Origin of the sequence: Streptomyces sp. NPDC056231, from assembly GCF_048270745.1 — a bacterium.
Lineage (GTDB): Bacteria > Actinomycetota > Actinomycetes > Streptomycetales > Streptomycetaceae > Streptomyces.
In genome coordinates this window covers 113,521-170,272 of record NZ_JBLVKW010000001.1, presented here as the reverse complement: position 1 = coordinate 170,272, position 56,752 = coordinate 113,521, and the positions used below count along the sequence as shown (strand labels likewise).

Here is a 56,752-nt window from a genome sequence, read left to right as displayed (position 1 = left end):
GTCACCGAGCACCTGGACCGCCAACGGGATACCCAGATTGGCGGAGTTGACGTAGCCGGACGCCATGCTGCTGATCGCCTGGTCGGCCGTCTTGCGGCCGAAGAAGCGCCGGGCGAGCACGAAGCCGAGGGCGGACACGAGCGCCGTGCCCGTCCCGAACGCCACCATCGAGGAGTTGGCGAAGGCGTCCAGCCGCGCACCGGAGACCATCGTGAACAGCGCCGCGGGCATGGCCACATGGAAGACGAACCGGCCGAGTACGGCTTCCGCCTGCTCGCCGAGCAGGCCACTGCGGCCGACCGCGTAGCCGGTCGCGGTGAGTATCCAGATCGGAGTGAAGGCGGAGAGCAGGGCATGCATGGACGCCATGATCCTCGGACCGTTGTGCACTGCCTGTACCGGGGCGCGGCGGGCGGAAGGGGACAGGGCGCGGACGGGCGGCAGGGGCCGGGGCGTGGAAGGGCCGGCCCCCGCCGTCCGGGAATCTGCGAGCCGGTCAGCCGGCGGCGGTACTGACCTGGAGCTGCTTGATTCCGTTCAGCCAGGCGGAGCGCAGCCGCCGCGGGTCCTCGACCAGCCGCAGATCGGGCAGTACGTCCGCGATCGCGTTGAAGATCAGGTCGATCTCCATGACGGCGAGGGACTTGCCGAGACAGAAGTGCGGTCCGCCGCCACCGAATCCGAGATGGGGGTTGGGGTCCCGGGAGATGTCGAAGAGTTCCGGGCTCTCGAAGACCTCGGGGTCGTTGTTGGCGGAGGAGTAGAACAGCCCGACCCGTTCGCCCTTCTTGATCTGCTGCCCGCCCAGTTCGAGGTCCTGGGTGGCGGTCCGCTGGAAGGAGACCACGGGGGTGGCCCAGCGCACGATCTCCTCGGCGGCGGTCTCCGGGCGCTCGCGCTTGTAGCGCTCCCACTCCTCGGGGTGGGTGAGGAAGGCGTGCATGCCGTGGCTGATGGCGTTCCGGGTGGTCTCGTTGCCGGCGACGGCGAGGAGGATCACGAAGAAACCGAACTCGTCCGAGGAGAGGTTGCCTTCGCCCTCCGCGGCGACCAGCTGGGAGACGATGTCCTTGGCGGGGCACTCCTTGCGTGCCGCTGCCAGGTTCATCGCGTACGAGACGATCTCCATGGCCGCCTCGGCGCCGACCTCTTCGGTGATCGCGTACTCGGGATCGTCGTACGCCGCCATCTTGTTGGACCAGTCGAAGATCTTCGACCGGTCCTCCTGCGGTACGCCGATGAGCTCGGCGATGGCTTGGAGCGGCAGTTCGACGGCGATATGGGTGACGAAGTCGAACGAACCGTCGTCGTCGGCGGAGGCGAGGGCCGTCTCGACGATCGACCGGGCGCGGCTGCGCAGCGCCTGTTCCAGGGAACGGATGGCGCGGGGGGTGAAGCCGCGCTGGACGATCTGCCGGACGCGGGTGTGCTCGGGCGGGTCCATGTTCAGCATGATCAGCTTCTGGACGTCGATCTGATCGCGGCTGATCGTCTCGTTGAAGCGGATGACCGCGGTGTTGGTGTGGGAAGAGAACAGTTCAGGGTGTGTGGAGACGTACTTGACGTCCGCGTGCCGGGTAACCACCCAGTAGCCCTCGTCGTCGAAACCGGAGACACCGGCCGGCTGGGTGCACCACCAGACCGGGGCGGTCTCTCTCATCCGGGCGAACTCCGGGTGTGGGATGCGGGCTTGGAGCAGGTCGGGATCGGTGAAGTCGAACCCTTCGGGCAGATGGGGGCAGGGCATCGGCAACTCCAGGTCGGTCCGAGGGGCGCCCGAAGATTGCCTGACGACCCATCAGATATTGCCCGCAACGTAGTAACGAGTTCTACAACTCGCAAGAGCTGTGGCTCGATCTGTTGCGCGGGGGGGTGCGTGCGGGGGTGTGTGCGAGCTTCGAAATGCGCCCATTGTGTGTGCACGGCTCTTGCGTACCGGGGGTAAGCCTCATAAGACTGCTTGCAGAACTAGAACGCGTACTAGTTCCTTCCGTGGGCGCCGGGACGCCCCCTGCGGAAGCGCGAGGAGAGGACGAGCTCATGGCCGCGGAACCCGTCATCGTCGAAGCCGTACGCACCCCCATCGGCAAGCGCGGAGGCGCGCTCGCCAATCTGCATCCCGCCTATCTGCTGGGCGAGACCTACCGTGAACTTCTCGGACGCACCGGCATCCCTGCGGACTGCGTGGAACAGATCGTCGGCGGTACGGTCACCCACGCCGGCGAACAGTCCATGAACCCGGCGCGCAACGCCTGGCTCACCGTGGGCCTTCCGTACGAGACCGCCGCCACCACCGTGGACTGCCAGTGCGGTTCCTCGCAGCAGGCCTCCCACATGGTCGCCAACATGGTCGCGGCCGGGGTCATCGACATCGGCATCAGCTGCGGTGTCGAGGCGATGTCGCGCGTGCCGCTGGGCAGCGGATCCAAGCACGGCCCGGGGAAGCCCTGGCCGGACGAGTGGAACGTCGACCTGCCCAACCAGTTCGAGGCTGCCGAGCGCATCGCCCGCAAGCGGGGCCTCACGCGGGAGAACGTCGACTCGCTCGGGCTGATCTCCCAGGAACGGGCGGCCGTGGCCTGGGCCGAGGAGCGGTTCAAACGGGAGACGTACGCGGTCCAGGTGCCGACCACCGAGGAGGAGCAGGCAGCCGGTCAGGGCATGTGGCGTCTCGTCGACCGGGACGAGGGGCTGCGGGACACCACGATGGAGGGGCTCGCCCGGCTCAAGCCGGTCATGCCCACAGCAATCCACACCGCCGGCAACGCCTCGCAGATATCCGACGGCGCCTGCGCGATCATGTGGGCGTCCAAGCGGATGGCGCGGGCCCTCAAGCTCAAGCCGCGCGCCCGGATCGTCGCCCAGGCGCTCGTCGGTTCCGACCCGCACTTCCACCTCGACGGGCCGATCGACGCGACCCGCGCGGTGCTGGGCAAGGCCGGGATGTCGCTCAAGGACATCGACCTCGTCGAGATCAACGAGGCGTTCGCGTCGGTGGTGCTGAGCTGGGCCCAGGTCTTCGAGCGGGACCTCGACGGGCTCGCGAAGGTCAACGTCAACGGCGGCGCCATCGCGCTCGGCCACCCGGTGGGCGCCACCGGGGCCCGGCTCATCACCACGGCACTGCATGAACTGGAGCGCCGCGACAAGGAGTTCGCGCTCATCACCATGTGTGCGGGCGGGGCACTGGCCACCGGCACGATCATTCAGCGGCTGTGAGGATTCCCCCCGGCCAGGGTGGTGGTGTTAGGTGCACCCCGGTCGGGGGGCCATGCCGCTGTCGGAGCCGCTCGCGGTTGCATAGCGTCACGGCCATGGAAAACAAGAACGGCAAGACGTGCAGCAACACCCCTTCTCTCAGGAAGGGTTGGACCGGTGCCCGGCGGGGACTGGCGGTCGCCACGGTCATGGCCCTCGCCGCCCTCGGTGCCGCGCCCGCCGTGGCCCAGCAGGCCGGACCGGCGGACGGGGGCTCCCACATCACCCGCGCCACCGGACGGGGAGCGCTCCTCGCCGTCACGCCCGTCGCCGCTCTCGGCCGCACCGACGTCAGCGCCTTCCTCGCCTCGGGAGGCATCGACACGGGCACCGTCCGCTACGGCGTACGCGCCTACCGCCTCACGTACCGCACCCTCACCCCGCAGGGCGAACCCACCACCGCCACCGGCCTGTTCGTCCTCCCCGGCGGGGGCGCCGACCGCCTCGATCTGGTCTCCGACACCCACGGCACGATGGTCCACCGCGACTACGCGCCCTCCGTCGGCGAGGACTTCGGCCGGTTCGCCCCGTACCTGCACGCCTCGGCCGGCCGCGCCGTCGCCGCGCCCGACTATCTCGGCCTCGGCAAGGGGCCGGGCCCGCACCCGTACATGGACACCGCGTCCTCCGTCACCGCCTCCCTCGACATGCTGCGTGCCTCCCGCACCGCGGCGCGGGAATTGGGACGCCCCCTCACGGGCGAGGTGTACGCCAGCGGCTTCTCCCAGGGCGGCCAGGTCGCGGTGGCTCTGGCCAAGGCCCTCGCCGACGGCGCGGACCGGCACTTCAGGCTGCGGGCGCTGGCGCCGGTCTCGGGGCCGTACGACCTCCAGGGCGCGGAGACGCCCGCCATGTTCGACGGCCGGATCAACGACATCAGCGCGGTTTTCTACATGTCGTACTTCCTCACCGCGCAGAACCGGCTGCACCCGCTCTACAAGGACCCGTCGGAGCTCTTCCGTGAGCCGTACGCGGACGTCGTCGAGAACCTCTTCGACACCCACCACTTCGAGGAGGACATCATCCCGGCGCTGCCCGGCACGCTGAAGGAACTCCTCACCGACAAGGCCTATCAGGACCTGCAGCATCCGACGGGAGCGCTGCGCGACGTGCTGAAGGCCCAGGACGGTCAGTGCGACTGGAAGCCCGACGTGCCCGTGCGGCTCTACTCGTCAGCCGCGGACCGGGACGTGGCCATCGCCAACTCCCATAACTGTGCCGCCGGCTTCGCTGCGCACGGTGCGCGGGTGCCGGTGATCGACCAGGGGTCGACCGATCACAATGGGACGTTCATGAAGTCCGGCCCGCAGATCGTCCGCTGGTTCGACACGATCGGGGCAGCGGGACCGCGTCACCGCTGATCGGGCCGGGCCGGACCTGGAGCCGACGGAGGGCCGACGGCGGCCGGCCACCGCGAACCGAGACCTCGTACCGGCCCCGGGCACGGGAAGACCCCGACCGGGTTTCCGGTCGGGGTCTTCCCGCGCTGCGGCCGGTGGACAGCCCTCAGGGGACCTCGAAGGTGGCCTGGGCCTCGAAGGCCGCGCGCCGCGTGGCCCGGCGCAGTGCCTTCAGTAACGTCCCGCCGACGACGAGGGTCAGCGCCATGGTCAGCACGGCCCGTCCCAGGTCCCAGCCCAGCGAAGTGGCCAGGCAGTACGCGAGGAAGCGGACCAGGTTCTCGGTCAGCGGGTCACCGGGATGGAAGGAGATGCCCGAGCCGAGGCCCGGCACGATCGTCCAGCCGTACAGGTTCATCACCGTGCCGTACGCGAACGCCGCCACACCTCCGTAGGCCGCGAGCATCAGCAGCTCGGCCCGCCCGCGTAGCCGGTCCTGGCCCGGCAGCAGCCCGGCGCCCATGGTGAACCAGCCCATCGACAGCATCTGGAACGGCAGCCACGGGCCCACCCCGCCGGTGAGCAGCGCGGACGCGAACATCGTCACCGAGCCGAGCACGAACCCGAAGCCCGGGCCGAGCACCCGGCCGCTCAGCACCATCAGGAAGAACATCGGCTCCAGGCCCGCCGTCCCCGCGCCGAGCGGGCGCAGCGCGGCGCCGACCGCGGCGAGCACACCCAGCATCGCCACCGCCTTCGCGTCCAGGCCGGAGTCCGCGATCGTCGCGACGACCACCCCGACCAGCAGCGGAAGCAGTGCGGCGAACAGCCAAGGCGCGTCCTGGGAGTGCGCGAGGCCCGAGTCCGCGCCGGCCAGCAGCGGCCAGCCGATGGCGACGACACCGATCGCGCTGATCAGGAGGAGCGCGGCGATCGCACGCGGCCCGAGCCGCACCGCCCGCGCCTGCCGGTCGACCGTGCGCCGGGCCCCCGGTGTTTCGGCCGCTCGTACGGTCCGTTCCCGGTGCTTCATGCCTCCGCCCCCAGTGCCGCGCGCACCTGCGGCACGGTCAGCCACTCCTGCGGGGCGAGAATCTTCGCGGTCTGCGGTGCGAACGCCGGGGACGAGACCACGACCTGCCGGGTCGGCCCGTCAGCGACGATCTCCCCGTCGGCGAGGATCACCACCCGGTGGGCCAGCTCGGCGGCGAGCTCCACATCGTGGGTCGCCAGGACGATCGCATGGCCCTCGGCGGCCAGACCGCGCAGCACGCGTATCAGGCGGGCCTTCGCCGCGTAGTCCAGACCACGCGTCGGCTCGTCGAGCAGCAGCAGCGGGGGGCGCGCGGTCAGCACGATCGCCAGAGCCAGGGCGAGGCGCTGCCCCTCGGAGAGGTCGCGCGGGTGGGTGTCGTCCGGCACGTCCGGCAGCAGCTCGGAGACCAGGGCCCGGCAGCTGCCCGCCGCGGCGCCCGCGTCCGTGTCAGCCGTCGCGCACTCGGCGGCGACCGTGTCCGCGTAGAGCAGATCGCGCGGTTCCTGCGGTACGAGTCCGACCCGGCGCACCATGTCGCGCGGCGGCGTACGGTGCGGAGCCAGGCCGCCCACGTGAACGGTGCCGGCCGTGGGCTCGACCGTGCCGACGAGGGTGGCGAGCAGTGTGGACTTGCCCGCGCCGTTGCGGCCCATCAGGGCGACGGTCTCGCCGGGCGTGACGGAGAACGTCACCCGGCGCAGCGCCTCGACGCGACCGCGCCGCACCCCCAGACCCTCGGCCCGGACGGCTGCTTCCCCCGCGGGACCCGGAGCGGGCTCTGCACCGGGTGCGCGACGGCGTCCGAACAGCCCACGCCGTACCGGGGCGTCGGGCAGCGGTGCCGGGGCGGCGGGCGCCGCCGACGGGACGGCCGACGGCGGCTCTGCCGACGCCAGCCGTTCCCGCAGCCCGGTCGCCCGGCGTCGCGCATCACGCACGGAGAGCGGCAGCGGTTCCCAGTCCGCCAGCCGTCCCAGCGCGACCACCGGCGGGTGGACCGGCGACACGGCCATGACGTCGGCGGGCGCACCCGTCACGGGTGCGGCGCCCGGCGACGGCAGGAGGACGACCTGGTCCGCGTACTGGACGACGCGTTCCAGCCGGTGCTCCGCCATCAGGACCGTCGTGCCCAGGTCGTGCACCAGCCGCTGGAGCACCGCGAGGACCTCCTCGGCCGCCGCCGGGTCCAGAGCGGACGTCGGTTCGTCCAGGACCAGCACCTTGGGGTGCGGGGTCAGCACCGAGCCGATCGCGACCCGCTGCTGCTGGCCGCCGGAGAGCGTGGCGATCGGCCGGTCGCGCAGTCCCGCGAGGCCCAGCAGGTCGAGGGTCTCCTCGACCCGCCGCCGCATGACGTCAGGGGCGAGCCCCAGCGACTCCATGCCGTACGCCAGCTCGTCCTCGACGGTGTCGGTGACGAAATGGGAGAGCGGGTCCTGGCCCACCGTGCCGACCAGATCGGCGAGTTCGCGTGGTTTGTGAGTACGGGTGTCGCGGCCGTCGACCGTGACCCGGCCGCGCAGCGTGCCGCCCGTGAAGTGCGGCACGAGACCGGAGACGGCCCCCAGCAGCGTCGACTTGCCGACCCCCGACGGACCGACGAGCAGCACCAACTCACCCTCCGGGACCGTCAGATCGACGCCGGACAGGGTGGGGTGCGCCATGCCCTCGAACTGCACCGAGACCTGCTCGAACCGGATCATCACTGTCCCTTCTCGGAGTGCGCGACGGGAGCGTCGGCCGGACCACCCGCCGGTGGTGGCGCGGGCGCCACCACCGCGGGCAGCAACCCGATCAGCACCGCCGCAGCGGGCCACAGCGGGAACACCGGCGCGACCAGGGGGACGACCCCGGGGTGCAGCGCCTCCGGGTCGACGCTGCCCGCCAGGATCATCGCCGCCGCGACCACCGCACCCGACCCCGCCACCAGCCAGGCCCGCACACCCCACCGGTCGGGCCGGTAGCGGGTACGGACCGAGCGGGCGCCGCCGAGCCGCAGCCCGGCCGCAGCGGCGACGAGCCCGGCGAGCAGCAGCGGCAGCCCGTAGACCGCACCCTGCGAGGCCAGCAGGCCGTAGGTACCGGCGCAGACCCCCAGCAGACCGCCGAGGGTGAGGACGTTCGTGGTGTGCCGGACGGCGGGCGGGACCTGCGCCGTACGCCCGTACCCGCGCGCGTCCATCGACGCCGCCACCGCCACCGACCGCTCCAGCGCACCCTCCAGCACCGGCAGTCCGATCTGCAGAACGGCCCGGATGCCCCCGGTCGGGCGGCCCCGCAGCCGACGTGCGGTGCGCAGGCGCGCCACATCGGCGACCATGTTCGGCGCGAACGTCATCGCGACGACGACGGCGACTCCCGCCTCGTACAGCGCACCCGGCAGCGACTTCAGCAGCCGGGCCGGGTTGGCGAGCGAGTTCGCCGCGCCGACGCAGATCAGCAACGTGGCCAGCTTCGCCCCGTCGTACAGCGCGAAGAGCAGCTGCTCGGCGGTGACCCGGCCGCCGATCCTGACGCCCTGCGCCCAGTCCGGCAGCGGGACTTCAGGGAGAGTGAACACCAGGTGCGTACCGGGGATCGGCGAGCCGAGGAAGACGGAGAACAGCAGCCGAACGGCGACGACGAACAGCCCGATCTTGATGAACGCCCCGTACGAACGCGCCCACGGCGCGTCCGTACGGCGCGCCGCCACGACATACCCGGCCACGCCCACCAGCAGTCCGAGCAGCAGCGGATTGCTGGTCCGGGACGCGGCGGTGGCCAGCCCGAGCGCCCACAGCCACCAGGCCCCGGCGGGCAGGGCATTGCTGCGGGTCGCCGCGGGCGCCCGCAGCGCATGGCTGAGCCGGGCCGCGCCGGGGGAGGCGGTCATCCGCGTCGGCGGCGGGCCTGCAGGACGGCGGCGATGCCGAGCAGCAGGACGGCACCGAGCCCGACGAGCACCCCGGTGGACGGACCGCTGCGCCCGTTCCCGGGGTGGGTGGACGAGGGAGAGGCGGACGCCGTGTGCCCGCCGCCGGAGACCTGCTCGCCGCAGCCCGAGGCGGGGTAGCCGGAGATCGCGCAGAGCAGGGCATCGCTGTTGTAGCGCAGCGGCTTGGCCACCGAGGCGAGCGCCTCGGCGGTGCTCGCCCCGGGGGCCACCTGCGCGCAGGCGGTGCGCAGCGCGGGCGGTGTCTCCCCGGCCGGGGCGTCCGCCGGCGCGCCGGGGTCGATGACGAGCGCGACGCGCTTGGTGCCGCCCTTGGCGGGGGTGTCCGCGCAGACCGTCGCGAAGTCGGGGGCGCGGCGCGGCTTCGCCGAGTCCTGGGAGTCCTCGCTCACGGAGAACCGGAAGCCCTGCACCGACCCGTCGGCGGGCCGGACGAGCGAGGGGCCCTGGGTGGCATAGGCCCAGCCGGACCCCTTGCCCTCCCAGAACGACCAGTAGCGGTAGCCGGCCGCATGGGCGGTGCCCGCGCCGAGCACGGTCAGAGCGGCGCCGAGCACCAGCAGCAGCGCGACGGCCACCCGTCCGCCGAACGCATTCCCCGCACGATTTCCCGCTCGGTTCACGGCTGCTGGGGCTTCCGGCGGCTGCTGATCAGGAAGCCGATACCCGCACCGGCGGCGAGGCCGATACCGACCAGCCACCACACTCCGAGACCGGCGTCGTCGCTGGTGCCGGCCTCGGCCGAGAAGTCGTCCGGGGTCTCACTGGGCGTGATGACGGCGGCGGGCGCGGGTCCGCTCGCGTTCAGTTCCCGGATCAGGTCGACGCCGCCGAAGTCGTGGGCGTCGGCGCCGGTCGCGTGCGCGGCCAGGACCAGCTGGGCGTAGGCGGCGGGGCCGCCCTCCTCGGCCCAGCTCCTGGAGTTCTTCTGCAGCCAGCCGACCGCGCCGGCCGCCTTGTTCTTGTGGCCGGCCGAGGCCAGGGCGACGACCGCGTCCGCGGTGTTGCCGACGTCGGGCTGCGGGGTGGTGTCGTCGGCGCCCGGCATCGGCGGCAGGTTCAGGTGGTTGCCGTTCTTCGCGAGGGCGTCCGCGAGGTAGAAGGCGCCGTTCCGGGCGGCCTGCTCCGGCTTGACGACGTCGCCCTTCCGGCAGGCCGGCGGCTTGCCTGCGACCGCGGCGTTGTCTCCGGCGGCCATCCCCTTGCCCATCGAGCCGAGCACGGCGGCCGCGGTGGCGTCCGCGTTCGCGGCGAGCTTCCCGCCCTTGTCGGGCTGGTAGGCGAACGCGCCGCCGTCCGGGCCGCCGCACGGGATCGCGAGAGCGAGCAGCGCGTCGTACGGGGTTTTGCCGCCAGGATTCGTCATGTCGCCGATCCGCTGGCCCTGCCGGGCCAGCGCGCCGATCACGATCGAGGTGGAGTTGGCGTCGCTGGGGGAGCCCGGGTTGTAGCCCCAGCCGCCGTCCTCGTTCTGGATGGACTTCAGCCAGCGGACGCCGTTGTTGACGATGTCGCCGTGCCCGCCGACCTCCGCCAGCGCCTGCACCGCGGCGGCGGTCGCATTGGTGTCCAGCGTGGTCTTGGCGTCGCACGCCTTGGAGACATCGGCGCGGTACGAGGCGTAGGCGCCGTTCGCGCACTGCTGGGCGATCAGCCAGTCCACCGACTTCGTCGCGGGCACGACCCCCTCGACGCGCTGGGCGAGGAACGCCAGCGACTGCCGCCAGACCCCGTCGTACGTCGGGTCCTTGGTGCCGTACAGCCCGGAGGGCAGCGCGACGGACGGGGTGGGGGAGGGAGACGGCGCCGCGACCGCGGCCGGGGCAGCGGCCGCACAGAGCACGGTGGCGATGGCGGCGAGCGCTGCTGCGCTGCGGCGTACGGTCATGGCGGGCTGGGCCTCTCCTGTGGGGAACCGGGCACAGGCACACACAGGCACCAGGCTCCGGCCCCGTATTCCTCGACGGTGCCGGTCACCGGGGTTCCGGTGACGCGAGCCGGTCACGACCGCGGACAGGGCAGCCCGACTCACCGCTGTGTCGGCGGCTCACGGTTGCGTGGTCAGTGCCGGATTTGCACCGGCTTCCCCCTGAACGGGCATGATGACGACTCGCACACTCTACCGGGACGTAGCACGCTCACCTCGGGCGGAGGGCTGCCTCACACCGCGACGTACGTCACCGGCCCGCTGCCGGGCACCGCCTCCGCGCGCCCCAGCTTCACCAGCCGGCGCACATGGGCCTCCGCCTCGGAGACGGCGATGTTCCGCGAGCCGTACGGGATCTGTTCCCAGGGCCGGTTCCACTCCATCCGCTCGGCCAGTTGCCACGGCGTCAACGGGGTGGCGAGCAGAGCGAGCAGTCCGGTCAGCCGCTCCTCGTGATGGTCGAGGAGTTCCCGTACGCGTCCCGCCGCGTCCGTGAACGCGTGCTGGTGGGCGGGCAGCACCTCGGCGACCCCGAGCCGGCCGATGCGCTCCAGTGAGTCCAGGTAGTCGCCCAGGGGGTCGGTGACCGCCGCGTCGTCCGGGTCCTCGTACAGCCCGATGTGGGGGCTGATCCCGGGCAGCAGATGGTCGCCGGAGAAGAGGCGGCCGCGGCCGGGCAGATCGGCCGGATGGTCCTCCTCCAGGTGCAGGCAGACATGGCCGGGGGTGTGGCCCGGCGTCCAGATCGCCCGGAGCCGCCGGCCCGCGAGGTCGAGCAGCTCGCCGGGGACGATCTCCCGGTCCGGAAGGGCGGCGCGCAGTCCGGGTAGCGTGCGCATCCGGCCGCCGCCCGTGCGGGCGGCGCGCAGCGGGGCGAGGTGCTCCTCGGGTGCGCCGGCCGCGGCGAGCTTCGCCGCCAGGTAGGTCAGCCAGGTGCCCGGTTCGGACTCACGGGTACGGCGCACGATCGCCGTGTCCGCGGCATGCATCGCGATCCACGCCCCCGACGCCTCGCGGACCTGTCCGGAGAGTCCGTGGTGGTCGGGATGGTGGTGGGTGATGACCACGCCGTGGATGCCGGCGATGTCCACACCCGCGGCGGCGACTCCGGCGACCAGGGTGTCCCAGGCGTCGGGGTCGTCCCAGCCGGTGTCGACGAGGACCGGCCCGCGATCGGTGTCGAGGACGTGCACCAGGGTGTGGCCGAGCGGGTTGTCCGGGATCGGGACCTTGATGGACCACACGCCGCCACCGTGCTCGGTCACCTGTGTCATGGGGCTTCCCCTCTCCCGTCCCCGCCCGCGGCTGTGTTGCGCCACGCCCACTGTAACGAGAACTCGTTCCATTAGTAGCCCAGGACGGCTATCGGTTTCGGGTCAACGGGTCAGCGAGGGAACGTAGTTCCCCCGGTCACCGCGGATCGAAGGGGAAGATGTGGTGGATGTCCGATGCGTGGACTCCTGGAACTGGAACTGATATCAGTTCTGACACGGAGTCAGGTGTGAAGTCAGGTGCGGAGTCGGTACGTGCCGGGTCGCGGGAGGCAGCAGCCATGACCGAGCTTGTGGAACACGGAAAACTGTTCATCGGCGGGGAGTTGGTCGATCCGCTCGGCCGGGACGTCATCGAGGTGATATCGCCCCACACCGAGCAGGTCATCGGCCGGGTGCCGCACGCCTGCGAAGCGGATGTGGACCGGGCCGTCACCGCTGCCCGCCGGGCCTTCGACGAAGGGCCCTGGCCGCGCGCGTCCCTGGACGAGCGGATCGAGGTGGTCACGCGGATCAAGGACGCGTTCGCCGTGCGGTACGAGGAGATCGCCCGCGTCATCAGCTCCGAGAACGGAACTCCGTACAGCTCCAGCGTGATGGTGCAGTCGCTCGCCGCGATGATGGTGTGGGACGCGGCGATCACTGTCGCCCGCACCTTCCCGTACGAGGAGCGCCGCGACGGCGCTCTCGGGCCGCTGCTGGTGCGCCGGGAGCCGGTCGGGGTGGTCGCGGCCGTCGTGCCGTGGAACGTCCCGCAGTTCACCGCTGCCGCCAAGCTCGCGCCCGCCCTGCTGGCCGGCTGCTCCGCCGTGCTCAAGGTTTCGCCCGAATCCCCGCTGGACGCCTACATCCTGGCCGAGATCGCCGCCGAGGCGGGGCTGCCGGAGGGGGTGCTGTCGATCCTTCCGGCGGACCGTGAGGTCAGCGAGTACCTGGTCGGGCATCCCGGCGTCGACAAGGTGTCGTTCACCGGCTCGGTCGCGGCGGGCCGCCGGGTCATGGAGGTCGCCTCCCGGAACCTCACCCGGGTCACCCTGGAGCTCGGCGGCAAGTCCGCCGCTGTCATCCTTCCCGACGCCGATCTGGACACGGCCGTCGCGGGCATCGTCCCGTTCGCCTGGATGATCAACGGCCAGGCGTGCGTCGCCCAGACCCGCATCCTCGTCCCGCGCTCCCGCTACGACGAGACCGCCGAGGCGTTCGCCGCCGCAGCGGGTGCGCTGAAGGTCGGTGACCCGCTCGACCCCGCCACCGAACTCGGCCCGCTGGTCGCGCAGCGCCAGCAGCAGCGCTCCCTCGACTACATCCGGATCGGTCAGGAGGAAGGCGCCAAGGTCCTTACGGGCGGCGGCCGTCCGGCCTCCCAGGAACGCGGCTGGTACGTCGAGCCGACCCTCTTCGGATCCGTCGACAATTCCATGCGCATCGCCCGCGAGGAGATCTTCGGGCCGGTCATCTGCCTGCTGCCGTACGGCGACGAGGCGGAGGCGGTGAAGATCGCCAACGACTCCGAGTACGGGCTCAGCGGCAGCGTCTGGACCGCCGACACCGAGCGCGGCATCGACATCGCCCGCCGGGTGAGGACGGGCACGTACAGCGTGAACACCTTCAGCCTCGACATGCTCGGGCCGTTCGGCGGCTACAAGAACTCCGGCCTGGGGCGGGAGTTCGGACCCGAGGGGTACGGAGAGTACTTCGAGCACAAGATGATCCATCTGCCCGCCGGGTACCAACCCGCGCAGCCCGGCCCGCAGGAGGCGTGATGGGGGACCGCTGGCATGTGGAGGTCGACCGGAGCGTCTGCATCGGCTCCGGGATGTGCGTGAACCACGCTCCGGACGGATTCCGGCTGGACTCGGCCCGTCAGTCCCACCCGGGCGATCCGGAGACCGACGCCAATGAGCGGGTGCTCGCGGCGGCGGAAGGATGTCCCGTCGAAGCGATCACGCTGACGCTGGCCGATTCGGGCGAGGTGGTCTTCCCGCCGGAGGACTAGGGCGTGTTCCGCAAGTCCCGTCTGCCGGGCGGCGTCCGGCACGCACGCTCGCTGCGTTGCCGGGCCGCCCCGATACGACCGGTATCGGGGCGGCCCTCCGCCTTGTGATCGCACGCACCGGACGACGGGGCGAGGTCCCGGCCGTCCCGCTGGTCGGCGCCTCCTCGGTGGCACAGCTGGAGGAGAGTCCGGCCGCGTGGCAGCGGGCGACGCCGGACACGGCCCACTGAGTGCCCTGTCGTCCCGCACCATGTACGCCGGCACCATGCCGACACGCATCGGTGTGTGCACCGACCCCGTGTGACGTGGGCTTCCGCCTCCTTACGGTGACGACCATGGAGACTCCCCAGCGCCCGGAACCCGGGCCCGCCCCGCTCACCGTCCCCCCGCCCGCAGACCGGTTCCTCGCCGGGCGCACCGCCCTGGTGACCGGTGCGGCGAGTGGCATCGGACAGGCCTGCGCGCAGGCTCTCGCCGCCGCGGGCGCCCATGTGTACGTCGTGGACAAGGCAGCCGAAGCGGCGGAGGAGCTGGCGAAGCGGATCGGCGGAACGGCCCGGGTCGTCGATCTGTCCGTGCCCGAGGCGGTGGACTCCCTGCCGGACGACGCGGACCTCGTGGTCAACAACGCGGGGCTGCAGCATGTCGCCCCCGTGCACGAATTCCCACCGGACCGCTTCGCCCTGATCCACCGCGTCATGGTGGAAGCACCGTTCCGCATCTTGCGCCGCACCCTGCCCGGCATGTACGAACGCGGCTGGGGGCGCGTCATCAACATCTCGTCCGTCCACGGGCTGCGCGCCAGCCCGTACAAATCGGCATACGTATCGGCCAAGCACGCACTGGAGGGACTGAGCAAGGTGGTCGCCCTGGAAGCAGCACCGCACGGAGTGACCAGCAACTGCGTCAACCCCGGCTACGTACGCACGCCCCTGGTCGAGAACCAGATCGCGGCGCAGGCCCGTACCCACGGCATCACGGAGGAGGAGGTGGTGGGCAAGGTGATGCTGGAACGCAGTGCCATCAAGCGCCTCATCGAACCCGAGGACGTCGCCGGGGCGGTGCTCTGGCTGTGCGGACCGGGTACCTCCCACATCACCGGCACCTCCCTCTCCATGGACGGCGGCTGGACCGCCAACTGACCCTCCCGGCTCCCCGCCCCTCCCGACGAACGATGGCTGCCCATGTCTGCACCCACTCCTTCCGCCGCGCCCCACCTGCGCCTCCTCCTCGACCTGCTGGCCGAGGACGCCCCCGCCGAGGCGCTGGGAGCCATCTCCTCAAAGGCGCGGGCGGCCGGTGTGCCCGCGGGCGAACTCGCAGAGGTGGAGGCGGCGACCGCCACCGCCCTGCGGATCAGGGGCGCCCTGCGCCAGCACCGGCGTCGTGAGCTCCAGCTCACCGCGCTCTTCGACACCGCGGGCGATCTGGCGGCCTCCCGCGATCTGGACGACGTGCTGAAGGCGATCGTCCGGCGGGCCAGGATGCTGCTCGGCACGGACACGGCGTATCTCACGCTCCCCGACGAGGAGGCGGGGGACACCTATATGCGGGTGACCGACGGTTCGGTCTCGGTCCTCTTCCAGCGGCTGCGCCTGGAGCTCGGCGAAGGTCTCGGCGGCCTGGTCGCCCAGACCGCGAGTCCGTACGCCACCCCCGACTACCGCACCGACGACCGCTTCCGGCACACCCGCAACATCAACGCCGGGGTCCTCGACGAGGGGCTCGTCGCCATTCTTGGCGTGCCCCTGCTGCTCGGCTCCAGCCGTGGCGGTACGGGGAAGGTCATCGGCGTCCTCTTCGCCGCCGACCGCGCGCCGCGCGTCTTCAGCCCCGACGAGGTCGCCCTGCTCTGCTCGCTCGCCGCGCACGCCGCGATCGCGATCGACACCGCCCGCGCCCTCGCCGACACCCGGTCCGCCCTCGCCGAACTCGCGGAGGCGAACGCCGAGCTGGCGGAGGCGAACGCGGCGGTACGCGCGCACTCGGCCGCCATGCAGCGGGCCGAGGAGGCGCACGACCGGCTGACCGACCTGGTGCTGCGCGGCGGTGACGTCAAGGACGTCGCGGCGGCCGTCGCCGGGCTGCTGGACTCCCCGCTGACCATCCACGACCCGGGCGGGCGCCCGCTGGCGGCCGTCCGGCCCGACGGCGCGGGTCTCGCGGCCGACTCCGTGGACGCCGGATGGCTGGTCGGGACCGCCGAGGAGTCCCGCACCGGAGCGCGCGCCGTGCACCGCGACGGCCGGTGGATCTGCGCCGTACTCGCCGGGCAGGAACTCCTGGCCAGTCTGGTTCTGCACCGGCACGGCCGGCTCGACGACTCGGACCGGCGGCTCTTCGAACGCGCCGCCGTGGTCACCGGCCTGCTGTTGCTGCTGCGGCGCACGGTCGCCGAGACCGAGAACCGGATACGCGGCGAGCTGATCAACGATCTGCTGACCGACGCGGACCGCGACCCCGCCGGACTGGCCGAACGCGGCCGCCGCCTCGGCATCGACCTGGACCGCCCGCATCTGCTGCTGGTGGCCGAGGCGGGTGCCCGGGAGAAGCTCTGCGCCGCAGCCCTGCGTTATCTGTTCGGCGGGGAGATCCACGGTGTCAGCGCCGAACACGCGGGCACCGTGGTGCTGTTGATCGGCTGCGCCGGAGACGGGGACCCCGCACCCGATGCGGGGGACGCAGCACGGGCGGCGGCCGCTCAGCTCGGGCAGCTCGTCCAGGCCCCCGTCACCGTGGCCGCCACCGGTCCGGCCCAGGGACCGCGGCAGCTCGCCTCCGCATACGCCGAAGCGGCACGCTGTCTGCGGGCCATGCGCGTCCTCGGCCGTACCGGAGAGGGCGCCTGTGTCGACGAACTCGGCTTCCTCGGCGTGGTGCTGGGCAACGCGCAGGACGTCGACGGCTTCGTCACCGCGACGCTGGGCCCCCTGCTGCGGTACGACGCCCAGCGCGGCACCCACCTCGTACGCACGCTGAGCGCCTACTTCGGCGCCGGCGGCAGCCTCGTCCGCGCCAAGGACGAACTCCACGTCCACGTCAACACGGTGGTGCAACGGCTGGACCGGATCCAGGTGCTGCTCGGCCGCGACTGGAACGAGCCGGACCGGGCGCTGGAGCTTCAGCTGGCGCTCCGGCTGAACCTGTTGGCGGGCGGCCAGGAGCGTTAGGGCCTGTTCGAGAGTGCCACCAGTCGCGCGGCGATCTCCCGTCCACCGGCGTCCCCGGTGAGCACCGTGTAGTGGTTGACGTCCGGCACCGCCACCGGCTCCAGCGGGGTGCCGGAGAGGCCGGCGGCCGCCAGCCGCTGCACGTCGTACAGTCCCTGCGGCTCGTCCATCAGACCGCGCGCCGCCCACAGCAGCGTCGCCGGCACCGGCAACTTCCGTACCGCCGACAGCACCTCGTCGTCGAAGAGACCGATGCCGTCGGTGCGCACCGCCTCGATCCGGCACGTCGAATGCATCGCCGGTTCGTCGCCGGTCAGATCGCGCTGGATGTACGCGTCCACCTCCGGCGACCAGGCGTCCCCGGCGAACGCGGGATGCGCCTGCCAGAACTCCCGGTAGGCGGCCCGGTCGGGGAACGTCATCGACAGCCGGTCCATGGCCGGGCCGATCACCGCCGTCATCAGTTCGTCCGGGGAGAGATGGGTGGGGGCGGGGAAGCCGACCCCGCCGTCGACGAGCAGCAGCGGACCGAACCGCTCCGGATGCCGTACGGCAGCCAGCGCCGCCACGAACGCGCCCATCGAGTGACCGGCCAGCACCACCCGGTCCAGGCCGAGCGCCCCGGTCAGGGCCGCGATGTCATCGGCGTGCGCCGCGATGCCATACGGTCCGGGCAGCCCGGAGCTTCCGGCCCGGCCGCGCAGGTCCGGGGCGATGAGCGTGACCTGCCCGGCCAGCAGCCGCGCCACCGTGCCCCAGGAGAGCGCGTTGGCCGTGATGCCGTGCAGCGCGACGACCACCGGCGCACCGGGCTCCCGGGCCGGCCAGCGCAGCGCGGCCAGCTCGCCCCCGATCACCGGGACATGTATTTCCTCGTACGCGGTCATGAGCGCCGGTCCTCCTTCTGGGCGGGTGCGCCCTCACTGGTCGCACGGAATGCGGAACGTATCCGGGACGGCAGCCGTGCCAGCCCGCCCGGCAGGAGATGGACCACGGCCACGAACACCACACCGAGCAGGAACAGCGGCTGGGAGAGCGGCACCCGCAGCACCGCGGGAAGGTCGGCGACCGCGCCCGATCCGGCGAGATCCCCGAGCCGGTGGTCGGCCCACGTGTAGAGGATGCCACCGACCATCGGTCCCCAACGGGTGCCCGAGCCGCCCAGCACCACCATCACCAGGAGCGACAGGGTGAAGTCCGACGTCGTCGTCTGGGGCGTGGAGCCGCCGGTGAGCAGCAGATGGACGAGCCCGCCGAGCGCGGCCAGTGCACCGGCCAGGACGAACGCCGTCAGCTTGAACCCGTACGGCTTCAGCCCCAGCACCTCCACCCGGCGCTCGTTCTCCTTGATGCCCTCCCAGACCCGCCCCGTCGGGGAGCGGACCGCCCAGTGGACGACGGCCAGGGTGAGGACGAGATAGCCGAGCGCGAGCCAGTACAGATTCGCCGTGTGCTCGATGCCCACGAGCCCGGACGGCAGCAGTTCGGCGGGCGCGGCCCGGCCCTCCTCGCCGCCGGTGAAGCCGCCGGGATTGCGGGAGACGAGGATCGAGCCCGCCTGGGCGAAGGCCAGCGTCACCATGGAGAAACCGATGCCGGTGACCCGCAGGCTCACCGATCCCAGCACCAGTGCGAGCACGATTCCGAAGCAGACGCCGACCAGCGCGGAGACGGCGAACGGCAGTCCGGCCTCCAGCATGATGGTGTTGGTGGCGTAGCTGCCTGCCGCGAAGTACAGGGCATGCCCGAAGGAGAGCAGCCCGGTCCGGCCGAGGAGCAGGTCGTAGCCGGTGGCCAGGGCGCCGAACAGCAGGCAGGTGGCGAGGAGTTGCAGGCTGCCCGGACTGCCCAGCGGACCGTCGAGCAGCCCCGGCAGCGGCAGCGCGCTGTAGGGCGCGACGATCAGCAGCACCAGTACGACGGCCGGCCACCAGCGCAGCAGCCGGGCCGTGTTCGCGGGCACCGGTGCGTCGGACGGAGCCGCCGGTGTTCCGCTCGTGCGGTCGGGTGTCCCGGTCACGGTGCTCACGCGAGCCTCCCGGTCAGTCCGCGCGGCCGTACGAGCAGCAGCGCGGCAAGCAGGACGACGACGGCCAGGTCGCCGAGGCCCGCTGCGGTGTAGTAGTTGGCGAACTGCTGGACCAGGCCGATCACGACGGACGCCGCGGCGGCGCCGGTCACCGAGCCCATGCCCCCGGTGACGACCACGACGAACGCGAAGATCAGCAGCGAGGTGCCCTGCCGGGGGTCGACCGAGCCGAAGTACAGCCCGCCGAGCGCCCCGCCGAGCGCGGCGGCGCAGCCACCGATGGCGAAGACGAGAGTGAACGCCCTGCGGACGTCGATGCCGAGCGCGGTCACCATCGCCCGGTCCTCGACCCCAGCCCGTACGACCAGCCCGTGCCGGGTCCGTCCGAGGAAGAGCCGCAGCGCGATCAGCACCACGACCGCCGCCGCGATCAGCACCAGCCGGTTGACCGGCACCTCCGCGCCCAGCAGGGAGAAAGTGCCGGACAGGGCCTCGGGCCCGGGGAAGGTCCGGGCGTCCGAGCCCCAGATGCCCGACAGCAGCGCCGGGACGGCGAGCCCCACCCCGACCGTGGCGAGCACCTGCTCGCGCGGCCGGGTGTAGAGCGGGCGGACGACGGTGAGCTCCAGCAGCACCGCGGCAGCGGTGCCCACCGCCGTACCGAACAGGACCGCGAGCACGAAGCCCGCACCGCCGGGGCCCGCGCCCGGCAGGTTGCCGGACGCCGCCCACCAGGTGCCGTACGCGCCGATGGAGAGCAGCGCCCCGTGCGCGAAGTTGAGCACGTCCATCAGACCGAAGATCAGCGAAAGCCCCGACGCGATCAGGAAGTAGAGCGCCCCCAGACCGAGTCCGGTCATGGTGAGCAGCACAAGGGTGGACATCAGGAATCCTCCTGTGCGTTCAGGGACGGGACGGGGGCGGCCGGGCCGTGCCCCACGCCCAGCAGCCGGCGCGCCGCCTTTGCGTCGCCCAGCAGCTCACCGGCCGGTCCCTGATGGGCGGTCCGGCCGTCGGCGAGCACCGTGCAGTGCGCGGCGAGGCGCCGTACGACGGCGAGGTTCTGCTCCACGAGCAGCACCGGCACCGCCTCGGCGGCCCGTTCCAGCACCTCGGCGACCTCGGTGACCACCTTGGGCGCCAGACCCTTGGTGGGTTCGTCCGCGATGATCAGCCGGTTTCCGTTGAGGAGGGTGCGCCCGATGGCGACCATCTGCTGCTGCCCGCCGGACAGTGTCCCGGCCAACTGGCGCTCCCGGCGTTTGAGTTCGGGGAAAAGCTCGTGGACGAGGGGGTACGCGGGTGCACCAGCCCCGCGCCGCTCGGCCAGCCGCAGGTTCTCCGCCACGGTCAGTCCGGCGAAGACGCCGCGGTCCTCGGGGGCGTAACCGATGCCCCGCCGCACGAGCGTGTGGGTGGGCAGCGCCACGGTCTCCTCATTGTCGAGCCGGACGCTTCCGGTGCGCGGGACGAGGCCGAGGACGCCGCGTACGGTCGTGGTCTTCCCGGCACCGTTCCGGCCGAGGAGCGCGGTCACCCCGTGGCGGGCGACATCGAGGTCCACACCGTGCAGGATGTGCCGTCCCCCGATGAGAACCCGCAGGTCCCGTACGGCGAGCAGGGTTTCGGCGGTCACAGCCCCTCCCCGAGGTACGCCTGCTGCACGGTCGGGTCGGCGGTCACGGCCTCGGGGGTGTCCAGCGCCAGCAGCCGGCCGTGGTGCATCACGGCCAGCCGGTCGGCCAGCCCCAGCAGTACGTCCATGTGGTGCTCGACCATGAGCACGGTGCGGCCCTCGTCCCGGTGCAGGGTGCGGATCAGTTCGGTGAGCGCGGGGACCTCCTCCGCGCTCACCCCGGCCATCGGCTCGTCGAGCAGCATCAGCCGTGGTTCGCCCACGAGCAGCACCGCCAGCTCCAGTTTCCGCTTCTCGCCGTGCGACAGCTCGGACGCCAGCGCCCGTGCGCGGTGGCCGAGTCCGGTGCGCTCCAGCACGCCGCGTACCTCGTCCGTGTAAGGGGAAGCACGCCGCCACACGCGGTACGAGCCGCTCCCGGCGGCCTGGGCGGCCAGCCGGACGTGGTCGGCCACGCTCATCCCCGGCCAGAGGCTGGACGTCTGGAACGTCCGGCCGATCCCGCGCCGGGCCCGGACGTGCGCGGGACGGCCGGTCAGGTCCGCACCATCCAGCGCGAGGGTGCCCGAGGTGGCTGTCGTCAGCCCGCTGATCAGATTGAACAGTGAGGTCTTGCCGGCTCCGTTGGGGCCGATGAAAGCAAGGAACTCGCCCTCGCGGACATCTAGAGTGATGTCCTCGACGATGGTCGCCCCGCCGACGCCCCAGCCGAGGCCGGCCAGTTGAAGCACGGGGGCGGCGGAGTGCGCCGCGCTCCCGTGATCCGTCGTGGTGTCAGGTGCTGCCACCGGTCAGCCCGCCGAGGGCTTCGCGGGCGGCGCCACCTTGTCCATCGGCTCGGTGTTCACCAGCTCCGGCTTCGCGGTGGCGCCCTTTCCGGTCAGCTTCGCCACGAACATCGGCTGCAGCAGCGCGTGGTCCTCGGCCCGGATCTGCTCCTTGCCCTTCACCCCGTCGAAGCTCCAGCCCTCCAGCGCCTTCGCCATGGCGGCGGGATCGGTGGCGCTGCCCTCCTCCACGGCGTGCACGATCATCTGTGCCGCGGTGAAGCCGTCGGGGGTGAACAGGTCGGGGGTGCCGCCCGCCTTGGCCACCGATTCCAGCATGGCCTTCTCCACGGCGTTGCCGCCGCCCGCGCCGGGGAAGTAGTGCGCCAGGAACGAGACCTTGGAACCCGCCGCACCGAAGACCGGGTACGAGGCGGTCCCGGCCAGCCCGGTGACCACCTTGGAGGCGCTCGGCACCCCCTGCTGGTCCAGTGCGGTCCACAGTGCGGGGGCGGTGGAACCGGCCCAGGCGACGAAGACCAGATCGGGACCGGCGGCCTTTACCTGCCGGGCGAACGGGGTCAGGTCCGTGGCGCTCGGCGGGGCCAGCACGGAACCCACCTTCGCGCCCTGGCCGCCGAGCACGGCCTTCACCGCGGCGACGTTGGCCTGGCCGAACGTGGAGTCCTGGGCCAGCACGGTGACCTTCTTGCCCTTGGCCCCGCCGAGCATCGCTCCGGCGGTGAGGATGTCCTGGTAGGACTGCCGGCCGGAGCGGAACGTGTAGTCGTTGATCCCGGTCACGGCGTCGGTGGCGGCGGGCCCGCTGACGTACAGCACTTTGTTCTGCGCGGCGAGCGGCGCCATCTGCAGGGCGACCCCGGAGTCCGTGGTCCCTGCCAGTACCTTGTAGCCCTTGCCGATGAGGTTCTTCGCGGCGGCGACCGCCTTGCCGGGGTCGCCCGCGTCGTCCTGCTCGGTGACCTCGATGCGGTGTCCGGCCACCTTGCCGGTGCCCTTCGTCGCGAAGTCCAGACCCGCCATGAAGCCGTCGCGGTACTGCTTTCCGTAGGCCGCTAGCAGCCCGGTCCGGGAGTAGACCAGCCCCACGTCGACGGTCTGGTCCTTCGCGCCCTTGCCGGACGCGGTGTCCGACTCGCCCGCCTTGCCGGCGGCGGTGCAGCCGGTCAGCAGGACGCCGGCGGCGGCCAGTGTGGCGAGCGCGGAGAGGGGTCTGCGGTGGTGGACGGTGCCTGTGGCTCTGCGACGCATGGTGACCGGCTCCTCGGCGGGGTTCCTGTGATGTCGCCGAACCGTATGAACCCCGCGCCGTTGTCGACATGGTGCAGGGGCCCCCACCTGACGCGGTGCACATGTGGGGGTCGCACATGGGCCCGAGCCGGGGGCAGGGTGGCGCGGCCCGGGAGGACCGCGCCCCGTCACCGTCGCGCCATCCGCCCGGGCGGATGGCCGTCGGCGATGTCAGACGCCGCTGACCGCCTGGATCGTGGCCACGAGGAACCCGAGGCAGGCGAAGGCGCAGCCGATGATCCCCATCACCATTCCGGCGGTCGCCTGGCCGCGGGCGCCGCCCTCGCCACGGTCCGCCATGCGGCGGGCCGAGATGCCCAGGCACAGGGCGATGATCGGCGCCACGATCGGGACGAGCAGCAGTCCGACGATGCCGAGCACCATCGAGGCAGTCGCCTTGCCGGTGGGCAGCGCGGCGCCCGTGGGGTACCCGTAGCCGTAAGGGGCCTGGGCGCCGACGCCGTACCCCGGCGCCGTTCCGGGGTGGACGCCCAGGTTCTGCCCGTCCGCCGTGCCGCCTGCCATGCCTGACTCGTCAGTCATGTCTTCCTCTCCATCGGTGCTGGTCAGGTTCATGCTAGGAGAGATTCGAGGGCGCCCGGCACAGAGATGTGAGGGGTGTGTGGTCGACAGGTGAGGCCTCGGGGCAGGTCCGCCAGGAGCTGTCCGCGGCTGATGACGAACCAACCCTCAGGGGGCGTCCGGAGTCGTCACGTCGATCAGCCGGCACACCGTCTCGATGTCTATCTTCACCTGCGCGATCGACGCCCGCCCCGACAGCCAGGTGATCAGCGCCGAGTGCCAGGTGTGCTCGATGACCCGGACCGCGGACAGCTGCTCCGGCGTCGGGTGCTGGAGCCCCATCGAGTCCAGGATGATGGCCGTCGTGATCCGCGAGACGGTGTCCACTTCGGGACTGACGCTGCGGTCCGCGAAGGTCAGCGCACGCACCATCGCATCCGCCAGATGCGGTTCGCGCTGCATCGCGCGGAATGCCCGCATCAGGGTGTCGGCGACGCGCGCCGCCGCGTCGTCCCCGGCCGGGGGGCGCTTGCGCAGCGTCCCGTGCATGCGCTGGAGCTGGTCCTGCATGGTGGCGACCAGGAGGTGGATCTTGGAGGGGAAGTACCGGTACAGCGTGCCGAGGGCGACCCCGGCGGCCTCCGCCACCTCACGCATCTGCACCGCCTCGAAACCGCCCCTGCTGGCGAGCTGGGCACTGGCGTGCAGAATGCGACGACGGCGGGCCTCCTGCCGTTCCGTCAGGGGCGGCGATGCCGGCTTGGCTTCCGCTGTCATGTGTCCCCATCCATGGCTTCTGTCCACGACCGGGGAGGCGTCTGGGCCCCGGCGGCGCACAGCATGCCAGGGTGTCCGGTGGTGGCGCGAATCACCTGATCCGGCCGTTGCGTCGACGCTACCTGCCGGTAGATTCGTAGCTCATTGAACGATCCAGTCTGAAACTTGTTCTAGATTAGCGTGAGCGGTTACGCTCCGGCGAACACGCAGTGAGAAGGGGGCCGAGTGTGACCGCTGAGGCCATAGAAGCGGGCCCCCGTGCGGGCGGCCACGCGTCGGACAGTGCCGACGGGCGACCTCTGCGCATCGCACTTCTCACCTATAAGGGCAACCCGTTCTGCGGCGGTCAGGGTGTGTACGTACGCCACCTCGGCCGCGAGCTCGCCCGCCTCGGCCACAGCGTCGAGGTGATCGGCGCCCAGCCCTATCCCGTACTCGACGAGGGCGTCCCGCTCACCGAGTTGCCGAGCCTGGACCTCTACCGCCAGCCCGACCCGTTCCGCACCCCGAAGCGCGGCGAGTACCGGGACTGGATCGACGCCGCCGAGGTCGCCACCATGTGGACCGGCGGCTTCCCGGAACCGCTCACCTTCAGCCTCCGTGCCCGCCGTCATCTCGCCGCCCGTCGTGGCGAGTTCGACATCATTCACGACAACCAGACCCTCGGGTACGGGCTGTTGGCGGATCTCGGCGCCCCGCTCGTCACCACCATCCACCACCCCATCACCGTCGACCGGCAGTTGGAGCTGGACGCCGCCGAAAGCCGCCGCCGCCGAGCCTCCGTGCGCCGCTGGTACGCCTTCACCCGCATGCAGAAGCGGGTCGCGCGCCGGCTGCCGTCGGTCCTCACCGTCTCCGGCTCCTCCAAGCAGGAGATCGTCGACCACCTCGGAGTGCGGCAGGACCGGATCCACGTCGTGCACATCGGTGCGGACACCGACCTGTGGTCGCCCGACCCGTCGGTCGCCGAGGTGCCCGGCCGGATCGTCACGACCTCCAGCGCCGACGTCCCGCTGAAGGGCCTCGTCCACCTCGTCGAGGCGCTCGCCGAACTCCGTACCGAGAACCCGCAGGCGCACCTCGTGGTCGTCGGCAAGCGGGCCGAGGACGGACCGGTCGCGCAGGCCATCGAGCGGTACGGACTCCAGGACGCCGTCGAGTTCGTCAAGGGCATCAGCGACGCCGAACTCGTCGACCTGGTGCGGAGCGCCGAGATCGCCTGTGTCCCCTCGTTGTACGAGGGGTTCTCGCTGCCCGCGGCCGAGGCCATGGCCACCGGCACCCCGCTCGTCGCCACCACCGGCGGTGCGATCCCCGAGGTGGCCGGACCGGACGGCGAGACCTGCCTGGCCGTGCCGCCCGCCGACGCCGGGGCGCTGGCCTCCGCACTCGCCCGGCTGCTGGGCGACCCGGAACTGCGGGCCCGGCTCGGCGCCGCGGGCCGCGAACGGGTGCTGTCCCGGTTCACCTGGAAGCAGGCGGCCATCGGCACCGCGGAGCTCTACCGGCAGGCGATCGCCGCCCGCGCCGCCGCCACGCACTCCGGCAGCCGTCGGTGACCCCGACGCCCGTCCTCGCCGTCCCGGCTCCCTGACCCCTCCTCGACCCCCCGACCGCGAAAGCAGGCATTCGTGCTGACCGTGGACTTCACCCGCTTCCCGCTCGCCGCAGGCGACCGAGTGCTCGATCTGGGCTGCGGCGCCGGACGCCACGCCTTCGAGTGCTACCGGCGCGGCGCCCAGGTGGTGGCTCTCGACCAGAACGGCGAGGAGATCCGCGAGGTCGCGAAGTGGTTCGCGGCGATGAAGGAGGCCGGTGAGGCCCCCGAAGGCGCCACCGCCACCGCGATGGAGGGTGACGCGCTCAACCTGCCGTTCCCCGACGAGTCCTTCGACGTCGTCATCATCTCCGAGGTGATGGAGCACATCCCCGACGACAAGGGCGTGCTCGCCGAGATGGTCCGGGTCCTCAAGCCCGGCGGCCGGATCGCCATCACCGTGCCGCGGTACGGCCCCGAGAAGATCTGCTGGACGCTCTCCGATGCGTACCACGAGGTCGAGGGCGGCCACATCCGCATCTACAAGGCCGATGAACTCCTGGACAAGATCCGCGGCGCCGGTCTCAAGCCGTACGGCACCCACCACGCCCACGCCCTGCACTCGCCGTACTGGTGGCTGAAGTGCGCGTTCGGAGTCGGCCGCGACGGCGAGGACGCGGCGCTCCCGGTCCGCGCCTACCACAAGCTGCTGGTCTGGGACATCATGAAGAAGCCGGCCGTCACCCGGGTCGCCGAGCAGCTGCTCAACCCGGTTGTCGGCAAGAGCTTCGTCGCCTACGCCACCAAGCCGCACCTGCCCAGGGCCGCCGCAGCGGACGACCTTCCGAAGGCCGAGGCGTGACCACTCCCGAGCAGACCGAACACCTCGTCCTGCCCGGAGTGCTCACCGCCGAGCAGGCCACCGAGACCGTCGCCGCGCTGCTCGCCGTGCAGTGCGAGGACGGCGCGCTGCCCTGGTTCCGCGGTCACCACCTCGACCCGTGGGACCACACCGAGGCCGCCATGGCCCTCGACGCCGCGGGTGAGCACGCCGCGGCGGAACGCGCCTACGACTGGCTGGCCCGGCACCAGAACGAGGACGGCTCCTGGTACGCCGCCTACCACGACGGCGACCCGGACCGGCCGACCGACCGGAGCCTGGAGTCCAACTTCTGCGCGTACGTGGCGGTCGGCGTCTGGCATCACTACCTCGCCACCGGCGACGACGCGTTCATCGACCGGATGTGGCCGACCGTCCACGCGGCCGTCGAATTCGTCCTGCGGCTCCAGCAGCCGGGCGGGCAGATCGGCTGGAAGCGTGAACCCGACGGCACCCCGGTCGACGACGCCCTGCTGACCGGCTGCTCCTCCATCCACCAGGCGCTGCGCTGTGCACTCGCCATCGCCGAACAGCGCGAGGAGCCGCAGCCCGACTGGGAGCTGGCCACCGGTGCGCTCGCGCACGCGATCCGCAACCACCCCGAGCGCTTCCTCGACAAGAGCCGCTACTCGATGGACTGGTACTACCCGGTCCTCGGCGGAGCGCTCACCGGAACGGCCGCCAAGGAACGGATCGAGGAAGCCTGGGACCGCTTCGTCGTCCCCGGCCTCGGGGTGCGCTGTGTGCTGCCCAACCCCTGGGTGACGGGCGGCGAGAGCTGCGAACTCGCCCTGACACTCTGGGTGATGGGTGAGTCCGACCGGGCGCTGGAGATTCTCCAGTCCATCCAGCACCTGCGCGCCGAGGGCGGCATGTACTGGACCGGTTACGTCTTCGAGGGCAACCGGGCGTTCTGGCCGGAGGAGCACACCACCTGGACCGCCGGCTCGCTGCTGCTCGCGGTGGCCGCTCTGGGAGGCGACGAGGCGACGACCGCGGTCTTCAGCGGCGAACGGCTGCCGAAGGGGCTGGAGCCGGACTGCTGCGACGAGGCTTCGCGCACCTGATGGTCCGCGTGGACCACTGAGCGCGTCCTCACCGGCAGGTCAGTAGCGGCGAATGTGGCCCGAAACCCGGACGGCGCCTCCTGAGTGGCGCGGCGCCCGGGCCGGGACGAGCCTGGCCGGGAGTGCCGAACCGCGTCACTCACCGCAGAACTCGCCGTGTGCCCGTCCAGGGAGGCCCGCCGTGCCCGGTTCCGTACCGCTCCGCCGCCTGTTCGTAGCGTTGCTGCTGTCCTGCACTGTGCTGGTGGGCGCCACCGCGTGCGGCAAGGGATCCGGGAGCAGTGCGAGCTCCTCCCCGTCCCCGAGCGGCACGGCGTCGCCGGAGAAGCAGAAGCTCGCGAAGACGCGGTTCGTCGCCAATGCGGGGCTCGCGGCGGGTGCCACGTATCAGTGGATCGTGAAGCCGTACCGTGCGGGCACGTTCAAGAAGGGCGCCGACGGGCGGAAGTCCGCACTGATCAAGGCGGGGCTCGCGGGCGGGTTCGCGTACAACCGGCTCAAGGCGGCGGCGGAGAACGCCAAGGGCGACCCGCTGCTGTCGAAGGCGGTCGCGCCGCTGACTGCGGGCATCGAGTCGCTCAAGGGGCTCGGGAACAAGCTCCGCACGGGCGAGGCGAGCGCGGGGGACGTCGGTGCCTTCGAGAACGTCATCAGCGGTATCAAGGACGCAGGCAAGAGCGCGGGCGCCGAGGTGAAGGACAAGGTGCCGTCCGCCTCCCAGCTGGGCGGATAACCGATGTGGGCCGAGCGACGACCCCATTAGGGTGCCGCTATGACACTTCTTTCACATGATCGCTACTGCGACGAAATCGTCCGGCAGACCGATGAGTTGAGGGCGGTGATCAAGGGCGAGGATCTCTCTGCGCGGGTCCCGACCTGCCCCGACTGGACGCTGCGCGATCTCGCCGTGCATGTCGGAGGTGCCCACCGCTGGGCCGGTGAGATCGTCCGCACCCGGGCGACCGGGCAGCTCCCGGACGAAGAGGTGCCGGAGTTCACGCCGGCCGGCGACGACCCGGCCGTGCTGGACGCCTGGCTGGCCGACGGGGCGGCGAAGACGGCAGCCGTCCTGCGCGACGCAGGCCGTGACCAGCAGGTGTGGAGCTGGTCGTGGGACACGAGCGCAGGGTTCTGGGCGCGGCGCATGGCGCACGAGACGGTCGTCCACCGCGCCGACGCGGTGCTCGCCGTGCGGGCCGGCTACGAGGTGGATCCTGAACTGGCGGCCGACACCATGGACGAGTGGCTGGAGATCGTCGCCTTCGCCCAGTCCATGGGGGACCCGGAGGCCGGGGAGCTCCGGGGGGCCGGCCGGTCCCTCCACTTCCATGCCACGGACGTGCCTGCGGCGGAGTGGCTGATCGAGTTCGGCGAGGACGGGTTCACCTGGCGGCGGGCGCATGAGAAGGCGACCGTCGCGGTGCGCGCGCCGCTGACGGACCTGATGCTGCTCTTCAACCGGCGGCTGGACGTGGACAGCGGACGGGTCGAGGTGCTCGGAGACCGGGAGTTGCTCGACTTCTGGCTGGAGCGTGCGAGGTTCCGCTGAGGCGGGCGCTCAGGCGCTGTTGAGGTCTGCCAGTACGCGCAGGGTGCGTGGGTCCGGTGCCGTGACCAGCAGGTCGGTCACCGGGCCCTTGCGCCACAACTCCAGCCTTTCCGCGATCCGTTCACGCGGTCCGACGAGCGAGATCTCATCGGCGAACGCGTCCGGCACAGCCAGCACCGCCTCCTCCTTGCGGCCCTGGAGGAACAGCTGCTGAATCCGCCGCGCCTCCTCCGCGAAGCCCATCCGTGCCATCAGGCCGGCGTGGAAGTTACGGGCGGCGTGTCCCATCCCGCCGATGTAGAAGCCGAGCATCGCCTTCACCGGCAGCAGGCCTTCCGTGACGTCGTCACAGACGTGCGCACGGGCCATCGGCGCGATCATGAAGCCGTCGGGGAGCCCGGTCAGCGACGCCTCGTACACATCGGTCCGTAGCGGCGACCAGTACAGCGGCAGCCAGCCGTCCGCGATCCGGGTCGTCTGCGCGATGTTCTTCGGGCCTTCGGCACCCAGCAGCACGGGCATCCCGGCCCGCAGCGGATGGGTGATCGGCTTCAGCGGCTTGCCGAGCCCGGTCGCGTCCGGACCGGTGTACGGATGGGAGTGGAACCGCCCGTCCAGCTCAACAGGGGCCTCGCGCCTCATTACTTGCCGGATGACCTCGACGTACTCGCGGGTGGCGGTCAGCGGGCTCTTCGGGAACGGGCGCCCGTACCAGCCCTCCACCACCTGGGGCCCTGACAGCCCGAGCCCGAGCATCATGCGGCCGCCGGAGAGGTGGTCGAGGGTCAGTGCGTGCATGGCCGTCGCGGTCGGGGTGCGCGCCGCCATCTGCGCGATGCCGGTGCCCAGCCGGATGCGGGAGGTGTGCGCCGCGATCCAGGTCAGCGGGGTGAAGGCGTCGGAGCCCCAGGCCTCCGCCGTCCACACCGAGTCGTAGCCCAGCTGTTCCGCCTCGCGGGCGAGCTCCAGGTGGGCGGGGTTCGGGCCGCGGCCCCAGTAGCCGAGAGCGAGTCCGAGCCGCATACCGGTTCCTCCAGCCATCTTTCACTGACGCTGCGTCAGATCGCTTGTACGGGCGGAGAGTACGGCAGCGGCCCCCCGCCCGGAAGGGGCGAGGGGCCGCAGAGCGGAAGTGCTGTCAGCCGCGCTGGATGCCCGTGGTGTCCTGCAGAACGCCACGACGGCCGTCCTGGGTCTGGGCGATGAGACTCGGACCACGCTGCTCGACCGCGAGGTACCAAGTGCCCGGCGCCAGTTCGGCGATCGGGCTCGGCGAACCGTCCTCGCCGTACAGCGGACGGGCCACCGGGACGGCGAACCAGAACGGCGTGAAGTCGCCGGCCGGCGCGGCGCCGCCCTGCTGCGCCTGGGCGGGGGCGGGCTGACCGGGCTGCGGCTGGGCACCGTACGGCTGGGGCTGCCCCGGCTGCGCCCCGTAAGGCTGCTGCTGCGCACCCGGGTAGCCGTACCCCTGGCCGGGCTGCGGCTGGCCGCCGTACGGCGCCTGCACGGGCTGCGGGCGCGGGGCGCTCATCAGGGGTGCCTTCAGCGCGGGAACCAGCGGGGTGGCGACCGCACCGCCGGCCAGCACGAACGAGGCGATCAGACCGAGGACGAGACCGGCACCTGCGTCGACCTGGCCGAGGTCGATGATCGTCCAGAAGATGTTCCACGCGGTGAAGACCGTGGCCGCGACACCGAACTGGCCGAGTTCCAGGCCGACGATCTTGCGGGGCTGGGGCTGCGAATGGGAGAGCACGATCAGTGCCGCACCGATCACCCCGACCAGGTAGACGCCGATCGCATTGCCCAGCGAGTCCCAGGCGTTCGGTGCGGCGACGGTGAGGCCTTTGTAGGAGAAGAAATCGAGGAAAGAGGCGATGAACAGCACGACCGCTGCTCCGATCACCACGCCATCGCCTCTAGTGAGCGAGCGGATATCCACGTGAAGGTCCTTAGTCGGTCGTCTCGTCGGGCGGTCGTCGCTGCCGCCGGTGCGGCGGGCACGGAGCGAAGCCCGAGGGCGGCTCCGCATCGCACGGATGAATCTATCGTCTGCCCGGGCGGGCTGTGTCCTGGCCCGGACCTTGGACGGTCATCCCCCCGAATAACCCTGCATAACCACCGCACAACCGCCGCACAATTACACGTGCTTGGGCCGACCGCCTCCCATGTGCCGGTCGGTCTTACCCGCGCAGGTAGGAACTGATGCCGTCCGCAATGCCCTGTGCGGCCTTCTGGCGCCAGCCTGCGCTGGTGAGCAGGGCGGCGTCCTTAGGGTCACGCATATTGCCGCACTCGATGAACACCTTGGGCACCGTGGACAAATTGAGTCCGCCCAGATCCTTGCGGGTGTCCAACCCCGTATTGTCGCCCACATAATTGGAAGGCGAACTTCCGGTAGCGCGCACGAAGAGACCGGCGATCCGGGTGCCGAGATCGCGCGACGGTTCGACGATTTTCGAGGTGTCCGCCGCCCCGCCGCGCACGAGTGCGGGAAGAATCACATGGAAGCCGCGGTTGCCGACCGCGGAACCGTCCGCGTGCACCGACACGACCGCATCGGCCTCGGCGTTGTTGCCGATCCGGGCCCGCTCGTCGATGCACGGCCCGTAGGGGCGGTCGTTGTCGTACGTAAGGACCACCTTGGCGCCCTGTGCCTGCAGGAGCGCCCGCAGCCGGTGGGAGACGTCGAGGGTGAACTCGGCCTCGGCGTAGCCCGAGTCGGTGGACGTACCGGTGGTGTCGCACTCCTTGTGCGCGGTGCCGATGTCCACCTGGCGGCCGATCTCGCGGGTGTGCTCGTGGTTGCGTGGGTTGTGCCCGGGGTCGATCACGACCGTCTTCCCCGACAGCGGCCCGGACACCGTGCGGCTCGTGGACTTCGACGGGGAGGGCGGTACCGCGGTCGTCCCCGCCGCCGGACTGCTCTTCGCGGGCGAAGACGACAGGGACGGCGCGGACGACGTGCCGCCACCGCCCTCGCGCGGCTGCGCTGCCGCCCCACCACCACTGCCACCGCCGCACCCCGTGATCAGGCAGACGCAGCCCAGCGCGGCAGCGGCGAGCAGGGCCCGGCGGCGCCGCGCGGGGTGAGGGGCGGGAGGAACACTGGTGTTGTACGGCACGTCGCGATGCTATCCGGCGGCTCAGAGTGCCCGGCAGTAGGCTTCGCGGCGTCGCGGGGCCGGTGCACGCACCTCGCGGCGTTGTCGTCAATCTCCAACTCCCCCATAGCCCCAAAGGCATGGGGGGGACCCCCTTCGCGTTGGCTCAATCCTCCGCCTTGCGAAGCACGCACCCCAGCCCCGCTCCTTCACCCGCGCTGCCTACTGCCGGGCACTCTCAGATCCCCGTTCCGGTACGGCGCAGGACGCGCAGCGAGTCCGTGGCCGACACCTCGGTGAACGCCCCGGACTCCAGCGCCCGCAGATACACCCGGTACGGTGCCTGACCACCGTGCGCAGGGTCGGGGAACACGTCGTGGATCACGAGCAGCCCGCCCTCGGCGACATGCGGCGCCCAGCCCTCGTAGTCACCGTTCGCGTGCTCGTCGGTGTGCCCGCCGTCGATGAAGACGAAGCCGAGCTGCCCGCCCCAGACGGCCGCGACCTGCGGGGACCGCCCGACGAGCGCCACGACGTGGTCTTCGAGGCCCGCCGCGTGCAGCGTGCGGCGGAAGGTCGGCAACGTGTCCATCCGGCCGACCTCCGGGTCCACGACGGTCGGGTCGTGGTACTCCCAGCCCGGCTGCTGCTCCTCGCTGCCCCGGTGATGGTCGACGGTGAGTGCGGTCACACCGGCCGCCCGGGCGACGTCGGCGAGCAGGATCGTGGACCGCCCGCAGTACGTCCCGACCTCCAGCAGCGGCAGACCGAGCGCGGCGGCGTCGGTGGCGGCCGCGTGGAGGGCGAGCCCCTCGACCACCGGCATGAAGCCCTTGGCCGCCTGGAAGGCGGCGAGAATCTCCGGCTCGGGCTCGGCGGCCACGGGGTTCCTCCTGGTCGTACGGGAATGAAACGGCGCCTCATCGTGCCGTACGGGCCGGCCGGCACTGTCGGCGGGGTGGCCTGCGCCGGCCGGGCCGACTCCCGGTGCGGCCGCAGGAGCGGTGGGCCCGGCGGCCCACCGCTCCAGGGGTGTTCCGGCGCGTCAGCGGGTGAACGTCAGCGTCGTGGCCGGGGAGGCGTTGCCGTACGCGTCCACCGCCACGACCCGCGCCTCGTACGTGTGACCCGCCACCGCGCCCGGGACCGGGATGTCCAGGGTGTTCGGGCGCGGCATGATGAAGAAGTCGGAGAGGACCTTGGACGAGACGGCCTTGGTGCCGGTCGTCGTGTCGGTGATGTCGACGTCGTAGTGGTGGACCATCTGGTCGTCCTGGGCCTGCGCGATCCGCACGGCCGTGGCGCCCTCGGGGCCGCGTACCGTCGTCAACGGCTCGCCGGTGGTGAACCGCGGTGCCACCTTGTTCCGTTCGGCGGCGGTGTACCGGAAGTTGTCCTTGATCTGCTGGTTCGTCGAGCCCTTCAGACGTACCGTCCAGCCCGGACCGCTCAGCGTGCCCGCGCTGGCGTACGGCGGCTGCCAGCTCGCCGACCACTGTCCTCCGGCGTAGATGTCGTGCTGGTCCGCGGCCATGTTGATGCGCTCGATCTCCGTACGGTCCTTGTAGACCTCGACGAAGAGCGCCTGGGCGGTCGGCGACTCGAAGCGGTTGGCGAGGCCCGTCTCGGTGACCATCTGGTAGCCGTGGTCGATCTCGACGTACGACATCGAACCGTCGTTGACCGACGTGAAGTCGCGCTGGTGGATCGACCGGTCGTCGTTGATGTTGAGGTGCGAGTGGCCGCTGAAGAGGATCGCCTGCGGGAAGGCGCTCAGGTCCTCGGCCAGCCGCGGGTTGGACGCCTGCTGCCCGTCCATCGCCGTTCCGGTGGTGGGGCGGTGGCCCTGGACGAGGATCGGCCGGTTGGCGTTCGCCGGGTCAGCGGTGAGCTCGGCCAGGCGGGTCTTCAGCCAGGTGCGCTGCGCGGTGTCGTTGTTGTACGTCTCCGTGTTCACCGTGAAGAGGTGCACACCCTTGACGTCGGACTCGTAGTAGCCGCCGCCGGAGTCCGGGAACCACGCCTTCGGGTAGCCGGCCCGTATCGCGGCGAGGCTCGCGTCGTGGTTGCCGTTGGAGATCAGCAGCTGGGTGCTGTCCATGCCCTTGCGCTTGAGGTTCGCCTGGAAGATCTCCGAGACGATCCTGTGGTCAGGACCCTTGCCGTCGCCGTTGTCATTGATCATGTCGCCGTTGGACAGGATCGCGTCCGGGTTCGGGAAGATCGAACCGATGGTGTCGAAGAAGCTCTCGTACTTCTTGTCGTTGTGCGCGTGGTCCCCGACGTGGACGTCCGACATGACGACGAACGTGGCGAGCGGCTTCTCCTGAGTCTTGATCAGGTAGCCGTACGAGACGGGCGGGCTCGCCTGACTGCCGTGGAAGGCGACAGCCGTGACGTTGGTGTCCTCGGTGATCCGCAGTGGGCGGCCGGGGGAGTAGACGCTGCTTTCGCGGGTCGGGGTCGAGCCGTCCAGCGTGTAGCGGACGGTGGTTCCGCGCTCGGCGCTGAACTTCAGTGTCACCGCGTGCTCGTACCGCCCACCGGGCACACTCACACCGGGTGCCGCGGGCGGGTGAGAGGCGTCGGGCTCGGCGTGGGCAGCGGTCGGTGCGGCGAGCGCCGCGGACGCGGCAATGATCACAAGAGGGGTGATTCTCACGGGGGTTCCTTGTCTCTGGCGCGGTCACTATAACGAGTCGGTAACCGGTCTGAACCAAGGACGTTAGGTGGTCACGGGGAGGGGGAGGGGCGCCCCGGCTGACCGTTCCGTGAAGCGGTCGTGAACGTCCGGGTACGGCTCGCGCAGGGCTGCGCGCCATGCCGTACGCCCCCGCCGGAACAGGTCCGGCGGGGGCGTACGAGGGGTGGGCCCGGGTCGGGGCGGCCCCCGGCGGAGCTGCTCGATCGGCTCAGCAGCTCTGCCAGAGTCGGGTCATGACGCGGACCCCGAACCGCAGCCCCTCCAGCGGGACGCGCTCGTCCACGCCGTGGAAGAGCCGGCCGTAGTCCAGGTCGTGCGGCAGCTTCAGGCCCTTGAAGCCGAAGCAGCGGATGCCGAGGTGGGTGAAGGCCTTGGCGTCCGTGCCGCCGGGGTTGCAGTACGGAACCGGGTGTCCGTCCGGATCCTCGGCGCGTACGGCCTCACACATCGCGTCGACGAGCGGGCCGTCGAACGTCGTCTCCATCGCGATGTCGTGGTTGACCCACTCGCGGCTGACCGACGGCAGGAGCAACTGATCGATGGTGTCGATGAGTTCCTGCTCGTGTCCGGGGAGGAACCGGCCGTCGACGCGGGCCGTGGCCTTCCCCGGGATGACGTTCGTCTGGTAACCGGCGTTGAACATGGTGGGGTTCGCCGAGTTGCGCAGGACGACCTGCATGAAGTCGGAGACCGGGCCCAGCTTCGCCAGGCTGCCCTCGATGTCGTCCTCGTCGAAGTCGACCCCCTGGAGGTGGGCGGCCTCTTCGAGCAGCGCGCGCACCGGCTCGATCAGGCGGATCGGGAACGTGTGGCGGCCGATCCGGGTCAACGACTCGGCGAGGTCGGTGACCGCGTTCTCGTCGTTGGGGGACGAACCGTGACCGGCCCGTCCGGTGGCGGTGAGCTCCATCCAGGCCATGCCGCGCTGGGCGTTCTCGATCGGGTAGAGGCGCCGGGTGTCGTCGATGGCGAAGGAGAAACCGCCGCCCTCGCCGATCGCCTCGGTCACCCCGGAGAACAGTTCCGGACGGTGCTCGACCAGCCAGTGCGCGCCGAACCTGCCGCCAGCCTCCTCATCGGCGAGGAAGGCGAGGACCAGGTCGCGGGAGGGCTTCGTGCCCGTGCGGGCGAAGTGCCGGGCGGTGGCGATCATGACCGCCACCGTGTCCTTCATGTCGATCGCACCGCGGCCCCAGAGGTAGCCGTCGCGGATCTCGCCGGAGAACGGCGGCACCTGCCACTCGGACGCGTCGGCCGGGACCACGTCGAGGTGGCCGTGGACCAGCAGGGCGCCGCGCTCGGGGTCGCGGCCGGCGATGCGGGCGACGACGTTGGCCCGGCCCGGGGCGGACTCGACCAGTTCGGAGTCGATGCCCACCTCGGCGAGACGGCCCACCACCCAGTCGGCGCACGCGCGTTCGTTGCTGGTGGGGTTGGAGGTGTCGAACCGGATCAGTTCGGCGCAGAGGTCGATGACCTCGGCCTGAGCCTGGTCGGACGCCGGGACGAGTGGGGAGGCGGGGTCGGAGGTGGTCATGCTGCTCCCACGGAGGTTGTTGCGCGGGCGGCGGGGACAGCGCTGTCCTCGTCGCCCAGGGTGGAGGTGCCGTACGGCTTGACCCAGCCCAGCAGGCCGAGCACCGCGTACAGCACGAAGGCCGTGCCCAGCGAGTTGAGCGCCGGGATGCCGCCGTCGTAGAACTTGCCGACGCAGAACGCCACGATCCAGATGGCTATGGACATCGGCACCCAGGTCGGCGAGGTCCTCGGCAGCGTCTCGGCCTCGCGGGTGTCGTCCAGCGGCTTGCGCATCCTCTTCACGACCCAGTACTCGGCCACGATGATGCCGCCGATCGGCGGGATGGCCACACCGAGGATCGAGAGGAAGTCGGTGAAGTGGGTCATGATCCCGATCGCGGACAGGACCGTGCCGGCGATGCCGAGGACGATCGTGACCGCGCCGCGGTGCAGCCGCTTGCCGAAGACGACCTGGAAGAAGTTGACGACGCCGAGCGAGGAGCCGTACAGGTTCCAGTCGTTGATCTTCGCGGTGGACATCAGGACCACGATGACGCCGAAGGCGCCCGAGGTGGAGAGCACGATGTGCGACACCTCGTTGCTCTTGACCAGGTGACCGAGGAGCACACCGGTCATGCCGACGATGTACTCGGAGAGGATCATCGACGAGGCGCTCTGGATGAAGACGTGCGAGCCCTTGCGGTTGTAGCGGGTCATCTCCGGGGCCACGATCGCGCCGGTCATGAAGCCGCCCGCGATGGCGGTGGCGGCGACGGCGAGCGGGATCGTCTGGCCGGGCGGCGGTGAGTTGATCAGGTCACTGATGGAGTGGTCCTTGAGCGTCGAGACGACGGACCAGGCGACCATCGCGAAGAAGAGCGGGGTGACGATCTTCGCGAAGACCGCCATGTAGCGGAAGCCGAAGATCACCAGGGCGGTGATGGCCATGCCCGCGAGCACGCACCACATCCAGGACGGTCCCCCGACCAGCGCCGAGACGCTGTTGCCGAAGATTGTGTTCTGGACCCCGAACCAGCCGACCAGGCTGACCGCGATGACGAAACTCACCAGCGCCGAGCCATTGCGGCCGAAGCCGACCCAGCGAGTCAGCATCGGGGTCGCCAGACCCTCGCGCATCCCGGCCAGACCGATCGCGAAGATGACGATCTCCAGGATCACCGCGCCGAGCGTGAAGGCGAGGAAGGCGTTCCCGAAGGTCATGCCGACACCGATGGTGGCGCCGAGCGTGAACTGAGAGATCGAGCCGGACTGGGCCAGCCACTGCAGCAGCATGGACCAGAATCCGAACCTCTTGTCGCGCGGGACGCGCGAGAGGGAGTAGTCGTCGCTGCCGATGCTCTTGGCCTCGGCCTGCGGGGCGGCGGCTGCCATCAGGACTCCTGGGGTGTACGGCCGAAGGTCTGCAGGTGAGCCAGCGACCCGTAGCGGTTGACGAGGTTGTCGAACTCCACCGCGTCGTGGAAGTCCAGGTGGCCACTGCCGTAGGCCTTGGCGACCTCCACGGCGTAGCGGGCGGCGGACGCGATGTCCGTCTCGTGGCTCGCGCCCGTCTGGCAGCCCGGCACCGCGGCGGCCGAGGTGACCGCGAGGCCGACGACCGGAGCGGCCGTCGCGGTGGAGGGCTGCAGGATGGAATTGATGTGATGTGCACCGTTACCGTACGGCGTGATGTCCTGCGTGGTCACCGGATACGTGACCAACGGCTCACCGGTGACGACGGCGAGCAGCTCACCGAGCTGCTCGCTGACCCGGAGCACCCACCCCTCCTTGACGGTGGGGGAGAGGGCCAGGCCCTTGTGGTTGATGATCCGGTTGCCCTTGGTGGTGTCGATGGAGAGCACGGCCTCCATCTCGCCGGTCACCTCGTGCCGGTTCATCGTGGCGATGTCCACGGGCGAGCCCATGAACGGCACCGGTTCGTGGGGCTCGGTCGGCGCGTCCGGGCAGATGTGGGTGGCGACGATCACGTCGCCGGGCAGCACATCGCCGCGGCGGCGCATGTCGAGCAGCTTGGCCGCGGTGGCCACGGCGGCTGCCGCGCCGTCGGCATCGGAGACCAGACCGGTCACCTCGGGCCGGGCGCCGATGCCGCCGAGGCGGCCGACCACGCCGAGGGTGCGGGCGCTGCCGCCGGAGGTGCGGCCCTGGCTGCCGGGGATCCTCACGAGCACGAAGTCCGTGGAGCCCCGTTCGCCGGCGACCGTGGTGACCTGCGCGGACGAGCCCTCGGGCCCCGCTACGGAGTCGAGGTACTCGACGACCGTCTTGCCGTTGACCTGGGGGTCGTCCAGCAGGTCGAGGATGTCCAGCACGTACTTCAACATGGGGGGCCTTTCTCACGCATCCATCACGCCCGTCCGGCGCCCGGCAGGGAGTCACGGACGCCGGACGGGGTGCTGAGAGCAGATTCGGGATCGGATAGCGTTGAGCGCAACTGTTTCCCGTTATTTGCAATTCAGGTCTGAATGGTGAGATGACGATGGCGGACTTCGATCTGGACCGGCGCACCCCCGCCGGGGCCCTGCAAACCGTCGACCGGGCGCTCCTCGTGCTGCTCGCGTTCGAGCGGACCAGGCCGGACTGGGGCGTGACCGAGGTCGCCGAGGAGTTCGGCTGGGACACCTCGGTGGCCCAGCGGCTCCTCGCGACGCTTGCCGGCCGCGGCTTCCTGGTCTCCGACCCGGCCACCCGCCGTTACCGCATCGGCCCCGCCGTGCTGCGGCTCGGCCGGCTCTGGGAGCGCTCCGGATCGCTGGAACTGCTCGCCGGGCCGGTCCTGGAGGAGCTGCGCCAGGCCACCGGTGACACCGTCCTGTTCTGCCTGCCGGACAGTTTCCACATGCGGTGTGTGGCCGCCGTGGAGGGCGAGACCGGACCGCTGCGCTACTACCCGCTGGTCGGCGAGCTCTACCCGGCGCACGCCGGGGCGACCAGCAAGTCGTACTACGCCTACCTCCCCGATGAGCAGCGCCACCGGTTGTTCCGCGGCCGTCCCATGGCCCGTTTCACCGAGCGGACCGTCACCGACCCGGACCAGCTGGAACAGGAGTTCCTGAAGGTTCGTGCCCAGGGGTATGCCTGGACCGTCGGCGAGTACGACACCGGGATCGCGACCGTCGCCGTTCCGGTGTTCCTGGGGCGCGAGCCGTACGGGAGCCTCAGCCTCGGCGGTGGCGAGGAGCGGTTTCAGGGGGCGCCCGAGGACCGGCTCGATGCCCTGCGCCAGGCGGCCCAGCTCCTGGAGCAGCGGCTCACCCACCCACCGCAGCGCCCGAAGCCGCGGGCCCGCCGCCCCCGTACCACCGACTGACCCACCCGAACGTCCGGGTCACCGGGACACCGGTGCCCTCCCGAGCCACCCGAACCGTCTGAATCACCCGAGTCGTCCGAGGAACCCTGTGAATCTGCTTCTGCTCTCCAACTCCACCCAGCACGGCCGTGGTTACCTGGAACACGCCCTCGACACCGTCATCGAATTCCTGCCCCCAGGTGCCCGACTGGCCTTCGTCCCCTACGCGCTGGCCGACTACACCGCGTACACCGCACGCGTCCGTGACGCCCTGGAGCCGTCCGGCATCACCGTCCGCGGTGTCCATGAGAACGCCGACCCGACCGCCGAACTCGCCGCGTCCGACGCCGTGTTCATCGGCGGCGGCAACTCCTTCCGGCTGCTCAGCGCCCTCTATCGCACCGGGTTGCGCGACGCCGTCATCGAGGCGGTGCGCGCCGGGCTGCCGTACATGGGGGCCAGCGCCGGTACGAACATGGCGGCGCCCACCCTCCGTACCACCAACGACATGCCCATCGTTCAGCCGCCGTCCTTCGAGGCGCTCGGCCTCGTCCCGTTCCAGATCAACCCGCACTACCTGGACCCGGACCCGGCCAGCACCCACAAGGGCGAGACCCGCGAGGAGCGGCTGACCGAGTTCCTGGAGGAGAACGACGTGCCGGTGCTCGGCCTGCGCGAGGGATCCTGGCTCCGCGTCAACGGCCGTCAGGCCTGGGTGCAGGGCGCCCGCCCCGCCCGGCTGTTCACCCGCGGCGCGCAGCCGCAGGAACTCCCGGCGGGGTCGGACGTCTCCCATCTGCTCATGACGGCACCGCGGTTCGACGCTCCGGTGCGCTGACCGTCAGCACGAGGTCGATCTCGACGGGCAGTCCGCTCGCCGGGTACGCCGCCGGGCAGGCGTGCGGCGCGTACCCGGTGGCGGACCCGGCCGGCACGAAGCTGCTGCCGGAGGACGGGGCGGTCAGGGCGTACCGACCGGCCCCGTCCGTAGCGGTGAACGCGGTACGAACAGGACTGTCCGAGGTTCGTCCTCCCGGCAACATGCCGATCCACACCGGGAAATGAGCAACAGACCCCCCTGCTATGGTGCGCGGATGCCATCGATCAAGCAGTTCCAGGTCACCTTCGACTGCGCAGAACCCGAGCGCGTCGCTCGTTTCTGGTGCGAGGTGTTGGGGTACGTCGCACCGCCGCCACCGGAGGGGTTTGCCACTTGGGACGAATTCAAGCGCTCGCAGCCGGCTGAGCAGCGGGATTCATGGTTCGCCTGCAGTGATCCCTCAGGTGTGGGCCCGCGCATGTACTTCCAGCGCGTTCCCGAAGGCAAGGTCGTCAAGAACCGGCTGCATCTCGACGTGCGGGCCGGCACCGGGCTCGTGGGTGAAGAGCGCCTCGCCACACTCGAGGCCGAGTGTGCACGACTGGTCGCGCTCGGTGCGGTGCGCGTGCAACTGCTGCCTGCCGATGGCGTCAATGAGTCCTGCATCGTGATGCAGGACATCGAGGGCAACGAGTTCTGTCTCGACTGAGCATCCTCCGAGACGGCGCCACCCGCGCCTGCTCGTCGGCGAACTCGGCCTCTCGCTCCGTTCAGCCGACGCCACTGACTGATCCTCGACGGCCCCTTCCATCCGTGTATCCACGTCCGGCGAACCGTGCGGCCATCTGACCTTCCGTCAGATTGAAACGTGTTCTACCCTGTCGGCGTTCCAGTGGACGCGACCGGCGAGGATCCGTACATGGGCATCGGAATCACCCAGGAACAGAGGGAGTTGGCGCAGGCCGTACGGGGGTGGCTGGCGCGCGCCGTGCCCCCGGACGAGATCCGCAAGCTCCTCGACGCGAGCGCCCCTTCCGCACCCGGTGTGCGCCCCGGCTACTGGGACGGTCTCGGCGAGCAGGGGCTGCTCGGCATACATCTGCCCGAGGAGCACGGCGGAGCAGGCGGCACACTCCTCGACCTCGCCGTGGTTCTCGAGGAGGCGGGACGGGCCGCGCTCCCCGGCCCGTACCTGGCGAACGCGCTCGCCTCGGCGGTGCTGGGCGACGCGGGCGGGAGGGACCTGCTGGGCGCCCTCGCCGCCGGTACCCGCATCGGCGCCGTCGCCCTCGGCCCCGGCACCCTCACCGTCGTTGAGGGCGAGGACGGTCACCTTCTCGACGGCACGGCTCCACCCGTGCTCTCCGGTGCCGAGGCCGACCTGCTCCTGCTCCCCGCCGAATCGGCCGCCGGCACCCGCTGGTTCGCCGTCGACACCACCGCCGAGGGGCTCACCGTGCGCCCGCACCGCGGCGCCGACCCGACCCGTCCCACCGCCGAGGTCCGGGCCGACGGCGTAGTCGTACCCGCGAACCGTGCCGTACGGATCGACTCCGCGGCCGTCCGTGATCTCGCCGCCGTCCTCCTCGCCGCCGAGGCGTGCGGCACCGCCTCCCGGGCGCTGGACACCGCCGTCGCGTACGCCAGGGTCCGCGAACAGTTCGGTCGTCCCATCGGGCAGTTCCAGGGCATCAAGCATCTCTGCGCCGACATGCTCGTCCGCGTCGAACAGGCCCGCGCCCTGGTGTGGGACGCCGCCCGCGCGGCGGACGAAGCCCCGGAGGTACGGGGACTGGTCGCCGCCCTCGCCGCGGGCACCGCGCTCGACGCCGCGTACAGCTGCGCCAAGGACTGCATCCAGGTCCTCGGCGGCATCGGCTTCACCTGGGAGCACGACGCCCACCTCCATCTGCGCCGGGCGCTCGTGGCCCGGCAGTTGCTGGGGGCGGGGGACTCCCACCGGCTGCGGGCCCTCCGGCTGGCCGAGGGCGGAGCGCGCCGCGAACTCGCCCTCGAACTCCCCGCCGAGGCCGACCGCCATCGTGCCGAGGCGCGCGAGGCCGTCGCCGCCGCCCAGGGGCTCGACCCGAAGGCCGCCCGCCGCGTCCTCGCCCCGACCGGCTACGCCGCCCCGCATCTGCCCGCCCCCTACGGCCTGGACGCCGGACCTCTCCACCAGCTCGCCGTGCAGCAGGAGTTGAAGGAGCAGGGAGTGAGGGTGAGCGACCTGGGGATCGCCACCTGGGTGGTGCCGTCGCTCCTCGCGTACGGGACACCGGACCAGCAGGACCGCTACCTCATGCCCACTCTGCGCGGCGAACTCCTCTGGTGTCAGTTGTTCTCCGAGCCCGGCGCCGGCTCCGACCTCGCCTCGCTGCGCACGAAGGCCGAGCGGACCGCCGAGGGCTGGCGGATCAACGGCCAGAAGGTCTGGACGAGCGCCGCCCAGTGGGCCGATCACGGCATCCTGCTCGCCAGGACCGACCCGGACGCCCCCAAGCACCAGGGGCTCAGCTACTTCCTCGTCGACATGAAGAACACCGAAGGCATCGACGTCCGCCCACTGAAGGAGATCACCGGCGACTCCCTCTTCAACGAGGTGTACTTCGACGACGTCCTGCTGCCCGCCGATGCCGTCGTCGGCGATGTGGGCGACGGCTGGCGGGTCGCCCGCAACACCCTCGGCAACGAACGCGTCCACATGGCCGACCAGATGACCTTCGACACCGGACTGGAAGCGCTCATCGCCCGCTCCGGCGAGCTCGACGGCACCTACCGGGCGCGGATCGGCGCCCTCGCCGCCGAGGCGCACGCGCTCGCCTGCATCGGACTGCGGACCACCCTGCAGCAGGTGTCCGGACTGGAGCCGGGCGCCGGAGCCTCGGTACGCAAACTCGTCCAGACCACCCACCAGCAGAAGGTCGCCGAACTCGCCCTGGAATTGCTCGGACCGGCGGGCGCGACCGCGGAAGGGTCCGGGAACCGGGCTCTGCACGGATTTCTGATGTCCCGCTGTCTGACCATCGCGGGCGGCACCACCCAGGTTCAGCTCAATGTCGTCGCCGAGCGCATTCTCGGCCTCCCGCGTGACTGAAGGGACGTGACCTCTCCATGAAGGCGTACATCGTCGGTGTCGGGATGACGAAGTTCGAGAAGCCGGAGACACGCGACTGGCAGTACTGGGACATGGCGAAGGAGGCGGGGAACGCCGCGCTCGCCGACGCCTCGGTCGCCTACGAGGAGGTGCAGCAGGTTCCCGTCGGCTACTGCTTCCAGGCCTCCACGGCCGGCCAGCGCGCCGCGTACGAGCTCGGACTGACCGGCGTGCCCGTCTACAACGTCAACAACAACTGCGCCACCGGCTCCACCGCGCTGATGCTGGCCCGGCAGTTCGTCGAGGGCGGGATCAGCGACTGCGTTCTCGCGCTCGGCTTCGAGAAGATGACGCGCGGGTCGCTGGGGAGCGGGTCCGACGGCGGAGTGGACTTCAGGACCTCGCCCGTCGCCCGGCACTACGGGATCATGGCCGCCGCCCACGGCTTCGAGATGTCCCCGCCCACTGCCCAGATCTTCGGCAACGCGGCCCGCGAACACATGGAGCGGTACGGGACGACCGAGGCGCAGCTCGCGGCTGTCGGCGCCAAGAATCACCGGCACTCGGTGAACAACCCGTACGCCCAGTTCCAGGACGCGTACACGGTCGACGGGATCCTCGCCGCCAGGACCATCCACCGCCCGCTGACCAAACTCCAGTGCTCGCCCACCTCCGACGGAGCGGCCGCAGCCGTCGTCGTGTCGGAACGCTTCGTCGGGAGCCACGGGCTGGAGGACAGGGCCGTCGAGATCGCCGCCCAGGCCATGACGACCGACACCGGAGAGTCGTTCGCCTCCGGCACCTGCATCGACGCCGTCGGACTGCCCATGTCCCGCGCCGCCGCCCGGCAGGTGTACGACACCTCGGGGCTCTCGGCCGCGGACCTCGACGTCATCGAGCTGCACGACTGCTTCTCCATCAACGAACTCCTCACCTACGAGGCGCTCGGCCTGTGCGGCGAGGGCGAGTCCGGCAAGCTCGTCGAGTCCGGGGCCACCACCTACGGCGGCCGCTGGGTGGTCAACCCGTCCGGCGGCCTGATCTCCAAGGGGCACCCGCTCGGCGCCACCGGTATCGCCCAGGCCGCCGAACTCACCTGGCAGCTGCGTGGCGAGGCGGGCCTCCGGCAGGTGCCGGGTGCCCGGGTCGGGCTCGCCCACAACATCGGGCTCGGCGGCGCGGCGGTCGTCACCCTCCTGCGCCGATAGGAGGAGCAAGGTGTCCGGCCATATACCGATGTACGGGGCGCAGGGCGCCTGCGAGTATGACCCTCATGGTTGACGTCCCGGCGCCCACGCCCCTGCAGATCCGGAAGAAATCCCGCACCTGGGCGGTGGTACTCGCCGCCTGCACCGGCCAGTTCCTCGTCATCCTCGACGTGTCCGTCGTCAATGTGGCACTGCCGTCCATGCGGTCCGACCTGGGGCTGAGCGCCGGCCAGTTGCAGTGGGTCCTCAGCGCGTACGCGATCGCGTTCGCCGGGTTCATGCTCCTCGGCGGGCGCGCCGCCGACATATACGGCCGCAAGCGGATGTTCCTGGTCGGGCTCGGCCTGTTCACCGCCGCCTCGCTCGCCGGGGGGTTCGCCCAGGAGGGCTGGCAGCTGCTCGCCGCCCGCGCCGGGCAGGGGCTCGGTGCCGCCGTGCTTTCTCCCGCGACCCTCACGCTTCTCACCGCAGCGGTTCCCGAGGGCCCGGCCAGGACCAGGGCGATCGGTACGTGGATGGCCGTCGGCGCCGGAGGCGGCGCGGCCGGCGGACTTGTCGGCGGGGTGCTCACCGACCTCCTCTCCTGGCGCTGGGTCCTGCTGATCAATGTGCCGTTCGGCGTGCTCGTGCTGATCGGCGCCACGGTCTGGCTCGCCGAGAGCCGGGCGGGCGGGCGGTACCGTATCGACCTGCTGGGCGCGGTGCTCGTCACGGTGGGGCTGGCCACGGTCTCGTACGGCATCGTGCAGACCGAGCAGGAGGGCTGGACGGCCGCGGCCACCCTGGTGCCACTGCTCGGCGGGGTGGCGCTGCTGGCCCTCTTCGTCCTGGTGGAGGCGCGGACGGCGGTACCGCTGATGCCGCTCCGGGTGCTGGGCACGCGGGCGGTGGCGGCGGCGAACGTGGCGATGATCGTGATGGGTTCCGCGACGTTCTCGATGTGGTACTTCATGACCGTGTACGCGCAGTCGGTGCTGGACTACACGCCGATGCAGGCCGGACTGGCCCTGCTGCCGACCTCGTTGGCGGTCGTGCTCGGCTCGACGTTCGCGCCGCGGATCATGGCACGGGTCGGCGCGAAGAACCTCGTCCTGATCGGTCTGGCGATCACCGCCACGGGCTTCGGCTGGCAGTCCACGATGGGCGCGGACGGCTCGTATCTCACGTCGATCTGCGGGCCCGGCATCCTGATGATGGCCGGTGCGGGGTTCGCGTCCACCCCGCTCGCCTCCCTCGCGACCTCGGGCGCGGCGCCCGGGGACGCCGGTCTGGTCTCCGGGCTGGTCAACACCTCGCGCACGATGGGCGGTGCTCTGGGTCTCGCCGTGCTCTCCACGGTCGCGGCGGCACGGACCGGGGGCGGCACCGGGGCGGAGGAGCTGACCGCGGGGTTCGCGCTGGCGTTCCGGACAGCCGGCACGGTCCTGCTGGGCGGACTGCTGCTGATGGCCCTGTGGCTGCCGCGCCACCGCTCGTCGCGCTCCGCCGTACATGGCCCGTCGGCCACGTCGAGCCCGTCGACTCCGTCCCGCGCGTCGAGCCCGTCGGGCATGTCGAGCCCGTCCGGCGATTGAGCGCAGCGGGGCGCGGCCACGCCCGGCGCCCCGCTTGCGAGCACCGCCTAGGGTGTGTTTCGAAAGTAGCGTCGCCCGGCAGGCGGGACTTTCGAAACACGCCCTACAGCCAGCCCTGCTGCCGCGCCGCCCGCACCGCCTCCATGCGGTTCCGCGTCCCTGTCTTCCCGATCGCCGACGACAGGTAGTTACGTACCGTCGACTCGGACAGATGCAGCTTCGCCGCGATGTCGGAGACCGTCGCCCCGTCCACCGACGCGTTCAGTGCGTCCCGTTCCCGCGCCGTGAGCGGGCTGGGGCCCGCGCTCAGGGCGGCCGCGGCGAGGGCGGGGTCGATGACGGTCTCGCCGGCCAGCACCCGCCGGACGGCCACCGCGAGCTCCTCGACCGGGCCGTCCTTGACCAGGAACCCCGCAGCGCCCGCCTCCATCGCGCGGCGCAGATAGCCGGGCCGCCCGAAGGTGGTGAGGATCAGCACCCGGCAGTCCGGCACCTCCTCGCGCAGGTCGGCGGCGGCGTCCAGTCCGCTGCGGCCCGGGAGTTCGATGTCGAGGAGTGCCACATCGGGTCGTGACCGCAGCGCGGCGTCCACGATCTCGTCCCCGGCGCCGACCTGGGCCACCACCTCGATGTCCGGTTCGAGCCCGAGCAGCAGGGCGAGCGCGCCGCGCATCATGCCCTGGTCCTCGGCGAGCAGAACCTTGACGGACGTGTGCGGCCGCTGATCTCGGGGCATCTCGTTCACCGGCCCAGCGTATGGGGTGAGGCGGGACTTCCGGCGGCATCCACCGGGTCCACCGGCAGCTCCGCGCCGACCACGAACCCGCCGCCCGGCCCGGGACCCGCGGTGAGCGAGCCTCCCGCCGCGGCGAGCCGTTCGGTGAGGCCCTGCAGGCCGGTACCGCCGATGCCGGACGCGGGCGGCGGGTCCGCCCGTCCGCGGCCGTCGTCGGTGACGGTCAGCCGGACCCGTTCGGCCGTGCCGTCGACGAGGAACGAACAGCTGGTCGCGGCGCTGTGGCGTACGACGTTGGTCACCGTCTCCCGCACCACCCAGCCCAGCAGCGCCTCTGCCTGTGGGGTGAGCGGCGGTCCCGAGCGGCGGACCACCGATTCGATCCCGGCGGCGGTCAACGCGGACCTGGCCCGGTCGAGTTCGGTGGCCAGGCTCCCCTCGCGGTAGCCGGTGACCGCTTCCCGGATCTCGGTGAGGGCCTGCCGCCCGACGGACTCGATGTCGGCGACCTGGGCCAGCGCCGCGTCCATGTCGCGCGGTGCGAGCCGACGCGCGGCCTCCGACTTGACGACGATCACCGAGAGTGTGTGTCCCAGCAGATCGTGCAGATCGCGGGAGAAGCGGAGCCGCTCCTTCTCCACGGCGGTGCGGGCCAGTTCCTGCCGGGTTGCCCGCAGCTCCATCACGGTCTCCGACAGGGTGAGGAGCGCGGCGGTCACCGCACCCGAGATGAAGGTGCCGTATCCGATGGTCCACGGGTCCGAGGCGTTGTCCCCGCGCCAGACGGCGACGAGACTGGCGACGGCCGCGAGGCCCAACAGGCCGAGTATCAGCTGCCGGTGGCGCAGGATGACGCCGCAGGCCAACGAGAGCAGGGGGAAGAACAGCAGCCAGGTTCCGCCGTACCCGATCGCCAGCCCGAACGCGACCAGGGCCATCACTGCGAGCAGCACGTACGACACGGGGCTCTCGCGCCTCTTCTTGTCGAACCCCCGGAACACCACATTGATGTAAAGGGAATTGAAGACAAGCAGCCCGAGACCGCCGATCCAGGGGTTCGGGGCCCTCCCCTGGAAGAGGTTGGAGAAGCCGCCGAGTCCCATCAGCAGCCAGGGCAGCAACGAGTACGGTCCGGGCGGGCCGGGACGCCCCTGCTCGCGGTGCCGCCTGCGGCGTTCCCGCCACGATCCTGATCCGTTCCGGGACATGCTCGCTCCTGTCACACGGTCCTCGCGGACCGACGGTACGAGACGACGGCGTACGCACCGAACAGCAGGAGCCATCCGCCGAGCACGGTGATCGTCCCCAGGGAGGGTGCGTGGCCGCTGGTGGTCGCCCAGCCCAGGTCGGCGAACCGGTGGGCGGGCGTGAACCTGCCGATGGAACGAAGCCATTCGGGAAGCAGCTCCAGCGGGAACCACAGCCCGCCGATGATCGCGAAGCCCATCAGACAGGCCACGTTGACGACCCCGGTGCCCTGCGGGGTGAGCCGGTAGCCGTTGCCGAGGCCGAGAAGGGTGAACGGCAGCGCGCCGATCCACAGCAGCAGTGCCAGTGCGATCCACTGCCAGGCGCCCAGCCGCACCCCGTTGAGCAGTCCGCCGGCCAGCAGCACCGTCACGATCGTCGGCAGGACGGTCACCGAACCGCTGATCGCCCGGCCCACGACCGCCCGGGAAGGGGCGAGCGGGGTGACCCGCAGCTGTTGAAGCCAGCCAAGCGTCTTGTCGGAGGCGACCCCCGTACCGATCGACATGGCGGAGCCCAGCGCACCGTACGCGGCCATGCCGACCATCGAGGCCGTCTTCCAGCCGTCGACGCCCTCGCTCCCGCCGATGTTGGTGAAGAGCAGATACATCACCACCGGCATCCCGGTCCCGAAGATCAGGAAGAAGCCGTCACGCAGTGTCCGGCGCACTTCGAGCACGATGTAGCGGAACATCAGACAGTCTCACTCTCGGAATCGGTTGCGGGTGCTGTTGCGGCCGGTGCGGTCAGGGCGAGGAACGCGTCCTCCAGCGTGGCCCGGGATACCTGGAGGCCGCGGATCGCGTCGAGGCGGGCCAACTCCATGACGGTGGCGTCCGAATCGTCGGTGCGCAGCAGCGCCCGGTCCCCGGACACCTCCACGGTGACGACGCCGGGCAGCAGCTCGAGGCCCGCGGTCGGCCGGCCCGCCAGGTCGAAAGAGACGAGACTGCTGCCGGCCGAGGCCCTGATCGTGTCGGCGCTCCCGTCCGCGACGATCCGGCCCCGGTCGAGGACGACGATCCGGTCGGCGTTCTCGTCGGCCTCCTCCAGGTAGTGCGTGGAGAAGAGGACCGTGTTGCCGCGCCGGGCGTAGGCGCGCATGGAGTCCCAGAACGCCCGCCGGGCCTCGACGTCCAGGGCGGCGGTCGGCTCGTCCAGGACGACCAGCTCCGGGTTGCCGGCGAGTGCGACGGCGAACCGGACGCGCTGGATCTGCCCGCCGGAGAGCTTGTCGATGCGCCGGTCGGCGTACGCGGAGACACCCGCCAGGGCCAGCGATTCGGCGACCGGCATCGGGCTGGGGTAGGTGGAGGCGACGAACCTGATCAGTTCGCGGACGGTGACCCGGGGGATCGGCCGCCCGTCCTGCAGCATGGCGCCGACCCGGCCGGCCCGTACCGCCTGCTCGGGGGTGGAGCCGAGCAGCTGCACACCGCCCGAGTCCGGCTCGTTCAGACCGAGCAGCAGGCTGATGGCGGTGGACTTGCCCGCGCCGTTGCGGCCGAGCAGTGCGACGGTCTCGCCGCGCTCGACGGTCAGGTCGATTCCGTCGACGGCCCGTACGGTCCGCTCCGCCCGGCCGAAGGTCTTGACTGCCCCGGTGAAGACGACCGCAGGCCCGTTCCCCGTTGTCTTTTCCATGGAACCGACGGTACGGAGCCGGGCCCGCACTCCGGCAGACCCGCTTGTACGGAGTCCGCGATGACAAATGTCATGGCCCGGGTGGGCACCTGAACGGCCCCGGCGGGCGCCTGATCACCTTTCCGCGCAATAGATCTGACGGTATGTCAGCAGTCTTCACAACGGCTGGGAGCTGCGTTATACATAGGGCCAACCGGCTAGAACGCGTTCTAGAACAGGCGTCGCGGCCGGTCCCGCACGACCTCGGTGCGGCCGACGGTGCGGACGGCCGTGCCGAGGTCTTCCCACCATCAAGGAGCAGCTCCCCCATGCCCATTGATGCCGCAAAGGCGATCGCCGCCGACCCCCGGACCGCAGAGATCGGCTGGAACCACAAGGACATCCAGCTCTACCACCTCGGACTCGGCGCGGGAATCCCCGCCACCGACCCCGACGAGCTGCGCTACACCCTGGAGTCCCGGCTCCATGTCCTGCCCAGCTTCGCCACCGTCGCAGGCGCCGGCATGGGTGTCGTCGGCGGACTGTCCTCGCCCGGGATCGACGTCCACCTCGCCGCCGTGCTCCACGGCGGACAGACCGTACGGGTGCACCGGCCGATCCCGGTGAAGGGCAGGGCCGTGCAGACATCGAAGGTCGCCGCCGTGTACGACAAGGGCAAGGCGGCCGTCCTCGTCCTGCGCACCGAGGCCGCCGACGACGACGGCCCGCTGTGGACCAACGACGCCCAGATCTTCGTCCGGGGCGAGGGGGGCTTCGGCGGCGAGCGCGGCCCGTCCGAGCGGCTCGCGCTCCCCGACCGGGCACCCGACCGGGTGGTCGAGCGGACCATCCGGAAGGACCAGGCGCTGCTCTACCGGCTCTCCGGGGACTGGAACCCGCTGCATGCCGACCCCGAGTTCGCCGAGTTGGCCGGCTTCGACCGGCCGATCCTGCACGGTCTGTGTACCTACGGCATGACGCTCAAGGCCGTGGCCGACACGCTGCTCGACGGTGAGGTGGCCCGGATCGGCGCATACAGCACCCGTTTCGCCGGGGTGGTCTTCCCGGGCGAGACCCTCCGCATCCGGATGTGGGCCCGGGACGGCCGCGTCCAGGTGGCCGTGACCGCCGCCGAGCGGGACGACGCGCCGGTCCTGGCCGACACGCTCGTCGAACACTTCTGAATCACGCAACGACCTGAGGGGAGCCGCACCATGCGCGCAGCCGTACTGCACGAGATAGGTCAGGACAAACTGGAAGTCCTCGACGACGTCGAGGCGGTGGGCTTCGGCCCGGGCAAGGTCAAGCTCCGCATCCGGGCCACCGGGCTGTGCCACTCCGACGTCTCGGCGATGAGCGGCGTGCTGCCGCAGCCCGCCCCCTTCATCCCGGGCCACGAGGGCGCCGGCGAGGTCCTCGACGTAGGCGACGGCGTGACCGGGCTGAGCGCGGGGGACCGGGTGCTGGTCTGCTGGCTGCCCGCCTGCGGGGCGTGTGCCGCCTGCAGGCGCGGCCAGACACAGCTCTGCCTGGCCGGGTTCATGAACGCGGGCACACCCAACTTCAAGCGCCCCGGCGGCGACGTGTTCGGCTTCGCCGGGACCGGCACCTTCACCGAGGAGGTCGTCGTCGACGGGGGCTGCGCGGTGCCGATCCCCGATGACGTGCCCTTCGAGATCGCCGCACTGATCGGTTGCGGGGTGACCACCGGACTCGGCGCCGCGATCAACACCGCTCAGGTGCAGGCAGGTTCGTCGGTCGCGGTGATCGGCTGCGGCGGCGTCGGCATCTCCACCGTCCAGGGGGCCAGGGTCCAGGGCGCCGCTCAGATCGTCGCCGTCGACCCGGTCGCGTCCCGGCGCGAGGCGGCACTCCGGTTCGGCGCGACCGAGGCGGTCCCGCCCGACGAGCTCGCCGACGCCAAGCAGCGGATCACCGGCGGCGAGGGCTTCGACTACGTCTTCGAGGTCGTCGGCAAGTCGGCGACGGCCCGCACGGCGTACGAGAACACCCGGCGCGGCGGCACGCTCTGCATCGTCGGCGCGGGCGCGATGGACGATCACTTCCAGGTCAACATGTTCGAGCTGTTCTTCGACGAGAAGCGGATCCTGCCCTCGATGTACGGAGGAGGGGACGTGCTCCGCTCCTACGAACGGGCCATCGCGCTCTGGCGGGCGGGCCGGATCGACCTCGAATCGATGATCACCCACCGGGTGCAACTGGCCGAGATCAACGATGCCCTCGGCCAGATGAGGACCGGCGAGGCGCTCCGTACCTGCATCGAACTCTGACCACCGCCCCTTCCGAGAGGACTCCGGGATTCCGATGTCACAACCCCTTCCCCTGGACGGGCTGTCCGCGATCGTCACGGGCGCGGGCCGCGGCCTCGGGCGCGCCGAAGCACTGGAACTGGCGGGGCTCGGCGCGGCCGTCGTCGTCAACGACTACGGGCAGCCGGGCCGCGACGGCTCCGGCGAGGCGTCCGCGAGCCCCGCCGAGGAGGTCGCCGAGGAGATCCGTGCGGCGGGCGGCAGGGCCGTCGCCCACCTCGGCGACGTCTCCGACCACGAGCAGGCCCGCGCCCTGGTGGAGCTGGCCGTCAGCACGTACGGCACGCTCGACATCCTGGTCAACAACGCGGGCATTCTGCGCGACCGGATGGTCTTCTCGATGACCGAGGACGAGTGGGACTCCGTCATCCGGGTGCATCTCAAGGGCCACTTCAACACCACGCACTTTGCCGCGGCCCACTGGCGCGCGCGCTCCAAGGAGTCCGGCGGCCCGGTCTACGGCCGGGTCATCAACACCTCGTCGGAAGCGTTCCTGGCGGGTTCGGCGGGCCAGCCGAACTATGCGGCGGCCAAGGGTGGCATCGTCGGCCTCACCACCTCGACGGCCCTGGCCCTGGCCAAGTACGGCGTCACCGCCAACGCCATCTGCCCGAGGGCCCGCACCCGGATGACGGCGGACGTCTTCGCGGGATTCGATGAGCCGACGGACGGCCGGCTCGACGCGCTGGCCCCCGAACACGTCTCCCCGCTGGTCGGCTATCTGGCCTCGCCGGCGGCCGCCAAGGTCAACGGCCAGCTGCTCGTGGTGCACGGCGGGATGGTCGCGATCGTCGAACGCCCCCGGGTGGCTGCGAAGTTCGACTCGTCCAAGGAGACGTTCTCCTTCGGCGAGCTGGACGAACTGATCTCCCCGTACTACGCGGAGCGTCCGCCGAACGAGACGTTCGCGGCGGCGGAGGTGCTGGGACTGAAGCGGGGCTGACCCCCGGGCGGCAGCACACAAGGAAGGGCCTCCGCAGCCGAACAGCGCTGCGGAGGCCCTTCCGCCACTCGTTCCCTCGTTGTTTTCCGTGCGGTCAGGCCGCTCGGCTGCCCCCCTCGGCGGGTCGCCGGTGGCGACCGTGCGGCTGCCCGTCCGTGCTCTCCATCGACACCCCCCCTCGGTGCTTTCCGGAGCCGTCGGCGTCGGCCCGTGCGGCGTCCGCCCCCTGCGGGCGCGTCTGGGTCGTGTCGGTTCGGGCTTCAGACATGTGGGAAGTCCCCCGTTGTGATCGCTTGCGTGTGTGTCACCGGGACCATTGCGCCACCACCACCCGACACGGTCACCGTCGGCAACCGCGCCCATCGGCTAGTAGGGGTGCCCCCTGGCCCCGGTCCAGAATTTAACCAGGTGCCGTGCGCCCCACGAGCGGCGCCTGGCCCAGTGGCACCGGCGTGCACACGGAAGGAGGCGTGGCAGCCGCGGACGGCTGCATACCGCTTTCCGTCCACGCAGGCCCGGCGCCGCGTTCCCCGTCCTCCGGTGCCTGCAGCAGGGCCACCCCGCACGGTACGTCCCGGCCGGCGTACGGGAGCTTGAGAATGCCGTCCTGGGTCCACACCCCGGCCCCGGCCAACCATCCGTCCGGGGCAGCCAGTTGATGCAGCCTCCGCCCAGCCGGACGCCACACCCCGACCCAGCTGCCGGCCGCCCCGTCGATCCGCAGCGCCACCGCACAGTGCTCCGGCATCAGCATCTGCCCGGGCTGCACGGCGAACGGCGTCACCGCGACATCCGCCGGATGCAGACACTCCGGGAAGCGCACCGGCAGACAGCTGCCGAGCACCCCCCAGCCGAGCCGGTCGTGGCCCGGCGCATCGGAACGGATCAGCAGCAGCCCGCTGTCCGTATCGGCGAGCAGCAGACGGTCGTTGCTGTCCGGCGTGATCTGCAGCAGCGGCGACACCTCGCCACCCCGGTCCAGGTCCACGGCGACCGCCTTCACCGGACCGCCGCCCACAGGCTCCCGGTCCAGGGCCAGCATCCGCCCCGCCCGGTTCAGCCAGACCCCGCCGGAGCATCGTCCAGGCACCTCGGCCACCCGCTCCGGCCCGAACGCCCCGCCCGCCACCAGCCAGACGGCGGTGGAGCGTTCACCGACGGACAGTGCGTACGCGCTCGCACCGTCCGGCGACGGCGGCAACAGGGTCAGGGGGGTGTCGTCGGCGCACTCGACGGTGCCGAGGGGCAGTTCGCCGGTGCCGGGGCCCGTCGGGTAGAGCAGAAAGAAGGCGTGCCGGTCCGCCACCCGCCGCCGGATCAACACCCGCCCGTCGGCGAGCGGCAGCACCTCGGAGTCCGGCTCCTCGGGCTGGTTGAGGGGGAGTGGCACGGCGTACGGCTCGTGCCCGTCGAGCGTCCAGCGCTCGGGGCACCAGGCGGCGTCCGGCGCCTGCCCGGCGAGCGCGAGCCGCGCCGCGTAGGAGCCGTCGGCGGTGATGGTGAACGTGCCGGTACCGGTGGCGGCAGCTCCGCCCGGCCCGACGGACTCGGCGGGTCCGTCGGGGGCATGAGACGCACCGGACTCGCCCCGCTCGCCGGGCTCGATGAGCGCGCCCCGTTCCTCCGGCTCGTCCCGGCCCCCGGGTTCTTCCACTTGTCCGGACGCGGGATCCGCCGTCGCGGCGGCCCCGGCCGTCTCACCCTCGATGGCGCAGGCAGTCATGGGCTCGTCACCTCCGGCCACCGAAGCTAGTTTTCGCACTTCCTGCCGAACAACACGTGACCCGCCACTTCACACATAAGGATGGTGATGCCCGGATTCGCCTGAGAGTGAGGGGAGGGTGTGCTTCTGACGGAGCGTGCGGGTAAGGTTAGGCATTCCTAAGTAATCCTGTGACTCCCTCAACTGGAGCAAGTGACCACGTGATGTCCATACGACGCCGCAGCACCGCAGCGGTCGGCCTGACAGTGGCCGCCGCCCTCGCTCTCTCCGCCTGCAGCAGCGAAGGCGGCGGAAAGGCGGGCGATTCGGCCAAGTCCGCCGGCGGCGACAAGAAGGCGGCTGTGGCGACGGGCGGCAAGGACTTCGGCGACGCGGCGAAGAAGACGGCCGGGTACGGGACGGACGCCCCGGCGGGCCAGTTCCCCCGGACCCTCACTCACGCCATGGGCAAGACCGAGCTCAAGTCCGCCCCGAAGCGGGTCGTCGTGCTGGACGTGGGCGAGTTCGACAACGTCGTCTCACTGGGTGTGAAGCCCGTGGGCTACGCCCCCTCCGAGGGCGACGAGGCCATCCCCTCGTACCTGAAGAAGGACGCGGGCAACCCGAAGAACGTCGGCACGATCAACAGCCTCAACCTCGAGGCGATCGCGGGCCTGAAGCCGGACCTGATCCTCGGCAGCCAGCTGCGCGCCGCCGACAAGTACGACCAGCTCTCCAAGATCGCGCCGACCGTGTTCTCCATCCGTCCGGGCTTCACCTGGAAGGAGAACTACCTCCTCAACGCCGCGGCGCTGGACAGGACCGCCAAGGCGAAGAGCCAGCTCGACGCGTACGAGAAGAAGGCCGCGAAGCTGGGCGAGGACATCGGCCCCGACAAGCCGACCATCTCCATGGTCCGCTACCTGCCGGACCGCATCCGCCTCTACGCGAAGGCATCGTTCATCGGCACGATCCTTGAGGACGCAGGTCTGCCGCGGCCCAAGAACCAGCAGATCGACGACCTCGCCACCGAGATCAGCCCCGAGAAGATCGACGAGGCGGACGCCGACTGGATCTTCACCGGCGTCTACGGCGACCCGAAGGCGACCAAGCGCGACACCGCACAGTCCAACCCGCTGTGGAAGAACCTGAAGGCGGTCAAGGAGGGCCGGGCGAAGGATGTCCCGGACGAGACCTGGTACCTCGGCCTCGGCGTCACCGCGGCGAACCTGGTCCTCGACGACCTCCGCGCCGACCTGGTCAAGTAACCGGCCGGGCAGAACTGTGCGTAACGACACGTAACCGACTGTCGCCCGGCCTTCACGGGTCGCCTCAGTCATGGGCAACGGGGCACGGACGGAAGGTAGCCTTTCCTCCGTGCCCCGTCTGTCTGAAGTCCTCACCGCGCTCGACGCCCTCTGGCCTCCCGAGCGGGCCGAAGGATGGGACGCGGTCGGAACGGTCTGCGGAGACGTGGACAACCCGGCTGCCGAAGTCGACCGCGTGCTCTTCGCCGTGGACCCGGTCCAGGAGGTCGCCGACGAGGCGGTCGGACTCGGAGCCCAGCTGATCGTCACCCACCACCCCCTCTACCTGCGGGGTACGACGACGGTCGCGGCCGACACCTTCAAGGGCCGGGTCGTGCACACCCTCATCAAGCACGACATCGCCCTGCACGTCGCGCACACCAACGCCGACACCGCCGACCCAGGGGTCTCCGACGCCCTCGCCGGCGCCCTCGATCTGCGGGTCACCGGCCCCCTGGTACCCGACCCGACCGACTCCAAGGGTCATCGAGGCCTCGGCCGGATCTGCGAACTCGACCACCCC

At 71.2% G+C, this 56,752-nt stretch carries 52 protein-coding genes and 1 riboswitch (2 of these 53 running past the window's edge); of the genes, 23 read left to right on the top strand and 29 right to left on the bottom strand.

What is annotated here, in order from left to right; translation table 11 throughout:
* Both ACNPQM_RS00760 and ACNPQM_RS00755 read right to left on the bottom strand, forming a co-directional pair.
* Positions 1–369 carry the start of an AEC family transporter gene (locus ACNPQM_RS00760; RefSeq protein ID WP_418082416.1) on the bottom strand. Its footprint begins 600 nt before the window's first position, so 369 of the gene's 969 nt are visible here — the first part of the coding sequence; it begins with the start codon at positions 367–369; the stop codon falls past the left edge of the window.
* Positions 370–496: 127 nt separating this feature from the next.
* The gene (locus tag ACNPQM_RS00755; RefSeq protein ID WP_358859565.1) at positions 497–1,747 is read right to left on the bottom strand and encodes a cytochrome P450; all 1,251 of its coding nucleotides are present in this window, start codon (positions 1,745–1,747) and stop codon (positions 497–499) included.
* Positions 1,748–2,040: 293 nt separating this feature from the next.
* Here ACNPQM_RS00755 and ACNPQM_RS00750 point away from each other — a divergent pair, with 293 nt between their 5' ends.
* On the top strand, positions 2,041–3,219 hold the full coding sequence (locus tag ACNPQM_RS00750) for a steroid 3-ketoacyl-CoA thiolase (protein ID WP_366690677.1): 1,179 nt from the start codon (positions 2,041–2,043) through the stop codon (positions 3,217–3,219).
* A 95-nt stretch (positions 3,220–3,314) separates the two neighbouring features.
* Positions 3,315–4,619: an alpha/beta hydrolase gene (locus ACNPQM_RS00745; RefSeq protein WP_418082415.1), complete on the top strand. Its 1,305-nt coding sequence runs from the start codon at positions 3,315–3,317 to the stop codon at positions 4,617–4,619.
* A 145-nt stretch (positions 4,620–4,764) separates the two neighbouring features.
* Here ACNPQM_RS00745 and ACNPQM_RS00740 read toward each other — a convergent pair whose 3' ends face one another.
* The 6 genes from ACNPQM_RS00740 to ACNPQM_RS00715 form a co-directional block, all read right to left on the bottom strand.
* Positions 4,765–5,631, bottom strand: coding sequence for an ECF transporter S component (locus ACNPQM_RS00740; RefSeq protein ID WP_418082414.1), 867 nt, complete (start codon positions 5,629–5,631; stop codon positions 4,765–4,767).
* On the bottom strand, positions 5,628–7,337 hold the full coding sequence (locus ACNPQM_RS00735; protein WP_358859561.1) for an ABC transporter ATP-binding protein: 1,710 nt from the start codon (positions 7,335–7,337) through the stop codon (positions 5,628–5,630). Before ACNPQM_RS00735 ends, ACNPQM_RS00740 begins: the two co-directional genes overlap by 4 nt.
* Positions 7,337–8,506 (bottom strand): energy-coupling factor transporter transmembrane protein EcfT, encoded by a 1,170-nt coding sequence (locus ACNPQM_RS00730; RefSeq protein ID WP_418082413.1) that lies wholly within the window; start codon positions 8,504–8,506, stop codon positions 7,337–7,339. Before ACNPQM_RS00730 ends, ACNPQM_RS00735 begins: the two co-directional genes overlap by 1 nt.
* Entirely contained in the window at positions 8,503–9,144 is a 642-nt protein-coding gene (locus ACNPQM_RS00725; RefSeq protein ID WP_418082575.1) for an SCO2322 family protein, read from the bottom strand. The genes ACNPQM_RS00730 and ACNPQM_RS00725 overlap by 4 nt, the downstream gene beginning before the upstream one ends.
* A 41-nt stretch (positions 9,145–9,185) precedes the next feature.
* On the bottom strand, positions 9,186–10,454 hold the full coding sequence (locus ACNPQM_RS00720) for a prenyltransferase/squalene oxidase repeat-containing protein (protein ID WP_418082412.1): 1,269 nt from the start codon (positions 10,452–10,454) through the stop codon (positions 9,186–9,188).
* A 106-nt stretch (positions 10,455–10,560) separates the two neighbouring features.
* Positions 10,561–10,695: riboswitch (cobalamin riboswitch) on the bottom strand.
* A 31-nt stretch (positions 10,696–10,726) separates the two neighbouring features.
* Positions 10,727–11,767, bottom strand: coding sequence for an MBL fold metallo-hydrolase (locus tag ACNPQM_RS00715; RefSeq protein ID WP_418082411.1), 1,041 nt, complete (start codon positions 11,765–11,767; stop codon positions 10,727–10,729).
* Positions 11,768–12,045: 278 nt separating this feature from the next.
* On the opposite strand from ACNPQM_RS00715, the gene ACNPQM_RS00710 reads away from it, so the two are divergent.
* The 5 genes from ACNPQM_RS00710 (at position 12,046) to ACNPQM_RS00690 (ending at position 16,930) form a co-directional block, all read left to right on the top strand.
* On the top strand, positions 12,046–13,527 hold the full coding sequence (locus tag ACNPQM_RS00710; RefSeq protein WP_418082410.1) for an aldehyde dehydrogenase: 1,482 nt from the start codon (positions 12,046–12,048) through the stop codon (positions 13,525–13,527).
* Positions 13,527–13,760: a ferredoxin gene (locus tag ACNPQM_RS00705; protein ID WP_358859555.1), complete on the top strand. Its 234-nt coding sequence runs from the start codon at positions 13,527–13,529 to the stop codon at positions 13,758–13,760. The genes ACNPQM_RS00710 and ACNPQM_RS00705 overlap by 1 nt, the downstream gene beginning before the upstream one ends.
* A 104-nt stretch (positions 13,761–13,864) precedes the next feature.
* Complete coding sequence (locus ACNPQM_RS00700; RefSeq protein WP_418082409.1) at positions 13,865–13,990, top strand: hypothetical protein; 126 nt, start codon at positions 13,865–13,867, stop codon at positions 13,988–13,990.
* Positions 13,991–14,095: 105 nt separating this feature from the next.
* Positions 14,096–14,902, top strand: coding sequence for a 3-hydroxybutyrate dehydrogenase (locus ACNPQM_RS00695; protein WP_418082408.1), 807 nt, complete (start codon positions 14,096–14,098; stop codon positions 14,900–14,902).
* A 42-nt stretch (positions 14,903–14,944) separates the two neighbouring features.
* The gene (locus tag ACNPQM_RS00690; RefSeq protein ID WP_358859551.1) at positions 14,945–16,930 is read left to right on the top strand and encodes a helix-turn-helix domain-containing protein; all 1,986 of its coding nucleotides are present in this window, start codon (positions 14,945–14,947) and stop codon (positions 16,928–16,930) included.
* Here the strand turns inward: ACNPQM_RS00690 and ACNPQM_RS00685 are convergent.
* From ACNPQM_RS00685 to ACNPQM_RS00650, 8 genes are all read right to left on the bottom strand, one after another.
* On the bottom strand, positions 16,927–17,817 hold the full coding sequence (locus tag ACNPQM_RS00685; RefSeq protein ID WP_418082407.1) for an alpha/beta fold hydrolase: 891 nt from the start codon (positions 17,815–17,817) through the stop codon (positions 16,927–16,929). The two genes, ACNPQM_RS00690 and ACNPQM_RS00685, sit on opposite strands and share 4 nt — an antisense overlap.
* Entirely contained in the window at positions 17,814–18,959 is a 1,146-nt protein-coding gene (locus ACNPQM_RS00680) for a branched-chain amino acid ABC transporter permease (RefSeq protein ID WP_418082406.1), read from the bottom strand. Before ACNPQM_RS00680 ends, ACNPQM_RS00685 begins: the two co-directional genes overlap by 4 nt.
* Entirely contained in the window at positions 18,956–19,843 is an 888-nt protein-coding gene (locus tag ACNPQM_RS00675) for a branched-chain amino acid ABC transporter permease (RefSeq protein ID WP_418082405.1), read from the bottom strand. Before ACNPQM_RS00675 ends, ACNPQM_RS00680 begins: the two co-directional genes overlap by 4 nt.
* Positions 19,843–20,595: an ABC transporter ATP-binding protein gene (locus ACNPQM_RS00670; RefSeq protein ID WP_418082404.1), complete on the bottom strand. Its 753-nt coding sequence runs from the start codon at positions 20,593–20,595 to the stop codon at positions 19,843–19,845. Before ACNPQM_RS00670 ends, ACNPQM_RS00675 begins: the two co-directional genes overlap by 1 nt.
* The gene (locus tag ACNPQM_RS00665) at positions 20,592–21,383 is read right to left on the bottom strand and encodes an ABC transporter ATP-binding protein (RefSeq protein WP_358859546.1); all 792 of its coding nucleotides are present in this window, start codon (positions 21,381–21,383) and stop codon (positions 20,592–20,594) included. The genes ACNPQM_RS00670 and ACNPQM_RS00665 overlap by 4 nt, the downstream gene beginning before the upstream one ends.
* Before the next feature lie 3 nt (positions 21,384–21,386).
* On the bottom strand, positions 21,387–22,634 hold the full coding sequence (locus ACNPQM_RS00660; protein WP_418082403.1) for a substrate-binding domain-containing protein: 1,248 nt from the start codon (positions 22,632–22,634) through the stop codon (positions 21,387–21,389).
* A gap of 210 nt (positions 22,635–22,844) precedes the next feature.
* Positions 22,845–23,216, bottom strand: a complete 372-nt coding sequence (locus ACNPQM_RS00655; RefSeq protein WP_418082402.1) for a DUF4190 domain-containing protein — start codon at positions 23,214–23,216, stop codon at positions 22,845–22,847.
* A gap of 147 nt (positions 23,217–23,363) precedes the next feature.
* Complete coding sequence (locus ACNPQM_RS00650; RefSeq protein WP_418082401.1) at positions 23,364–23,972, bottom strand: TetR family transcriptional regulator; 609 nt, start codon at positions 23,970–23,972, stop codon at positions 23,364–23,366.
* Between the two features lie 227 nt (positions 23,973–24,199).
* On the opposite strand from ACNPQM_RS00650, the gene ACNPQM_RS00645 reads away from it, so the two are divergent.
* The 5 genes from ACNPQM_RS00645 (at position 24,200) to ACNPQM_RS00625 (ending at position 29,005) form a co-directional block, all read left to right on the top strand.
* Positions 24,200–25,531 carry a glycosyltransferase family 4 protein gene (locus ACNPQM_RS00645; RefSeq protein WP_418082400.1) on the top strand — a complete coding sequence of 444 codons (1,332 nt, stop codon included), beginning with the start codon at positions 24,200–24,202 and terminating at the stop codon, positions 25,529–25,531.
* Between the two features lie 72 nt (positions 25,532–25,603).
* Positions 25,604–26,371, top strand: a complete 768-nt coding sequence (locus tag ACNPQM_RS00640; protein ID WP_358859541.1) for a class I SAM-dependent methyltransferase — start codon at positions 25,604–25,606, stop codon at positions 26,369–26,371.
* Entirely contained in the window at positions 26,368–27,456 is a 1,089-nt protein-coding gene (locus ACNPQM_RS00635) for a prenyltransferase/squalene oxidase repeat-containing protein (RefSeq protein ID WP_418082399.1), read from the top strand. The genes ACNPQM_RS00640 and ACNPQM_RS00635 overlap by 4 nt, the downstream gene beginning before the upstream one ends.
* Positions 27,457–27,637: 181 nt before the next feature.
* Positions 27,638–28,189 carry a hypothetical protein gene (locus ACNPQM_RS00630; RefSeq protein WP_418082398.1) on the top strand — a complete coding sequence of 184 codons (552 nt, stop codon included), beginning with the start codon at positions 27,638–27,640 and terminating at the stop codon, positions 28,187–28,189.
* 39 nt (positions 28,190–28,228) lie between these two features.
* Positions 28,229–29,005 carry a maleylpyruvate isomerase family mycothiol-dependent enzyme gene (locus ACNPQM_RS00625; protein ID WP_418082397.1) on the top strand — a complete coding sequence of 259 codons (777 nt, stop codon included), beginning with the start codon at positions 28,229–28,231 and terminating at the stop codon, positions 29,003–29,005.
* Positions 29,006–29,014: 9 nt separating this feature from the next.
* Here the strand turns inward: ACNPQM_RS00625 and ACNPQM_RS00620 are convergent, their stop codons facing one another.
* The 8 genes from ACNPQM_RS00620 to ACNPQM_RS00585 form a co-directional block, all read right to left on the bottom strand.
* Positions 29,015–30,028: an LLM class F420-dependent oxidoreductase gene (locus tag ACNPQM_RS00620; RefSeq protein WP_418082396.1), complete on the bottom strand. Its 1,014-nt coding sequence runs from the start codon at positions 30,026–30,028 to the stop codon at positions 29,015–29,017.
* Between the two features lie 115 nt (positions 30,029–30,143).
* Positions 30,144–30,917: a hypothetical protein gene (locus tag ACNPQM_RS00615; RefSeq protein ID WP_418082395.1), complete on the bottom strand. Its 774-nt coding sequence runs from the start codon at positions 30,915–30,917 to the stop codon at positions 30,144–30,146.
* A gap of 274 nt (positions 30,918–31,191) precedes the next feature.
* On the bottom strand, positions 31,192–32,133 hold the full coding sequence (locus ACNPQM_RS00610; RefSeq protein ID WP_418082394.1) for an N-acetylmuramoyl-L-alanine amidase: 942 nt from the start codon (positions 32,131–32,133) through the stop codon (positions 31,192–31,194).
* Between the two features lie 217 nt (positions 32,134–32,350).
* Positions 32,351–32,938, bottom strand: coding sequence for a class I SAM-dependent methyltransferase (locus ACNPQM_RS00605; RefSeq protein WP_418082574.1), 588 nt, complete (start codon positions 32,936–32,938; stop codon positions 32,351–32,353).
* A 219-nt stretch (positions 32,939–33,157) separates the two neighbouring features.
* Complete coding sequence (locus ACNPQM_RS00600; protein ID WP_418082393.1) at positions 33,158–34,774, bottom strand: chitobiase/beta-hexosaminidase C-terminal domain-containing protein; 1,617 nt, start codon at positions 34,772–34,774, stop codon at positions 33,158–33,160.
* Between the two features lie 250 nt (positions 34,775–35,024).
* A complete protein-coding gene (locus tag ACNPQM_RS00595; protein ID WP_418082392.1) occupies positions 35,025–36,353 on the bottom strand; it encodes a M20/M25/M40 family metallo-hydrolase in 1,329 nt (442 codons plus the stop codon).
* Positions 36,350–37,726 carry a cytosine permease gene (locus tag ACNPQM_RS00590; protein WP_418082391.1) on the bottom strand — a complete coding sequence of 459 codons (1,377 nt, stop codon included), beginning with the start codon at positions 37,724–37,726 and terminating at the stop codon, positions 36,350–36,352. The genes ACNPQM_RS00595 and ACNPQM_RS00590 overlap by 4 nt, the downstream gene beginning before the upstream one ends.
* Positions 37,726–38,679, bottom strand: coding sequence for a DUF1177 domain-containing protein (locus tag ACNPQM_RS00585; protein WP_418082390.1), 954 nt, complete (start codon positions 38,677–38,679; stop codon positions 37,726–37,728). Before ACNPQM_RS00585 ends, ACNPQM_RS00590 begins: the two co-directional genes overlap by 1 nt.
* A 155-nt stretch (positions 38,680–38,834) precedes the next feature.
* Between ACNPQM_RS00585 and ACNPQM_RS00580 the strand changes: the two genes are divergently transcribed.
* The 6 genes from ACNPQM_RS00580 (at position 38,835) to ACNPQM_RS00555 (ending at position 46,340) form a co-directional block, all read left to right on the top strand.
* On the top strand, positions 38,835–39,665 hold the full coding sequence (locus ACNPQM_RS00580; RefSeq protein ID WP_418082389.1) for an IclR family transcriptional regulator: 831 nt from the start codon (positions 38,835–38,837) through the stop codon (positions 39,663–39,665).
* An 88-nt stretch (positions 39,666–39,753) separates the two neighbouring features.
* Positions 39,754–40,482: a dipeptidase PepE gene (pepE, locus tag ACNPQM_RS00575; protein ID WP_418082388.1), complete on the top strand. Its 729-nt coding sequence runs from the start codon at positions 39,754–39,756 to the stop codon at positions 40,480–40,482.
* 256 nt (positions 40,483–40,738) lie between these two features.
* Positions 40,739–41,173: a VOC family protein gene (locus ACNPQM_RS00570; RefSeq protein ID WP_358859527.1), complete on the top strand. Its 435-nt coding sequence runs from the start codon at positions 40,739–40,741 to the stop codon at positions 41,171–41,173.
* Positions 41,174–41,383: 210 nt separating this feature from the next.
* Entirely contained in the window at positions 41,384–43,558 is a 2,175-nt protein-coding gene (locus ACNPQM_RS00565; protein ID WP_418082572.1) for an acyl-CoA dehydrogenase, read from the top strand.
* A gap of 17 nt (positions 43,559–43,575) precedes the next feature.
* Positions 43,576–44,766, top strand: coding sequence for a lipid-transfer protein (locus ACNPQM_RS00560; protein WP_418082387.1), 1,191 nt, complete (start codon positions 43,576–43,578; stop codon positions 44,764–44,766).
* A gap of 56 nt (positions 44,767–44,822) precedes the next feature.
* Entirely contained in the window at positions 44,823–46,340 is a 1,518-nt protein-coding gene (locus ACNPQM_RS00555; RefSeq protein ID WP_418082386.1) for an MFS transporter, read from the top strand.
* 103 nt (positions 46,341–46,443) lie between these two features.
* Here ACNPQM_RS00555 and ACNPQM_RS00550 read toward each other — a convergent pair whose 3' ends face one another.
* From ACNPQM_RS00550 to ACNPQM_RS00535, 4 genes are read right to left on the bottom strand one after another with little or no spacing between them, the layout of a single operon-like run.
* Positions 46,444–47,076, bottom strand: coding sequence for a response regulator transcription factor (locus ACNPQM_RS00550; RefSeq protein ID WP_358859568.1), 633 nt, complete (start codon positions 47,074–47,076; stop codon positions 46,444–46,446).
* Between the two features lie 5 nt (positions 47,077–47,081).
* On the bottom strand, positions 47,082–48,284 hold the full coding sequence (locus ACNPQM_RS00545) for a sensor histidine kinase (protein ID WP_418082385.1): 1,203 nt from the start codon (positions 48,282–48,284) through the stop codon (positions 47,082–47,084).
* 11 nt (positions 48,285–48,295) lie between these two features.
* Positions 48,296–49,018 carry an ABC transporter permease gene (locus ACNPQM_RS00540; RefSeq protein WP_418082384.1) on the bottom strand — a complete coding sequence of 241 codons (723 nt, stop codon included), beginning with the start codon at positions 49,016–49,018 and terminating at the stop codon, positions 48,296–48,298.
* Positions 49,018–49,968, bottom strand: coding sequence for an ABC transporter ATP-binding protein (locus ACNPQM_RS00535; RefSeq protein WP_418082383.1), 951 nt, complete (start codon positions 49,966–49,968; stop codon positions 49,018–49,020). The genes ACNPQM_RS00540 and ACNPQM_RS00535 overlap by 1 nt, the downstream gene beginning before the upstream one ends.
* Positions 49,969–50,276: 308 nt before the next feature.
* Between ACNPQM_RS00535 and ACNPQM_RS00530 the strand changes: the two genes are divergently transcribed.
* From ACNPQM_RS00530 to ACNPQM_RS00520, 3 genes are read left to right on the top strand one after another with little or no spacing between them, the layout of a single operon-like run.
* Positions 50,277–51,131, top strand: coding sequence for a MaoC/PaaZ C-terminal domain-containing protein (locus tag ACNPQM_RS00530; RefSeq protein WP_418082382.1), 855 nt, complete (start codon positions 50,277–50,279; stop codon positions 51,129–51,131).
* A gap of 30 nt (positions 51,132–51,161) precedes the next feature.
* Positions 51,162–52,238 (top strand): Zn-dependent alcohol dehydrogenase, encoded by a 1,077-nt coding sequence (locus ACNPQM_RS00525; protein WP_418082381.1) that lies wholly within the window; start codon positions 51,162–51,164, stop codon positions 52,236–52,238.
* A gap of 34 nt (positions 52,239–52,272) precedes the next feature.
* Positions 52,273–53,220 carry a 3-oxoacyl-ACP reductase gene (locus ACNPQM_RS00520; RefSeq protein ID WP_418082380.1) on the top strand — a complete coding sequence of 316 codons (948 nt, stop codon included), beginning with the start codon at positions 52,273–52,275 and terminating at the stop codon, positions 53,218–53,220.
* Between the two features lie 400 nt (positions 53,221–53,620).
* On the opposite strand, the gene ACNPQM_RS00515 is transcribed toward ACNPQM_RS00520, so the two are convergent.
* The gene (locus tag ACNPQM_RS00515; protein ID WP_418082379.1) at positions 53,621–54,943 is read right to left on the bottom strand and encodes a hypothetical protein; all 1,323 of its coding nucleotides are present in this window, start codon (positions 54,941–54,943) and stop codon (positions 53,621–53,623) included.
* Positions 54,944–55,146: 203 nt separating this feature from the next.
* Here ACNPQM_RS00515 and ACNPQM_RS00510 point away from each other — a divergent pair, with 203 nt between their 5' ends.
* Both ACNPQM_RS00510 and ACNPQM_RS00505 read left to right on the top strand, forming a co-directional pair.
* On the top strand, positions 55,147–56,190 hold the full coding sequence (locus tag ACNPQM_RS00510; RefSeq protein ID WP_418082378.1) for an ABC transporter substrate-binding protein: 1,044 nt from the start codon (positions 55,147–55,149) through the stop codon (positions 56,188–56,190).
* A gap of 109 nt (positions 56,191–56,299) precedes the next feature.
* Positions 56,300–56,752 carry the 5' portion of a Nif3-like dinuclear metal center hexameric protein gene (locus ACNPQM_RS00505; protein WP_358859516.1) on the top strand. The gene runs 393 nt beyond the window's last position, so the window shows 453 of its 846 coding nt (coding positions 1–453); it begins with the start codon at positions 56,300–56,302; the stop codon falls past the right edge of the window.

Coding starts and splice junctions, on each gene's coding strand:
- ACNPQM_RS00755 (WP_358859565.1), bottom strand. CDS start 1,747: ATGCCCTGCCCCCATCTGCCCGAAGGGTTCGACTTCACCGATCCCGAC.
- ACNPQM_RS00750 (WP_366690677.1), top strand. CDS start 2,041: ATGGCCGCGGAACCCGTCATCGTCGAAGCCGTACGCACCCCCATCGGC.
- ACNPQM_RS00745 (WP_418082415.1), top strand. CDS start 3,315: ATGGAAAACAAGAACGGCAAGACGTGCAGCAACACCCCTTCTCTCAGG.
- ACNPQM_RS00740 (WP_418082414.1), bottom strand. CDS start 5,631: ATGAAGCACCGGGAACGGACCGTACGAGCGGCCGAAACACCGGGGGCC.
- ACNPQM_RS00735 (WP_358859561.1), bottom strand. CDS start 7,337: ATGATCCGGTTCGAGCAGGTCTCGGTGCAGTTCGAGGGCATGGCGCAC.
- ACNPQM_RS00730 (WP_418082413.1), bottom strand. CDS start 8,506: ATGACCGCCTCCCCCGGCGCGGCCCGGCTCAGCCATGCGCTGCGGGCG.
- ACNPQM_RS00720 (WP_418082412.1), bottom strand. CDS start 10,454: ATGACCGTACGCCGCAGCGCAGCAGCGCTCGCCGCCATCGCCACCGTG.
- ACNPQM_RS00715 (WP_418082411.1), bottom strand. CDS start 11,767: ATGACACAGGTGACCGAGCACGGTGGCGGCGTGTGGTCCATCAAGGTC.
- ACNPQM_RS00710 (WP_418082410.1), top strand. CDS start 12,046: ATGACCGAGCTTGTGGAACACGGAAAACTGTTCATCGGCGGGGAGTTG.
- ACNPQM_RS00705 (WP_358859555.1), top strand. CDS start 13,527: ATGGGGGACCGCTGGCATGTGGAGGTCGACCGGAGCGTCTGCATCGGC.
- ACNPQM_RS00695 (WP_418082408.1), top strand. CDS start 14,096: ATGGAGACTCCCCAGCGCCCGGAACCCGGGCCCGCCCCGCTCACCGTC.
- ACNPQM_RS00690 (WP_358859551.1), top strand. CDS start 14,945: ATGTCTGCACCCACTCCTTCCGCCGCGCCCCACCTGCGCCTCCTCCTC.
- ACNPQM_RS00685 (WP_418082407.1), bottom strand. CDS start 17,817: ATGACCGCGTACGAGGAAATACATGTCCCGGTGATCGGGGGCGAGCTG.
- ACNPQM_RS00675 (WP_418082405.1), bottom strand. CDS start 19,843: ATGTCCACCCTTGTGCTGCTCACCATGACCGGACTCGGTCTGGGGGCG.
- ACNPQM_RS00660 (WP_418082403.1), bottom strand. CDS start 22,634: ATGCGTCGCAGAGCCACAGGCACCGTCCACCACCGCAGACCCCTCTCC.
- ACNPQM_RS00655 (WP_418082402.1), bottom strand. CDS start 23,216: ATGACTGACGAGTCAGGCATGGCAGGCGGCACGGCGGACGGGCAGAAC.
- ACNPQM_RS00650 (WP_418082401.1), bottom strand. CDS start 23,972: ATGACAGCGGAAGCCAAGCCGGCATCGCCGCCCCTGACGGAACGGCAG.
- ACNPQM_RS00625 (WP_418082397.1), top strand. CDS start 28,229: ATGACACTTCTTTCACATGATCGCTACTGCGACGAAATCGTCCGGCAG.
- ACNPQM_RS00620 (WP_418082396.1), bottom strand. CDS start 30,028: ATGCGGCTCGGACTCGCTCTCGGCTACTGGGGCCGCGGCCCGAACCCC.
- ACNPQM_RS00605 (WP_418082574.1), bottom strand. CDS start 32,938: ATGCCGGTGGTCGAGGGGCTCGCCCTCCACGCGGCCGCCACCGACGCC.
- ACNPQM_RS00595 (WP_418082392.1), bottom strand. CDS start 36,353: ATGACCACCTCCGACCCCGCCTCCCCACTCGTCCCGGCGTCCGACCAG.
- ACNPQM_RS00590 (WP_418082391.1), bottom strand. CDS start 37,726: ATGGCAGCCGCCGCCCCGCAGGCCGAGGCCAAGAGCATCGGCAGCGAC.
- ACNPQM_RS00585 (WP_418082390.1), bottom strand. CDS start 38,679: ATGTTGAAGTACGTGCTGGACATCCTCGACCTGCTGGACGACCCCCAG.
- ACNPQM_RS00580 (WP_418082389.1), top strand. CDS start 38,835: ATGGCGGACTTCGATCTGGACCGGCGCACCCCCGCCGGGGCCCTGCAA.
- ACNPQM_RS00570 (WP_358859527.1), top strand. CDS start 40,739: ATGCCATCGATCAAGCAGTTCCAGGTCACCTTCGACTGCGCAGAACCC.
- ACNPQM_RS00565 (WP_418082572.1), top strand. CDS start 41,384: ATGGGCATCGGAATCACCCAGGAACAGAGGGAGTTGGCGCAGGCCGTA.
- ACNPQM_RS00560 (WP_418082387.1), top strand. CDS start 43,576: ATGAAGGCGTACATCGTCGGTGTCGGGATGACGAAGTTCGAGAAGCCG.
- ACNPQM_RS00555 (WP_418082386.1), top strand. CDS start 44,823: ATGACCCTCATGGTTGACGTCCCGGCGCCCACGCCCCTGCAGATCCGG.
- ACNPQM_RS00550 (WP_358859568.1), bottom strand. CDS start 47,076: ATGCCCCGAGATCAGCGGCCGCACACGTCCGTCAAGGTTCTGCTCGCC.
- ACNPQM_RS00545 (WP_418082385.1), bottom strand. CDS start 48,284: ATGTCCCGGAACGGATCAGGATCGTGGCGGGAACGCCGCAGGCGGCAC.
- ACNPQM_RS00540 (WP_418082384.1), bottom strand. CDS start 49,018: ATGTTCCGCTACATCGTGCTCGAAGTGCGCCGGACACTGCGTGACGGC.
- ACNPQM_RS00535 (WP_418082383.1), bottom strand. CDS start 49,968: ATGGAAAAGACAACGGGGAACGGGCCTGCGGTCGTCTTCACCGGGGCA.
- ACNPQM_RS00530 (WP_418082382.1), top strand. CDS start 50,277: ATGCCCATTGATGCCGCAAAGGCGATCGCCGCCGACCCCCGGACCGCA.
- ACNPQM_RS00525 (WP_418082381.1), top strand. CDS start 51,162: ATGCGCGCAGCCGTACTGCACGAGATAGGTCAGGACAAACTGGAAGTC.
- ACNPQM_RS00520 (WP_418082380.1), top strand. CDS start 52,273: ATGTCACAACCCCTTCCCCTGGACGGGCTGTCCGCGATCGTCACGGGC.
- ACNPQM_RS00515 (WP_418082379.1), bottom strand. CDS start 54,943: ATGACTGCCTGCGCCATCGAGGGTGAGACGGCCGGGGCCGCCGCGACG.
- ACNPQM_RS00510 (WP_418082378.1), top strand. CDS start 55,147: ATGTCCATACGACGCCGCAGCACCGCAGCGGTCGGCCTGACAGTGGCC.